We start from the raw sequence: 55268 nt of genomic DNA, 5'->3' as shown, positions 1-55268 counted from the left end.
GTGATCTTGAGGAAGCCGTCGTCGTCGATCTCGCCGACGTCGCCGGTGTGGAGCCACCCGTCACGAATCGTCTCGGCCGTCTTCTCCGGCTGGTTGAGGTAACCCATGAAGACGAACTCTCCGCGGATCAGGATCTCGCCCTCCCCGGAGATCCTGATTTCGCCGTAGGGAACGGAGCGGCCGACGGTGCCGGGCCTGATCTCGCCCGGCTGCAGGATGGAGGCGATGCCTGTGTTCTCGGTCTGGCCGTAGCCCTCCACCATGTCGATGCCGAGTGCGAGATACCAGCGGATCAGATCCGGTGAGATCGGCGCGGCCCCGGTGCCGATCCAGCGGCAGCGGTCGAGGCCCAGGAACTTGCGAATGTTGCGCAGCACGAGCGCATCGCCGACGCGGTAGGCGAGTTCCAGGACCGCCCCCGGCTTCTCGCCCGCGAGGTGTTTGTCCGCTCGCTTGAATCCGATCCCTATCGCCCTTTCGTACGCCCACTTCTGCAGGGAGGTGGCGTCGGAGAGGGCGATGCTGATGGCCGAGTAGAACTTCTCCCACACGCGCGGCACCGAGAAGAACAGCGTCGGCTGGATCTCCTGAGCGTTCTCGGGCACCGTTTCCGGATTCTCGACGAAGTTCAGCTTCGTGCCGGTGTAGAGGGAGCCGTAGACGAAGATCCGCTCGGCGATGTGGCACAGCGGCAGGAAGGCCATGCGCTCGTCGTCCTCGTTCTGCGAGAGGACGTGCGGGGCGTTGACGCACTGGAACACGAGGTTGTGGTGGCTGATCATCGCCCCCTTCGGAGGCCCGGTGGTGCCGGAGGTGTAGACGAGGATCGCGAGGTCCTCGGGCTTCGCCAGCTCAAGGCATTCGGCCCAGGCCTCGGGGTGGAGCTCGTCCTGTTCGCGTCCGAGCGCGAGCAGGTCGTCGTAGCTCATGGCCCGCGGATCCTCGAAGTCCCGCAAGCCCTCCATGTCGAAGATGACGATCTGCTCGAGCGTCGGGCACTTTTCGCGCACCCCGAGCACCTTGTCGAGCTGCTCCTCGTCTTCGACGAACATCACCTTGCAGCCCGAGTCGTTGACCAGGTAGTCCACCTGCTCGGCCGCATCCGTCGGGTAGATCCCCGCGCACACACCGCCGGCGCCGAGCACCCCCATGTCGGCGAACATCCACTCCGTGATCGTGTTCGAGAGGATGCAGGCGACGTCGCCCTTGCCGAAGCCGAGCGACCGCAGCGCCAGCCCCGTATGGCGCGCCTTCTCGCCGAAGGTGCGCCAGGAGACGTCCTGCCAGATTCCGAAGTCCTTCTCCCGCATGGCGATGCGGTCGCCGTACTTCTCGACGCGGCTCCAGAACATCGTCGGTACGGTGCCGGCGAAGCTCGTGTCGCGCCAGAACACGAGCTCGCGGCCGTCGTCGGCCGTGCGCGTCTCACGCACGAGATCGGGGTTCGATTCGAGGCCGCCCATGCTCACCTCCAGGTCTTGCGCTTCTTCCACCGGCGGACCCCCCTCGGCATCTGGTCCTTCATGCCGAGGTAGAACTCCTGGATGTCCGGCGAACTCTCGAGCTTCTCGCACGTGTCGTCCATGACCACCCTTCCGTTCTCGAGCACGTAGCCGTAGTGCGAGTGTCGCAGCGCGACGTGGGCGTTCTGCTCGACGACGAGGATCGTCATGCCCTGCTCCTCGTTGATCCGGTTGATGATCTCGAAGATCTGGTGGACCAGGATCGGAGACAGCCCAAGCGACGGCTCGTCGAGCAGCAGCATCCTCGGATGCGCCATCAGGGCACGGCCGATGGCGAGCATCTGCTGTTCGCCGCCGGAGAGCTGGCTCGCCTGTTGCGAGGTCCGATCGGCGAGCGCCGGGAAATAGTCGTAGACGCGCTCGAGATCGTCGGCGATGCGGGTGCGGTCGCGGCGGCTGTAGGCGCCCATCCGCAGGTTCTCGCTCACCGAGAGGAAGGGAAAGACCTCCCGGCCCTCCGGCACGTGGCTCAGGCCGAGGCGCATGACGGCGTCGGGATCGCGACGCGCTATGTCCTCGCCAGCGAAGAGGATCTCGCCCGTCTGGGGATCCATCACGCCCGAGATCGTGCGGAGGATGGTCGTCTTGCCGGCACCGTTGGCGCCCAGAACGGCGACGATCCGGCCTTCGGGCACCGCGAGGCTGACGCCGCGGATCGCCATGATCGGACCGTAGTAGGTCTCGACGTTCTTCAGTTCGAGCAGCACCTCCGCGGCGGGCTCCTTTTGAGTCTGCGGTTCCACCATGCCGGTCTCAGTCCGCTCCCAGGTAGGCGTCGACGACGGCGGGGTTCTTCTGCACCTCCGCGGGGCTGCCCTCCGCGATCACGCGACCTTCGTTGAGGGCGAGCACCCGCCCCGCCACCCGGCTCACGAGACCCATGTCGTGCGCCACCATGACGACCGTGACGCCGAGGTCGCGGTTGATGTCCTCGATCCAGAATCCCATGTCCTCGCTCTCCTCGGGGTTCAGCCCGGAGGTCGGCTCGTCGAGCAGCAGCAGCTTCGGCTCCAGGCAGAGCGCGCGGCCCACCTCCACGACCTTGCGCACCCCGTAGGGCAGGTTCGCGATCCTCTGCTCGCGGTAGTGGGCGAGCTCGAGGAGGTCGATGACGTCTTCCACGCGGCGCCGGTGCTCGAGCTCCTCCCGCCTCACCGCGGGGAGGAACAGGAGATGGGACAGCGCCGTCGAGCGCCGGTGGACATGACGGCCGATGAGAAGGTTCTGCAGAACGGTGGCGTGCTCGAAGAGCTCGATGTTCTGGAAGGTGCGCGCGAGGCCGAGCGGCGCGATGCGATGCGCTGGCAGCGAGGTGATGTCGCGGCCCGCGAACCGAACGCTCCCGCCGTCGGGGGAGTAGATGCCGCTCACCAGGTTGAAGAGCGTCGTCTTGCCGGCTCCGTTCGGTCCGATGATGGCGAACACCTCGCCCTCCTCGACCTCGAAGCTCACGTCGTCGACGGCACGGATGCCCCCGAAGCTGATCGACAGGTCTAGGGCGGCGAGGTAGCTCACCTCAGTCGCTCCGTGCGCAGGTAGGTCTTCTGGCGCCGGTGGGTCGCCCGGCGATAGAGCGGGAACAACTGGAAGTAGCTCTTGATCTTGAGCCAGCGGCCGAAGATGCCCTGGGGCTCGAAGAGGATCACCAGCACGAGGATGAGGCCGAAGATGCCCGGCTCGAGGCCGGGAGCCTGCGCGATCTGCGGCGGCAGCGTGTCGCGGGCGATGGCGAGGAGCTGGGGCAGGAAGCCGATGAAGAGAGCGCCATAGATGACGCCCCGCATCGAGCCGACCCCGCCGACCACCACCATCAGGAGGAGCTGCAGCGAGATGAGGAACGTGAAGGCGTCGGGCGAGAGATAGCCGAGGCGATGCGCGAAGAGAGCGCCGGCAAGGCCGGTGATGCCGGCGCTGAGAGCGAAAGCGAAGGTCTTGTAGACAGCCAGGTTGATGCCGACGCTCTCCGCCGAGATCTCCGAGTCACGGATGGCGACCATGGCCCTTCCCGTCGAGGACCGCAGGATGTTGAGCGCCGCGAGGAGCGTCACGACGAGCAGCGTGAGCGTCACGTAGTAGTGCTGCCAGCCCTGCGTGAGCGGCATCCCGAAGAGGCTCGCCTGCGGAACGGCGAGGCCGCGAAAGCCCCCGGTGAGCCACTCCGCGCGCGAGATCGTCTGCTCGGTGAGCATGGCGAAGGCCAGGGTGGCGATGGCGAGATAGATACCCGTCATCCGGAGCGCGATCCACCCCCCGCCGGCGCCGACGAGCGCCGAGACCAGGACCGCCGCGACGATCGAGAGCAGGAACGGCAGACCCGCGCCCAGAAGGAGCGAGTGGGTATAGGCGCCGATCGCCAGAAACGCCGCGTGGCCCAGGCTCACCTGGCCTGTGTAGCCCACGAGCAGCATCAGGCCAACGCCGGCGATGGCGTAGATCATCACCAGGTTGAGCTCGCCCAGATAGAAGGTGCCGAGCGCCGCCGGCGCCGCGGCGGCCAACACCAGGAGCAGGCCGTACCAGAACCGGTCGCCACCGTGCTTGAGGTGGTCGATGTCCTGGTTGTAGTGGGTTTTGAAGAGGAACCGCATTCGATGCTCGCCGGCCGTCAGACCTTCTTTCGCTGAATCTGTGCGAACAGGCCCTGGGGCCGCAGGATCAAGGCCAGAATGAGAATGCCGTAGGCGGACATCTCCTGGAAACCGGCGGGCAGGTAGACCCCCGCGAACTGCTCGGCGATGCCGATGATCCAGCCGCCGAGCAGCGCGCCGGGGATCGAGCCGAAGCCGCCGATCACCGCGGCCGCGAAGGCCTTGATCCCGATGAATCCCATCCCGGGCTGGACGAGCGAGACGGGCGCCAGGAGGATCCCGGCGACGGCGGCGACTCCGGCGGAGATCGCCCACACCAGGGAGAAGACGCGCTTGACCGGGATGCCGACGTAGTAGGCCGCGAGCTGGTTCTGCGACGTGGCCTGCATGGCGATGCCGAGCCGCGTGTGACGGAAAAAGAGGAACAGCGCGACGCAGAGGATCAGGGTGCCCAGCAGGATCGCGAAGTTCTCGTAGCTGACGACGACTTCGCCGACACGCAGCGACTTGCCGGTGTACGGAGTGGGAAAGCTCCGCGGGTCGTAGCCCCACACCAGTCCCGCCACGGCACGGAAGATGAAGCCCAGCCCGATCGTCAGCATGACGATGGCGAACTGGGGTTCGCCCAGAACGCGGCGCAGCACGAAGGCGTCGAGCAGATAGCCGAAGACGGCCAGCGCCAGGACCGACATGAACAGCCCCAGCACCCAGGGCAGACCGAAGTCGCCGATCAGGGTCACCGCCATGAAGGCGCCCAGCATCATCAGATCGCCCTGGGCGAAGTTCACCATCTCGGTCGCCTTGTAGACGAGGACGAAGCCGAGAGCGATCAGGCCGTAGATACAGCCGACGGCCAGACCATTGACGAGAACCTGCAGGAGCTGACTCAGGGTGACTCCCTCACGCGGTGACTCTAGCTAGATGTACGGCTCGATGCCGTCCCTCGGGCATGTCTGACGAGCGAACCATCGGTCTCCTTGCGACCCCGCCGGGGGGCTGATACATCTTAGGGCTGATCGACAAAGCCAATTGAGCCGGCTACGCCACCGACCAGCAGGGAGTGACGTCCATGACCATTGCCACCTCCGTAGCCACCCGAGCCCCGGCCGACCGCATCGACCTGGCCGACCCCGGCCTGCTCCGCGACCAGGCCTACATCGACGGCCAGTGGGTCGACGCGGACTCCGGCGAGACCTTCGCCGTCGAGAACCCCGCCACCGGCGAGACCCTGGTCGACGTCGCCTGCTGCGGCGGCGCCGAAACGAGCCGCGCCATCGAGGCAGCCGGAAGGGCCTTCGAGCAGTGGCGGCACACCACGGCCAAGGAGCGCGCCGCAATGCTGCGGCGCTGGTTCGACCTGATGATGGAGAGCCAGGAAGACCTGGCCCAGATCATGACGGCCGAACAGGGCAAGCCCCTCTTCGAGGCCCGCGGGGAGATCGCCTACGGCGCCAGCTACGTTGAGTGGTTCGCCGAAGAGGCCAAGCGGGTCTACGGCGACACGATCCCCCAGCCCGCCAACGACAAGCGCGTCGTCACCATCAAGCAGCCAGTCGGCGTGGTGGCCTGCATCACGCCCTGGAACTTCCCCAACGCCATGCTCGCGCGCAAGATCGCGCCGGCGCTCGCCGCCGGCTGCACGGTCGTCTGCAAGCCGGCCAACGAGACGCCCCTCTCAGCCAATGCACTGGCGGAGCTGGCGGAGCGGGCGGGCATCCCGGCCGGGGTGATCAACATCCTCTGCGGCCAGACCGAGGAGATCGGCAAGGAACTGACGTCCAACCCCACGGTCCGCAAGCTCACCTTCACCGGCTCCACCGCCGTGGGCAAGCTGCTCATGTCTCAATGCGCGGGCACGATGAAGCGGATGTCGATGGAACTCGGCGGCAACGCGCCCTTCATCGTGTTCGACGACGCCGACCTGGACGCGGCGGTCGCCGGCGCCATGATCTGCAAGTTCCGCAACGCCGGCCAGACCTGCGTCTGCGCCAACCGCATCCTGGTCCAGGAAGGCGTCTACGACGAGTTCGCCGAGAAGCTCGCCGCGGCGGTGGCCGGGATCAAGATGGGCGACGGCACCGAGGACGGCGTCACCGTCGGCCCGCTGATCAGCACCGAGGCCGTCGCGAACGTGACCAGCCGCGTCACCGACGCGGTGGACCGGGGCGCCACCGTGGAGATCGGCGGCGGGCAGTCCGATCTCGGCGAGTGCTTCGTCCAACCCACGATCCTCACCAACGTGACGGACGACATGCGGGTCTTCCGCGAAGAGATCTTCGGCCCCATCGCGCCGCTGATGAAGTTCAGCACCGAAGAGGAAGCGATCGCCATGGCCAACGACACCGAGTTCGGCCTCGCGAGCTACTTCTACGCCCGCGACGTCGGCCGCATCTGGCGCGTCAGCGAGGCGCTGGAGTACGGCATCGTCGGCATCAACGAAGGCATCATCTCCAACGAGATGGCCCCCTTCGGCGGCATGAAGGAGTCCGGCCACGGCCGCGAAGGGTCCAAGTACGGCTTGGACGACTACCTCGAGATCAAGTACATGTGTATTGGGGGGATTGAAGGGTAGGAGGAGGTCGGCAACCGGTCCGCTCGCACACTGGGTGCGCCGGCCTCAAGGCCGGCTCTGCTTAGGCGAGTCACTTCGGCCTCTTCTTCAGCGCCGCCAGGAACTCGTCGCGCTCGATTCCAGCTCCCCGGAGCAAGCTGGAAAGAGTTCCGGGCTTCACGTCCTTCCGGTGCATCGGCACGACGACCGGCGAACGCCCTGGAGTCCACATGAAGAGGTGCGACCCCTTCTGCCGTATCGTCTTGTACCCGAGTCGTTCGAGGGCGCGTACAACTTCTCGCGGCTTAAGCGACGGCAACCTGGCCATTCAGCGGCAACTCAAGAAGCGTCGGACGCCCATCGTCGGTCGCGCGGCGCGGAAGTGCCGATGTCGTGACTTCGAACCTGAAGTGGGGGGCCAGATCGCGCGTCAGGAGTCCCTTCTTGACCAGCTCTTCGGCCAGGATCCCCAGTTCGTCGCTCGTTTCAAAGAAGAGGACCGTCGCCTCTTGCAGCATCTCCAAGGCTTCGTCGAGCGAAGCTCCTTGGCTGGCCAAGCCGAGGTCGGGGCAGGTGGCGACCCACTCACCGTCCTCTTGATGCGCCTCTATCCCAACCGTGATTCGCCAGCCAGGCGGTCTACTCATGTTGGAGTACCTCCGTGGCGGTAGTTGCTCGTCTTGTCACAGCCGCGATGGCGGCAGTGTAGCGAACAGAGAACCCTACAGGACGGATTCCCGCTCGGGAAGCCACCGCGTGGCGGCGTAGTCCCTCAAGCCGCCTCGCGGCATCGCCCGGATGCCGGCCAGAAGGCCGGCGTACCGACACTCAGCAGAGATCGCGGAGGTCCTCGACCGCCTCCAGGTGGAGCGAAGCCTCCCGCAAGCGGTCACTAGCCTCCGCCCCCAGCAACGGCGCCGTCAGACCCATCATCTTCGCCGCCAGCTTCGCGCCCTGCGCCTCCAGGTCCGTCGCCGGAATGCCGGTGTCGTGGAACTCCTCCAACCTGTGCCCGTTCGCCCGCAGCTCGACCCGTGCCTGGGTGTGCCCCATCCCCCGATCCGTCCGCACCTCGACCCTGTCGATCATCCGCGCGACCTCCGGATCGTCGAGCGTCTCGTCCACGAACGTCCCGGTGTCCGTCGTGTCGATCCCCAGCATCGCCAGCGACGTCGTGCCCACCAGGCTGAACTTCGCCTCCAGTCCGGTCTTGGGCTCAGGAATGCCGCAGACGTCGAGCAACCCCGGATGCACCGTGACGATCGCCTTCTCGACATCCCCTGCCGAGACGCCCGCGGCCGCCAACTGCGGCCGCAACCGCCCAACAGACTCGATCGCCGCATGGGTCAGGTAGCAGGCGGCGTGGTACTTGAACAGCGTGTCCTCGATCAGGAAGCGGCCGTCCTGCTCCTCTAGCCGCTCCCACTTGACCTCTTCGTGGCCGGCAGCCGCGGCGTCGGCGTAGCCCTGCCGGCCGTCGACGGCCTCGGGGTTCGAGGTGAAGCCGCGCATCGCCAGTCGCGCCGAGAGCAGGCCGCGCTCGGCGGCGTGCCCGGCGTGGAACGGCTTGGTCATCGTCCCGAAGTTCGCCTTCAGGCCGCTGGCCTGCGACGCCGCAAGACCAAGCGCGTAAGCGAATTGCTCATTGCTCGCGCCCATTAGGTGGCAGGCGGCCGCCGCCGCGCCGTGGACGCCAATCGTCGAGGTCGAGTGCCAGCCCTTCGTGTATGCAGCGCCCCCGATCAGCGCACCGACGCGCGACTCGACCTCGATGCCGACAACGAAGGCGAGCAACAGCCGCTCGCCGCTCGCGCCCATCTCCTGGGCCTGCGCCAGGGCGGCCGGGAAGACCGGGACGGTCGGATGTCCGCCCATCATGCTGTGCGTGTCGTCGAAGTCGAGCGCGTGACCAGCCGCGCCGTTGACGAGCGCGGCGACGCCGGGCGCGCAGTGCAAGTCCGTGCCGACGATGGAGCACGGGCCGGCCTGGCCGCCCAGCTCATCGCGCAGGATCCCGGACAGCGGCTCGCGGCTGCCGGCGAGCGCGCAGCCGAACCAGTCGAGCACGCACTGGCCGGCCACGGTGCGGGCTTCTGCCGGTATGTCGTCTAAACCGAGGCCGCCGAAGCGGTCCCAAAGATGGTTCGCGAGTCTCATCACTAACTCCTCGACGGCTTCCCAAGCAGCTCGTCCGACACGATCTTCAGCATGATCTCCGACGTCCCCTCGAAGATCTTCGTCAGCCGCGCGTCGCGCCAGTAGCGCTCGACCGGGTAGTCCGTCGTGTAGCCGGCGCCGGCCAGCACCTGCAGCGCGTCGGAGCACACGCGCTCCGACATCTCGGCGGCGTAGTACTTCACCATCGCCGCCTCCTTCGCGCAGGACACGCCCGTGTCGATCTTGGCGCAGACCGAGTAGTTCAACTGGCGGGCCGCCTCGACCTCGGCGGCCATGTTCGCGATCTTGAAGCGAATCGCCTGGAAGTCGGCGATCGGGCGCCGGAACTGGATGCGCTCCTTCGAGTACGCGATCGCCTGCTCCAGCGCTCCCTGGGCGAGGCCGATCGAGCGCGCCGCGGTGTGGGCCCGCGCCGTCTGCAGGCCGCGGGTCATGCCGTAGAACGCCTGGCCCTTGGACTCGCGCTGTTGCTTCGTGATCGGGACCCGGACGTTCTCGAAGTGGAGTTCCCAGGTCTTCCAGCCGTGGTAGCCGATCTTCGGGATCGGCGAGCCCGTGACGCCCTCCGGCAGCTCGCCGGGCGGCTTCTCGATCCCGATCCCGGTCAGGGCAGCGTGGCGCTTCGCCGGGTCGCCCTCCGTCCGCGCGATGACCTGGATGAAGTTCGCGCCGTCGGCGAACGTGCACCAGTACTTGTTGCCGGTGATCACCCAGTGGTCGTCCTCCATCCGAGCCCGGCAGGTGATCGACGAGATGTCCGAGCCCACCTCCGGCTCCGACATGGCGAGCGCGCCGAGGTACTTGCCCTCAGCCATCAGCCGGATGCGCTTCAGGCGCTCCTCGCCCTCGAACGGGATCGACCGGTAGAAGCCGTTTCCGCGGGCGATGATGCTCGCCACGCTCATCCAGCCCCGAGCCAGCTCCTCGGCGACCAGGCAGTACTCGAACGCGCCCAGCCCGGCGCCGCCGTACTCCTCCGGGATCACGATCCCGAAGAAACCCAGCTCGCCCATCTGGTCGATCAACGACTGCGGGATCGTCTCCTTCTTCGGGTCCAGCTCGTTGGCGACCGGCAAGACCTCCTTGTCCGTGAAGTCCCGGGCGATCCGGCGGAGCATCGCGCGCTCCGGGGTCATGTAGCCGACGGTCTTCTGCGCTTCGTTCAGGCCGATGTCCACTGCCGGTCGTCCTCCTTGGGCGAGACTGATGAGTGGCCGTTCAGCTTAGGGTGATGGGCAGAGGAGCGCAATCGTGGCACCCTTAGAACAGGCGCGCTAGCGCCTCTCGCGGGGTCACGGCCGGGATCGGGGACAGTCTGAAGTCCCGGACGTTCCTCGTAACGATGTGCTCCGCTCCGCACGCCCGCGCAGCCGCAACCTGCATCGCATCTTCAAAGTCCGTCATCGGGACGGAGATCGCGTAGCGGAGAGTCGCCGTATCAGCGGGCGCAACGGCGACAAAGCGGATCAACTCGGCGATGAAGTCCCGGGCGTCGCGGGCTCCACGTTCGGAAGTCACCAGGTAGTAGAAGTTCGACAGGCTGTGCCACGCCACGAACACGCGACGGGACGACCGCTCGATTCGTTCGAGGAGTTCGGTGGACGCTTCCGAGTGAGGGCGCCGGTCCAGGGCGACGTCGATCAGGACGTCCGTGTCCAGCAGCATCAGAGATACTTGCGGGCGAGCGCTGCGTAGCGGCCGTCCGCCCGCCGTGCCGGCTTGAATCGACCCCGCCACCGCGATGCAAACGAGGGTGTCTTCTCGCCCGCCATCTCTCTCAGCGATGCCTCGATCAGAGACGACAGCGAGACTCCCCGAGCCTCTGCGTACTGTTTGGCTCTGGGAACCAACTCACTGTCGACGGTGATTGTCAGCTTGCTCTTCATGATCTGCCTTCCTGACACGGCAATACGTATGCCACGCATCGTATACGTGTAAGCGCCTGGCGGCAACCGAACCAGGCGCTATCGCGTGGATCCACGTCGCTCGACCGCCAGCACTTCGGCAGTCCTGTTAGCGTCGTCAAGACCCGATCGATTCACGTCGGCCGAATACGGAGAGGAAGATCGTGACTGGCCCAGACGAGCAGTCCCACGAAGAGCGCGACAAGCGGCGGCGCCAACCGGACGCGATCGACAGACTCGCTGCAATCGAGCCGCTTCCGGTACCCGAGTCGCTCTCCGAATGGAACCGGGAGTACAGCCGGATGGCTCTACTCAAGATCCTTGAGCTAGGCGACCGCCAGATCGAGGCCGGCCAGGTTGAGCCGGCGTCCGATGTGTTCCAGCGACTCCGGAAGCGACACCGGACTGACTGAGCGCGCGCGGGATCTGGGTGTGAAGACCTTCCGCTCTCAGGCCCGATAGCTCCTGATCTCCTCCGGAACGATCGTCAGCACCCGCAACTGCGCCGCCGCCCGGCGCCACATGTCGACCGTCTCCGCGTGCGCCCTCGCCACAGCCGGATCTTCGTCGACCCAGTAGCGCGCGGCGAGCCGTTCCATGAGCGGCACGACGCCCTCCTCCGAGATCGACACGACACCGTCGACGGCGACCCACGCTTCCGGTTCGCCAGCTTCACGAGCTACCAGGAGCGACGCCCTTGGATCGTTCTCCAGCCGGGCGATCTTCTTGTGCGAGGCACTGCTGAACATCAGGATCCGCTCGCCGTCCCACTCGAACCAGACAGGCACACCGTTCGGCGATCCGTCGAGGTCGTTGGTGCAGAGGACGCCGATCCGCGTTTCGCTCAGGAACGCGTCGATCTCGGACGCGGACATGGCCGGCATAGCTACTAGCTGCCGGCGGCCGCGGCCGGCGAAAAGTCCGGCGACCCCAGCCGCGTCTGATCGCCCACGATCTCCTCCAGCACCGACTCGATGTACCCGTAGAACCGCTCCGGGTCCTCGGACATCGGGAAGTGGCCCAGGCCCTTCATCGTCCGGTACGTCGCGCCCTTGATCTGCGCCGCGACCTCTTCGGACGCCGCCGGCGGCGTGGCCGCGTCGTACTCGCCGGTCAGCAGGAACACCCGGGTCTGCGACGTGTCGATCTCCGACGCACGGTCGCCCAGGTCGTGGTCGGTGCCCCAGTAGAAGAGGTCGCCCCGGAACACCCGCGGCGCGCCCTGGCTGTAGCACCAGCCGACCTCGCGGCGGAACGCCTCCGGCGCCTCGGGCGAGGTGATGCCGATCATCAGCTCGCCCTTGTAGCCGTTGTTGATCTCGGGGTGGTCGAGCAGGTCGATGTTGCCGGGGTCCGACTTGATCGCCGCCTCGAGCCCGATGACGGCCTGGAACAGTCCCGGCCGGTGCAGGGCGAGATCGAGGGCCAGGTGGCCGCCGATCGAACTGCCCATGTAGACCGGGTCTTCGAGCTGGAGCTCGCCCACGAAGGCGCCGACGAAGTCGAGCAGGAAGCTCTTGGTCAGCCTGTACTCCTGCTTCCACCACTCGACGCCCGCCGGCGGCACGGACTTGGCGTGGTACGGCAGGTCGTAGGCCAGCAGGTGGAAGTGCCGGCCGATCCTCTCGTCCTCGAGCTGGTGCCGCCACTGGCGGCCGTCGGAGCCGGCGGTGTGCTGGAGCACCAGCGGAATGCCGTCCGGGTTCCCTGCCGACTCGAAGTAGACCTCGTAGGAGACGCCCTGGACTTCGAGGTCCAGGTAGCGGCCGACGCGCCGCGCGAAGGTGGGCATCAGGCCGCGGCCCGCTGGTCGCCAAGGAGCATCCGCGCGATGTCGCCGTTCGTCTGCTGGCTCAGGATGAAGAGGTAGAGCGTCAGGAACGGCACGCCGAAGAAGAAGGCGACGACGGCGAGCAGCAGGCCACCCGGGGAAAAGCCGCTCCGCCACGCGACCCACAGCGCCGACAGCGTGAGGAACCCCAGGAAGTCGAGGTTGAACTGGCCGTTCCAGGTCATCTCGCCGATGTCACCAAAGAAGATCGGTAGCAGCCCCAGACCGTGTTCCATCGCGACGGCGACCGTGTACACCGTGATCACCCCAAAGACCACGCCAAGAAACAGGCGGAACAAGCTCATGCGGAAGCTCCCTCGGTTGGGTTGGACATCTCGCGCATCACCCCGACCAGCCGGCGCAGCGCCGGGTAGTAGGCGGCGTAGTCGAGCTGATCGCGGTTCAGCTCGATGCCGTGATGCACGCTGGCGAAGAACGGGTCCTGGTAGAAGGGCCGCGGCACCTCGCGCAGCAGCTCGCGCCACTCCTCCTCCGGGCCGGCGATGAAGACGTCGGCCGGCGCGTCGGCCTCGCAAGGCTCGACCGCCGCCACGGCGCCGTCCTCGAAGCGGATCGCATGGTGCCGGTCGCCCACGCTCAACCGCAGGCTCGCCGACCAGTGCCGGATCGTGTACCGGAACTCGGCGTCCTGCTCCAGGGTCGATTTCAGGTTGTTCCAGGGAATCATGAGTGGATGGTACAGCGCCCCACACTGGGTGCGCCGGCGTCCCCGCCGGCTGCCGCCGCAGGCGGCCAACGACTCGCCCCGCGAAGCGGCGACGACTCACGGCGACACGAGTGAAATCAAAGCTGCCCGTCGAGCGTTCATAGAGCGAAAGGAGCCCCTCGATGAACTGGAGAGCCTTGCTACTCGCGACCTCGGTGGCAGTACCTGGAGCGATCGCCCAGGAGAACGACGCATCCCAGCCGGCCCCGGTGGACGTCGTCGAGGAAGAGATCCAGGTCATGGGAGATCTCCCTGGGCCGCCCCTCTGGAAGGTCACGAAGGACGACCACGTCCTGTGGATCCTCGGCATTCCCAGACTCGTGCCGAACGATCTCCTCTGGCATCCGGACTCCATCGAACATGCGTTGGCCCACTCCAGCGAGTGCCTACCGCTTCCATCCACGCGCGTCGGGGTGACAAACCCGGTGAGAGCACGGCGGCTGTGGAAGGCACGGCGGCTGTGGAAGCTCATACGACGGATCCCGGACCGCGGAACCCTGGAGGACGTGCTGCCGGAGAACCTGTACCGGCTCTTCTCGGAGACCAGACTCAGATACGCACCGAAGCGGGACGGCCTCGAAGAACTGCGGCCTATCGTCGCGGCCGAGGAGCTCTTCGACTCGGCGGCGCAATCCGCCGGCCTGGAGTCGGGCCTAACGATTGGTCGGGCGATCGAGAAGCGAGCGAGGAAGCGCAACGTCAAGAAGGTGCCAACGCGCCTGTCCGAGCGCCACAAGGACTTGCCTCTCTTCGATTCGACTCAGGAGATGTCGCCCGAGGCGGAGCAAGCCTGTCTGCAGGCGCTTCTTCAGGGGCTCGATGCCCAGCTCGAGGCGCACGCACGTCTTGCGACCGCCTGGGCCGTAGGCGATCTGGCCTCGATCAGGGCCCGTTCAGGCGACTCGGCCACCGGGGTCTGCGGTTCCTTCACGCTCGCCGACCCGGAGGTGGTGAGCCAGATCGAATCGCGCGTTTGGAAGCTCTGGCTCGAGAACGTCGATCGTGCCGTGACCGACAACGACTCCACCTTCGCCATCCTGCCGCTCGAGCACCTGCTCCGGCCCGACGGACCCCTGTCATGGCTCCGACAGAGAGGCTATGAAGTCCGGGAGCCAGACGAAGCTCCTCCGGAAGGGCAGCAAGGCTAAGGCCTTCTATGGCAGCGCCCCACACTGGGGTGCGCCGGCCTTCTGGCCGGCTGCCGCCGCAGACGGCCAACGACTCGCGCCGCGAAGCGGCGACCACACTCCGCGACTCAACCGGCACGAGCGCCGTTCGGCACGGGCCGCTCCGGGAGCAGCAGCGCCGGCTGAATCCCGTCCTCGTAACCGACGTCGAAGACAATGCCCTCCGAGGTCTCCCCCATCATCTTCCTCGGCTCCAGGTTGACGATGAACAGCGCCTGCCGACCTTCGATCTCGGTCGGGTCTTCGCGCTCCTGCTTCATCCCCGCGAGGATCGTCCGCTTGTGATCGCCGAAATCGACCCTGAGTCGGACGAGCTTGCTGGACCCCTCGACATCCGTGACGCTCTCGATCGTGCCGACCCGAGCGTCGAGCTGGTTGACGACATCGATGCTGATTGCGGGCTTGATCTCCGCGGGCTTCATTTCGTTCAATCGATCCTCCCGGGGGCTTCCATTCAACCGCGGCTCATCGTAGCGAGTGGAGTGCCGCGAAGCGGCACCACTCACGGCAACACCGGTGGAATCAAAGGCCGCGATCCACCGTTCTCAGGGCGAAAGGAGTCCTTCGATGATCTGGAGAGCCTTGCTACTCGCGGCCTCACCGGCCGTTCCGGGAGCGATCGCCCAGGAGAACGGCGGCCCCGAGCCGCGCCCGGTGGATCTCGTCGAGGAGGAGATCCAGGTCCTGGGAAAGCTCCCCGGGCCGCCCCTCTGGAAGGTCACCAGGGGTGACCATGTCTTGTGGATCCTCGGTACTCCGGAACTGGTGCCGGACGGCCTCCGCTGGCAATCGGACTCCATCGAAAAGGTGCTGGCTCAATCCAGGGAGTACCTGACGTCAAGGGCCGTGACCGTCAGGGCGTCGAACCCGGTGAGAGTGGTGCGGGGACTCAGGCAGTTCAGGCGCACCCGACGAATCCCGGACCGCGGAACCCTGGAGGACCTGCTGCCAGAGGACCTGTACCAGCTCTTCTCTGAAACCAGACTCAGATACGCGCCGAAGCAAGACGATCTCGAGAGACTGCGACCCAACGTCGCGGCCAAGCAACTCTTCGATTCCGCGGCGCAATCCGCAGGCCTGGAGCGCTGGCACACCATCCATCGGGCGATAGAGAAGAGTGCCCGGAAGCACCGCGTCAAGGAGGTGCGAACGGTCCTCTCCAAGCGCTTCAAAGACTCGACCGATCTTCTCGATGAGATGGAAGAAATGTCGGGCGGCGCGGAGCAAACCTGCCTGCAGGCACGTCTTCAGGAGCTCGATGCCCAGCTCGAGGCGCACGCCCGTCTTGCGGCTGCCTGGGCCGTAGGCGATCTGGCCTCGCTTAGGGCCCACCCAGGCGATCCGGCCACCGAGGCCTGCGATCCCAGGCGACTCGCCGCCGACCCGGAGGAGCTGAGCCAGATGGAGTCGCGGAGTTGGGAACTCTGGCTCGAGAACGCCGAGCTCGCCTTGAGCAACAACGACTCCACCATTGCCATCCTGCCGCTTGAAGACCTGCTCCGGCCCGACGGGCCGCTCTCGCAGTTCCGAGAGAGAGGCTATGAAGTCGTGGAGCCCGACGAAACGCCTCCGGAGAGGCAGCAGGGCTAGGCGCGGCAGAAGTCCGGAAGCAGGTGCGCCCAGTTTCTGCCGCGCAGCCTTGCATGGAACTGACCGCCAAGGCGGAGCCGGCCTGACGGCCGGCACGTGTCCCTGGCCGCCTGCGGCGGCAGCGGGTCAGAAGACCCGCGCACCCAGCGGGCGGCAATCGCCTCTGCGTGGTAGAAACTTCGCCGCAATGCCCGACCCCGACTTCTCCACCTTCCCCCTCAACAAGAAGGGCAACCGCTACCAGGACTTCGAGGAAGGCCGGACCTTCCAGCACCACTGGGGTCGCACGCTCACCGAAGCGGACAACGCGCTCTTCGCCACCGCGACGATGCGGTTCACCCCGCTCTACTTCAACGCCGAGTACGCGCGCGCCCACGGGCACGACTCGGTCGTCATCGACCCGCTGCTCATGCTCTGCACCGTCGTCGGCATGTCGGTCGAGGACCTCTCCGAGGGCGGCGGACCGTTCCTCGGCGTGAACGACGTGAAGTTCCACCGGCCGGTCTACCCCGGCGACACGATCACCGGCAGGAGCCGCGTCGTCGGCCGCCGCGAGTCCGGCTCCAGACCCCACTTCGGCATCGTCACCTGGGAGACGGAGGCCTTCAACCAGCACGGCGAGAAAGTCGTCAGCTACCAGCGCACCAACCTGGTCGCCAAGCGCCGCGAGGCGTCCCCATGACCACCGCCCTCACCTCGCCCTCCACCTACTTCGAGGACTTCGCCGCCGGCCAGAAGATGCAGCACGCCCGCGGCACCACAATCGAGGAGGTCGAGAGCCAACTCCTGACCAAGCTCGTCATGAACACCGCCGACGGCCACTTCAACGAGGACCGCATGCAGAAGTCGCCCTTCGGGCAACGGCTCGTGTTCGGGCTGGTGACGGGCTCGACGGTGATCGGCCTGGCGACCCAGGACACGGCCGAGAACGCGCTCGCCGAACTCGGCCTCGACAAGCTGCGCTTCCGCGCGCCCGTCTTCCTCGGCGACACGCTGACCGCCTACACCGAGGTGCTCGCCACCCGCGACGCCGACCGCGACGACGCCGGCGTCGTCCGCTTCAAGCACTGGGGCACGAAGCAGGACGGCACGATCGTCTTCGAGGGCGAGCGCGAGGTGCTGATCAAGCGCCGCTCGCACTGGGGGTCGTAGTGAGCCCGGATCCCCGGGCTCGCGGGCCGCTCGGCGACCTCGTCATCATCGACTGCACGATGGCGCTCGCCGGGCCGTTCGGCTCCGCCATCCTCGCCGACCTCGGCGCCGACGTGATCAAGGTCGAGCCGCCGACCGGCGACATGTCCCGCCCCTCGCCGCCCATCCCCGAGGACTTCATCCACCCGGCCCAGGGCAAGGCGGGGGTCGACGGCGGCTGCGACTTCGGCGGCTACTTCGGCAGCATCAATCGGAACAAGCGCAGCATCTCGCTCGACCTGAAGGACGACGCCGACCGCGAGACCTTCCTCCGCCTGTGCGAGCAGGCCGACGCGGTGCTCGAGAACATGCGCGCCGGCGTGATGGACCGGCTCGGGCTGAGCTACGAGACGATCCGCGAGCGCAACCCGAAGATCGTCTACGCGGCGCTGCGCGGCTTCGGCGACCCGCGGACCGGCGAGAGTCCCCACGCCGACTGGCCCGCCTTCGACATCGTCGCCCAGGCGATGGGCGGCTTCGCCCACGTCAACGGCCCACCGGGCGACGACGACCGTCCCGGAGGGGGCTACCCCGGCGGCGCCTCCGTCGGCGACCTGTTCCCCGGCACGCTGATGGCGCTCGGCGTCGTCGCCGGGGTCCACCACGCGCGGCGGACCGGGAGGGGTCAGTTCATGGACGTCGCGATGGTCGACGGCGTCAACCTGCTGTGCGAGTCCGTGTTCGCGAACTACGGCTCCAGCCTGCGCCACCAGCTCCCGCCCCGCGGCAAGCACCACCACAGCCTCTCCCCGTTCGGCATCTACGACGCGAAGGACGGCGGCGTGGCGGTCGCCGCGCCGACGCCGGCGCAGTGGGAGATCCTCTGCCAGGAGATGGGCCGGCCCGACCTGGTGGAGGACGAACGCACGAAGAACTTCTGGTCGCGCCGCGAGAACCGGGAGTTCGTGGAGGCGGTCGTCTCCGGATGGACCGGCGCGCACACCCGCGACGAGATCGTCGAGGCGCTCGCCGGCCGGGTCCCCTGCGGCCCGGTGCAGACCGCGGCCGACATCTTCGAAAGCCCCCACACCGCGGTCCGCGAGATGGTCGCCGAAGTGGAGCTGCCTGGCGAGAACGCGCCGGTCAAGATCGTCGGCTGCCCGATCAAGTACACCGAGACGAAGACCGGCGTCCGGCGCCGCGCGCCCCTGCTCGACGAGCACCGCGACGAGATCCTCGCCCAGTTCGGGCTCAACGCCGGGCCGGACGCCACGCCGGACGGGGAAGGCAAGGAGTAAACACGCATGCGACTGAGACGTTCCGAGCTGGCGGTGCCCGCCAGCAACCCCAGGATGGTCGAGAAGTCGGCCGGAAGCGACGCCGACCTCGTCTTCCTCGACCTGGAAGACGCCGTCGCGCCGGACAGGAAGGAAGGCGCCCGCCAGATCGCCATCGACGGCCTGAACGAGCTCGACTGGACAGGCAAGGTGCGCTCCGTCCGCGTCAACGACCACACCACCCGCTGGGCCGTCGACGACGTGATCAGCGTGGTCGAAGGCGCCGGCGAGAACCTCGACATCATCATCCTGCCCAAGGTCAAGAAACCGCGCGACATCTGGTTCTTCGAGACGATGCTCGACGGCCTGGAACAGAAGCTCGGGCTCGAGCGCAGGATCGGCCTCGAGGCGCTGATCGAGGAGGCCGAGGGCCTCGCCAACGTCGAAGCGATCGCCACCTGCTCAGACCGCCTCGAAGCGCTCATCCTCGGCTTCGGCGACCTCTCCGCCAGCATGGGCATGCGCTTCGGCCACGAACTCGACAAGGACTACCGCTACCCCGGCGACATGTGGTCCGCCCACCGCGTCCGCATGATCGCCGCCTGCCGCGCCGCTGGCATCGACGCCATCGACGGCCCCTTCGGCGACTTCCGCAACGACAAGGCCTACCTCAAGCAGGCCACCTACGCCGCCACCCTCGGCGCCGTCGGCAAGTGGTGCATCCACCCCAACCAGATTCCGCTGGCCAACGACGTCTTCGCGCCATCGCCCAGGGAGATCAAGCAGGCGCAGAAGATGGTCGATCTCTACAACGAGTCCGTGGCGAAGGGCGCCGGAGCCGGCGGCAAGGGCGGGCAGTTGGTGGATGCGGCGACGTTGCGGATCTACCAGCCGGTGCTGGATCGGGCGAGGGCCACTGGGAGGTTGTAGGCGGAAGACTGCGCGGTCGCGGGACGACGCGCCGGATGCGCACGGCGGCGATGCACTTCCGTCCCGTCAGCGTGGCGGGCGATAGGTCTCGACCGGCGGGAGCTGCGCGCCGGACAGGTCCGCCGGAACGCTCTCCTCGGCTACCACGGTGTGGGTCAGCGTGCCGATCCCCTCGATGCTGGCGCTGATCGTCTCGCCCGCCTGGAGGTACCCGGAGCCTGTCGCGCGCTGGACGCGACCGGCGCCGGTTCCGCCGGACGTCCCGCTTTGCAGAACGTCACCAGGGAACACGGTAATGAGCGACGACGCGTACTCGATCAACTCCGGGATGTTGTGGATCATGTCTCCCGCCCTGGCCTCCTGGACGGTCACGCCGTCGATGACCAGGGTCTGGTGCAAACGCTCCATCGGGTCCCCGTAGAACTCCTTCGGAACGATCCAGGGCCCATGGGGCGCGAACGTGTCATGGCCCTTACCGACGAACCAGTCCAGGACTGCGCCGAAGCCACCCGGAGGACGGCCGCCACGATCGGATATGTCCACGGCGACCATGTAGCCGAACACGTGGTCGTATGCGCGGCTCGCGGAGATGTACTTGCCCGTGCGGCCGAAGACGATGGCCATTTCGACTTCCCATTCGATCCGGTCACGGCCGTAGGGCATCACGATGTCCTCGCCGCTGCCGATGATCGCGCCGCGGGTGGGCTTCAAGAAGAGGTAGGGCACGCCCCGGTTCTCCTGCCGCTCCCTGGTCTGCGCCTGCAGCTCCTCCTCGGTGCAGCCCTCGCACGCGTGCGAGTAGAAGTTGACCGCCGCGTTCATGAGCTTGCTCGGGTACAGGATCGGCGCGAGGATCCTGACGTCGGCGACGTCGTGGACGTAGGCAGGACGCGCGCCCCCCGACAGCCGGTTCCCGGCGACGAGGTCGTTGACGATCTCGTAGAGCCGGTACTTCAGGCCGTACTCGTACCGGCCGATCAGCTCGAGCATGTCGGCCGGCATGACGAGCCGGGGGTAGCTCGAATCCAGCTCCAGCTCGGTGTTCGCCGCGCCGATGTCGACGATCAGCGAATCCCGCAGCACGAGCCCCACGACGGCCTCCCCGTCGATCTGGAAGGTGCCGACTTTGAAGGGTTCGGCCGATTCCATGGCCTGGGCCTGTAGCCCGGCCGGAGTCGCGAGCACCACGAGCAGGGCAGCGAGAATAGTCGAGCGCATTCAGCCCTCCGTGTGAGTCGAGGTCAGCGTTCTCAGCATGACCGCACGGTGGGCTGTCGTCAAGACCAGCGCCTTCGGCGCGGGCATCACGGCGTCGTCAGACGTACGCGTTCCCCGTCCAGTTCGATCGTGGTCTTGGAGTAGGTCAGCTTCTCGACGATCTTGCCGTCCCGGAAGTGCAGCACATCGAGGCCGCGCCTGGCTTCGTGCTTGTCCCCCTGGCCCTTCTCGAACGAGGGCGAATCGAGCTGCCAGCGGAAGAGCATCTTCTGGTCGACTTCGTCGATGAAGGTCTCTTCGGTCGTGAACTTGAAGTCTCCATGATTGGCGAACCATGGCGCCCATGCCTGACGCAGATTCTCCTTACCCCTGACCGAGCCTCCGTTCCAGTTCTCGAAGTAGATCTCGTCGTGAAACAGGTCCATCACGCCGTCGAGGTCGTGCTCGTTCCAGGCGGCGCCCCATTTGGCGAACGCGATGGACATTTCGTCTCTTGTCAGCATGGTCTTCCTCCTTGGTGACGGCGCAGGCGATTCGCCGCGCGGGCAGTCTAGTCCGGTCCGGGAAAAGTACGCTGCGGCGAACCCGTGAGACCCGCCGCGCGCCCGGACGGTCGAGCAGTTCGCTAGCGTGACGGAGGGAAGTTGATCGTCACGATCCGGTACACGGCAACAGGCTCCCCGTGGAGCGTCGCCGGCTTGAACTTGTACCGCTTCACTGCCCTCGCCGCTTCCAGACCGAGTCCGTAACCCGGGTCCTGGAGAATGACCGGATGCTCCACCCTTCCGCGTTCATCGGTGACGAATCCGATCACCGCAGCACCGTAGGCACCAGCCTCACGCGCCCACGCAGTCTTCCTTGGCGCATAGGAGTGGGGATTCGTCCGCACAGGCGGCTTCATGCCTTCCACTGCGACGCCGCCAACGTTCAGCGTGTGGATCTCTCGGTCTGGATCCGCCAGGCGTACTGCCTTGAGGTCGGCCTGGACGACGAGCCGAATGGCGAAAACGTAACGCTCGGCGGCATTGCTGCCTCTCCGGTCGACGTAGCGACGCGCGGATGACACGGCCACGTCGTGCAGCCCCTCCTCCTCTGCCGCTGCAGCGTGGATAGCCCAGAAGAGCGGCGGCAGTTCCAGGCCAGGGTGTAGCGCCTTGAGCTCGACCATGTCGTCCAGGGCGCTGAGCGCTTCGGGCAACTGGTCCAGCTCGACAAACTGCGTCGCTTCCGCCCACAGGCGATCCGCCTCAGCCTCCGGGGTCGGCTCTACCTGCGCCAGCACGGGCGCCGCGGCAATCAGCAGAAGAAGAAGAACGGGAACGCTAATCGTCACGGCCGGATCCGGATTGGCAGCCCCTGCAGGTCGAACGTGGACGGCTTGTCACCCCGGGCCTTCCGCGTCTCCTCCCGTACTCGCTTCGCTAGCTCGATCCGTTCCTGCCAATCGGGGTCGATGCTGGCCGGTGGGGGTCCAAGCGCGGGTGACTGTACGACGGCATCCCGACTGCGATCCGGCGGTGTAGCTTTGGGCTGGGTCACGACTGGTCCTTGCTGGCCCGCATGATCTGCCGTTCCAAGTACGCGCTCTCTCTCACGGCCGAGGCGTACGAGGTTGATTCTAGGCCGCGACGGAAGTCAGCCTCCAACAAGAACCGGGACCACCAAGGTGTCTTCTCGAGTCCCGCTCTTCCGCACCAACGCTCCGCCCTTGATGCCCTTCGCGTAGACGGCACCTATGGCCTCGTCGCAGCTCGGGTAGGCACCGATGACCTGCTGGCCGTGAATCACCAGGTGCTGGTCCGGGTATTGGCGCCTGAGCTGGTCGAAGTTCTCGTCGTAGTAGCCCCTTTCCTCCTTGAGCACAGTCCTCACGACGTAGCCCCCCGAAGCACGCTTTGGGTCCATTGCCAACAGCCGTTGCTCTCGCGCCGCACGCTAGCAGCGCGCTCCGGACGATCTTGTCGTCCCCGAAGCTCAGCCTCCTCGTGCATCCAGGCGCGCATTCGGGTAACGTATCCGTTACCATGCGTCGATGATCGCAGTCGAGGAGTTCGTCGATGTCCGAGGAGGCAGCCCGTTCGGTCGCTGGATCGGTCGACTTGATCGGCACGCCGCCGCGCGGGTGGCGACGGCGCTGTACCGGATGGAGATGGGCAACCTCTCGAATGCGAAGGGTGTCGGCGGCGGGGTGTTTGAGTACCGAATCGACTTCGGCCCCGGCTACCGGATCTACTTCGGACGGGATGGTGATGCGTTGATCATCCTCCTGGGCGGTGGAACGAAGGCGCGTCAGCAGCGCGACATCGAGGCTGCGCGGGCGTTGTGGCGCGAGTACGGGCGGAGAAAGCGGAAGGAGGGTTGAGACCATGCCACTGACTCGTGACTTCAGAGTGACGGTCCAGGAGAGGATCGAGAGCGACCCGGGCTTCCGGGAGGCGCTGCTCGAGGAAGCGGTGCAGTGCCTTCTTGCCGGCGAGGTAGACGTCGGCAAGTCGATCCTGCGCGACTACGTCAACGCGACCATCGGGTTTCGCGAACTCGCTGGTCTGACCGCGAAGTCGCCCAAGAGCCTGATGCGCATGCTCGGTCCGAACGGCAATCCGCAGGCGCGCAACATCTTCGAGATCATCAGTTGCCTTCAGGAACGCGAGGGCCTGCAGCTCAAGGTACAGGCGGTTCGATAACTGACGCCGCGCGTCTAGCGGAGCTAGCGGGCCGACCGCGCCCGCAACCTCCGCGTCCCGAACCACACCCCCACAGCCCCGATCACCGGATTGAGCCAGTTGAACCAAGCCGGCTGAAGAGCCCCCGCGGTCGCCTCCATCATCGACACGTCGTCGGGGCGCGGTCCTGCCGCCACCTCCGGCGGGATCAGGGCATTCACCACTCCCATCACGATCACCAGGCCGATCAGCATCGTGGTGCCTTTGGCATCGTGCGCCACTCGGGCACAGACCTGCCCGCCGACGTACGCGCCCACGAGCCCGAGCACGAGCTGGACGACGGCCCAGCCGACGGGCACTTCCCAGGAACCCGGCTCGAAGGCGCGCGAGGGCCCCACCGTCAGCCACAGAATCGAGAAGAGTACGAAGAGCAAGGCGGCCATGGCGACGTAGCCGACGATGGCGGCGAGGATGTTCCGTGCGATCGTCACGGTTGACCCTTCTCCTCCTGGATCTGGATCAAGTTGCCGCAAGTATCGTCAAAGACTGCGGTAACAACAGTCCCGAGGTCCGTTGGCGGCTGAACGAACCGCACACCTCTCGCCACGAGACGCTCGTACTCGGCTTCGACATCATCGACCGCGAAGCTGGCGCCGGGGATCCCGTCCTCCACCAACGCTGCCCTGTATGGACCGACGGCGGGGTGTGCAGCGGGCTCAAGCAGCAACTCCGTCCCCTCCGGAGCTTCCGGGGACACGACGGTGATCCAGGCGTGCTCTCCCAGAGGGATGTCGTGCTTCACCTGGAAGCCGAGCGTTTCGGTGTAGAAGCGAAGTGCCTTCCGCTGGTCGTCCACGAAGACGCCGGTCAGGTGGATTCTCATTCCTCGATGCCCTCATCCGTTGAGTGTGAAGTGTCCTCGTCTGTCGAGGCCGGCCACCGCTCCTTGATCGCCTCCAGCGGGGCGCCCTCGAACCAGTGGAGCTTCGACCTCCCCTCGCGCCTCGTGCGGATCAACCCGACGGCTTCCAGGACGCCCAGGTGTTGCGAGATCGCCTGCCGCGAGGAGTTGATGCCGTGCTTCATGATCAGGCGCCCGCAGAGTTCGAAGAGCGATTGACCCGACCGATCGACGAGCTCATCCAGGATGGCTCGCCTGGTTGGGTCAGCGATGGCGCGGTAGATGTCCACATGTCTGGGGTCGGTCTTGCGGGCCGAGGCTTGACGTTATGCAAGCACGGGCTTGCACGTCAACCGTGAGCTTCGCACAGGGCTGCACGGCTTGTTGCGGCGGATCGGCTGAACCCAGCGGCGCTCCGCGACGCTCAGGACTGGCGGGCAGCGCTGGCTCGCCCGCGGCGTGTACCGGGAAGTCGTGCCGCTCCGTCGTCTGGTGTCCACTTGGCGCAGGAAAGGCTAGCCGGCCGAACGACTCGACGACGCAGAAGCGGAAACGCGATCCCTTGCCGCCCAAGACCACCGTCACAGCCACCGACTTCCCTCATGCTCGTCACTGAATCTCGACTCGAAGTGCGTTGATCTGTTTCATCAGCTCCGTGACCATGTCAGCCGAGATACGCAACTCCCCTTCGGGAATCTCACCCCAGAGCAGGGGGAGAATCTTGAGGTTGCTCCTGTACCTCTCTGGCAGTTTCCATGCCGTGTGAAGGATGGCGTGCCGGACGTAGCGAATGTCACCCATGAGCACACAGTTAACCGCGTTGTCTTCGACGTCGAACAGGCGCGCAAGCTTGCGGCGACAACGGTGCTCCCGCAGTGAGTAGACGAAGACGACGAACGCATTGGCATCACGGCAGCCGAAGTCTCCACCCTTCGACACGGCATCTAGGAACTTCCCCTGCCTCATTGCCGCGAAAGTGCGTCCACCAGGCACATACTCACTGGCTGGGGGCCCAGTGCCTACCGACAGGAGCACGTCTGCACGCTCCGAGTCCCAGAGGAACTGCCACCTTCTTGACGTTGGGATATGGCCTCGCAACTCTACGTTGAGCGCGAAGACCATGTACTGCTCCTGGCACTCTGCTCGGAACGTCTCCAGTTCTGCACGAGCCGTTGCTACAGCCTGCGGGTCCGCGTCCGCGGGAGGGCGCAGATCTATCTCGGCCGCCCTGCCAGTCGAGTCGGCCCCCTCTTCCATAGCTGCTACAGCTCCCGGGTCAAGCGAGGGCTGTTAGGTGGCGCTGGGAGCTAGGCCGTCTAGCTGCTCGCGTGACGCCACACGCCATCATCAAGGGCGGTAAGGAGCTCGACTTGGTGGTCAACGCCCCTCAACCGCGTTGGGATCTGTGCGGTAGACCTTCCGGTCACTAATGCGGAAGAACACGCCAACCGCGGATCCCTCCCCGTGCCTGCCTGGGTCCTTCGGATAGAACCAAGCGAAGACGTCCTCCTCCGGCCAGAAGCGGACGTGGCGGGGAAGGACCTTGCCCAAACGAGCCTCGGCCTCGGCCTCCGTCATCCCAGGCTTCACGTCTGCAAGCTGTGCAGGGGTGACGTAACGTGCTTCTCGGGCTTCAACCGGTACAGCTTCCCTCCTGGTCGGATCCCAGTTACAGGCTTCCGCGATTCGCCAGAGTGTGTGACGCTTACTCTCACTGGTCAAGTCAAAGACGAGGGTGGCAGGCGCATCGTTGTAGGGAGTGGTTCGGACAACGAGCCTGTTGTGCTCCATGAGGGAACGCACGAAAGCAATAGGCTGCGGGGAGAAAGTAGATCTGTGGCTGGTGCTGCCGCTCCAGCGTTGTGTCGTGGGTGCCCCATCGTTCCAGCGGACCACGACCCTGCCGCCGTGGCCACTGCCGAGGTACTCGCTCCAGTCGATGAACGCTTCTGTCTTGTCTTTCGCACATCGGACAGCCAGCATGGGGCCGGTTCCGAATGACGGTTGGCCGTTGGCCAAGACCACCGCTGTGATGGTCACCGAGTCGTCGATGGGGTCCACCGATTCGGTGAGATGCCAGTAACCCGGCTCGTCTTCTTGTCGGGTGGCGGGTTCGGCGCTGCGTGTGCTGGCGAGCGCATCCGCCGGTGGTGGAAGTGGAAGTCGGAGGCCAGTTACGCGCCACGAGAGCCCCTTCCTCTTGAGGACGAATCCGACCCGCTGGTCGTCCATCCCGGTCGCCCAAGTCTCGAAGACGAATCTGTTTGGCGATTCAAACGCCTTCCGCGTCTCGATGCCGGACGTGGAGATGTCGTCAATCACGTCGTCTGGAGGCTCCTCCGCGTTCAAGCCGCGTTCTGGGTTCCGCATCAATGCCGCGAATCCGTGAGGCGTTACGAACCGGTCGATGAGCGAATCGACGAGCATGACCCCGAGTGTGGAGCCGAGGGCGGCGAATCCGTCCTGGTCGTCTCCGACGGAGTCGAGCCATTGCGAGTACAGGAACTCTTTGAGGCTGCTGCGAACGCTCTCAAAGTCGACCAGCGCGGAGAGGGCGTCGGCGTTCTGGCTACCTGCCGCGGATTGAAGACGCCACACCACAAAGTACGGTGAGAGCGCCAGCCAGCCGACCAACACCGCCGCAACGACGGAACTCCACAAAACGACCAACTTCCCGTTGAAGCGGATGGTGATGGTCGTGGACATGGTCTCTCCCAGAGCGGAAGGCCGGCACTCTACCGCGGTCGCCAAGATTGTTGCCGGCCACGCTTCTGGTGGAAGCGCACGCGGCCTTGAGGTCGCCGTAGCGGAGGCGCTTGCCCTCCATTTCGGCCCACCACCATTCCATCTGGTCAATCGTGTCGTAGGGCCGGTCGTCGTTACTACCCCTGGCTTGACGTTCTCGCGGATGAAGCCCTCGGTGCCGCTGGAGCCGCTAGTCTCGCCCATCCGCTCATACGCTCCCGGCCACCAGCCCCCATGACCCTCGACCTCACCTTCGGAGGCCGCCTCCGCATTCCGCTGATCGCGGCGCCGATGTTCCTCGTATCGTCGCCCGAGATGGCGCTCGCCGCCTGCTCCCGGGGCGTCATGGGCAGCTTCCCCGCCCACTCCACCCGGACGCGCGAGGTCTTCGCCGACTGGCTCGACCAGATGACCCGCGGCATGCAGGAACTGCGCGACCAGGGGATCGAACCGGCGCCCTACGCCGTCAACCTCGTCGTCCACCGCACGAACGAGCGCTACCCCGGCGACCTCGAGCTGTGCATCCAGCACGAGGTCTCCGTCATCCTCACCTCCAAGGGCGCCCCCGAGGACGTGTTCCGGCAGATCCACGACTACGGAGGGGTCGCCTTCCACGACATCGCCTCCCGCCGCCACGCCGAGAAGGCGCTCGAAGCCGGCGCCGACGGCCTGATCGCCGTCTGCGGCGGCGCCGGCGGCCACTGCGGCACCCTCAACCCCTTCGCCCTCCTCAACGAAGTCCGCGAGATCACGGACAAGCCCATCGTCCTCGCCGGCTCGCTCAGCACCGGCCGCGACATCGTCGCCGCCCTCGCCATGGGCGCCGACCTCGCCTACATGGGCACCCGCTTCATCCCCGTCCGCGAGTCGCTGGCCAGCGAGGACTACCGCAGCGCCCTGTTCGGAGCGACCGCGAAGGACGTCCTCTTCACGACCGCCCTCGACGGCTTCCCCGCCAACTTCCTGGCGCCCAGCATCGAGGCTGCCGGCCTGGATCTCGACGAGGTCAAGGCGACTCCGCCCGGGCAGATCGTCGACCCCGGCAAGGCGCGGACGCGCTACAAGAAGATCTTCTCCGCCGGCCAGGGTGTGGGGATGGTCAATGAGGTGCGGACGACGGCGGAGCTGTGCGATGAGTTGATTGCCCAGTATGAGGAGGCGCGGGTGGCGGTGCGGGAGCGGTTGAGTGGATCGGAGGTGGCGGAACTGCGGCGAGTCGGAATCCGTCGGGGAAGGAATCGAATGGGGAGCGTGGGGCGACCGGTCTTCGGCGTGGACGAGGGTCGGTTCGCGGTGCCGGAGGACTTCGACGCTCCGCTCGATGAGGATCTGCTGCGGACGTAGGAGCTTCGTCGCCCTCTACAGTACCTTCCTTGGGCGGGCGCATACTCAGGTTGTGTAGATTCCCGACAACCAGCGACCGACCATCGGACACGCTGCGCCCCTTCGGAGCCGCCAGTGCCCTACGAGAACCTCGACATCAACCTGCCCAAGGTCCAGGAGCCGCGCGGCACCTGGTTCTCTGAGCCCGCGTCGGTACGCACTCCAGCCACGAACTCGACAAGAACTCCCAACCAGATTCCGCTTGCCAACGACCTCTTCCCGCCCCCGACCAACAGATCAAGCAGGCGCAGACGATGGTGACCCTGTACAACGACTCGGTGGCGAAGAGGGCTGGGGCCGGCGGTCCGGGCGGACAGTTGGTGGATGCGGCTACGCTACGGATCTATCAGCCGGTGTTGGATCGGGCGAGGGATACTGGGAGGTTGTAGAGCTTACCAACCAAGCAGGACACGCCCGACTTGGAATGTCGTTGCGTTCATCCACTGGCACGCCGCTATGCAGTACGACCTCACCGTTCCTTTCCCACCTCGCTGGGTCAACTCGGACACGTTTGAGCGTGCATTGAGTACCGCGGAATCGCCCCATCAATCAAGGTCCAACCGAATCGCCTTCATCTTTCCGGCGGGATGCAAGCTCATGATCGACGCGGCCGTCCGACTACTCTCCTTAGTCAACCAACTCGACGCCACCACGAAGATGGTGCAGCTAGATTTCCAGGACGGTGACTCCGGACTTCATGGCTACCTAGACCGGATGGGCTTCTTTGACCATCTCGCACCCGATGTCGACGTCAAACCGTACAGACCAGAGGTGTCGAGAGCCACGCTCCATAGGGGCCGCAACGCGGGCCTAGTAGAGATCGCCAGGATCAACAAGGACTCACGTGACGACGACCTTCCGAAGCGGATGGCGAACGTCATCGCGAGAGCGTGTCAGGACCGGACCGACGTAGGTTCGTTGACAGAAGCCGCCTGGACGGTCTTTGCGGAGCTAGTTGACAATGTCTTCTCGCATAGTCAAACGCGGCTCGATGCTTTCGCGGCTCTGCAGGTCTACCGAGCCGGGAACAAGCTCAGCGTCGCCGTGTCTGACAGTGGCCTCGGCATTCTAGAGACCCTAAGGCCCGCCCTGGAACGCGAGCACCCTGTCCTCCACCGGCTGACGGATGTCGACCTCCTCGTGGAGATCTTCCGGCAAGGTGTCTCCCGATATGGGAAGGACCGCGGCTGCGGCCTCAAGGGTAGCGCTGCCAAGGCCATCAAGTACCGCGCCGATCTCGATATCCGTCTGCCCGAGATTCGAGTCCTCCTGAGCCCAGGCCATGGCGGCTACAGCGTCGCCCACTGCTTCAGCGAACTCCCGTTGCTGTGGGGGACTCACCTCAGCTTCGCCTTTCGCCTTGACCATTGAGATGGGATCTGCTTAAATTGACGAGATGAACGAGATCCGCACCCCCGTAGTCGTCCTCGCCGACCTCATGGAGGCTGACGAGGGCTGGGGACGCGAAAAGGGGCGCGCAGTCTTCCAGCGCCTTCTCGCCGCGGTGGAGGACCATCCAGGCGCGACAGTGCTCAGGATCTCCCTACGCGGTGTCTCGCGCGTCGACATCTCGTTCGCCTCCGAGACGGTCGTTGAGATCGCCCGGCGATACCGGGGCATCAAGGGCTTTTGTCTGGAGCACATTCGAGACGACGACATGCTCGAGAACTGGGACGCAGCGGCCCAAAGAAAGGACCAACCGTTCCTGGTCTGGAGCGGCGAAGAACATCGAGTGATCGGCGTCGAACCTACTCCGGGAAACGCAGCAGCGTTTCAGTTCGCACTCACGAGAGATCGTGCCAAGGCCTCGGAGTTCGCCGCTGCGACCGGGATTCCAATCGCCAACGCCAGCATCAAGTTCAAACAGCTCTGGGAACAGGGCTTCCTCATGAGGCAGGAGGATCATGCCCCAACCGGCGGGCGGGAGTTCTCGTACTCTCGGATCCGCTAGTTTTTTTGCACCCGCGTTAAGCGCGTTGACTTGACGAGATAAACAAGATACTCCTCTTGACGAAACGGTGAACCCTCCTCTTACGTATCCACTCTCTCGATCGCGCTCTCGGCAATCGTGCCGTGGGCTCGCACTCCATCCTCCTCCGCAACCTACTAACCACAGGAGACACTAAACGATGAACTCTGAGAAGACCATCTCGCTCGTAATCGAAACGACCCGAGGTACTGACACATTGGACTTTCCAACGACCGCTACAGTCGAAGAGGTAGTCCAAGCGGCCCGCAAGTACTTCGGACTGGACGGGGCGGGCCAGTTCGCGCTGGTCATAAAGGACTCTGGCGAGCAACTGAAGCCCGCCGATGAGAAGCTCGCGAACTTCAAGCTCAAGGACAAGGTCGTACTCGTACTCACCGGCGGCGGCGTCAACGTCTGATGGTACCGCCCGAGGTCAGTCTGCACCACATCCGGACGGAGCTGGAACAGGCGAAGCCGATCGTCGACTGCTTCCGCCTGCAAGTCGACACGTCGATGCTCTCTCAGGACGACTTGCGCGTTCGTGTGACCGGTGCATCCAGAGTCGACTCGGAAACTTACGTAGTGGAAATGAGGTTCGATGGGTACCGGATGATCCCACCTTTCGTCGAGTTCGTGGACCCTAGTACGGGCGAACCTGGCGCTCGATCTGCATACCCATCGTGCTTTCATGGCCACCCCTGTATCTGCTCGCGCTACAACAGGAAGACGTACCAAGGACACTCCGGCCTCCACTCGGATTGGCACTACGGCGATTGGTCGTCCGAGCCAAGCACGGAGTCGATCGGAGGCATGCTCAACCACATCTTTGCAAGCATCAACGGGCATCTCGACGACTACCAAGGGCACCAACCGTACAAGGGGCGCATGACGTGAGTGTCCACCCGGAGAGTGGCGGCTATCCGCCTGTACGTCTAACCAGAGAGCTAGCTACCCGCACTCACCTGCTGCTCAGGACCTTTCAAGGCACCGAAGGTCTTGTCTATTGGGCCGGTGTTCCGGATCGCCGAGGCGGAACGGTCACTACGCTCGTAGTCCCGAAGTGTAACGCCCACCATCGCCGGGTCGAGACCTCCAGCGAGGCGAATGCCGAGGCAATCAACACCCTTTCCGAGTATGGGATTGTGCTCTTAGGACAGGCTCACTCCCATCCACCCGGCGCCGCCGCGCGCCACTCTAAGGGGGATGACTTGTTCACGTTCAGCCCGTTCGAGGGGCATGTTTCTGTTGTGGTGGCCAACTTCGCACGCGGGGACTTCGATCCCCGAACCTGGGGCGTCCACCGGTTCATGAGCGGAGCTTACCGATTCGTACCGGCCCAAGACCACCAAGAACACCTTCATATTCTGCCAACCCAAGTGGACCACCGCAGTTGATCACGGAGGAGGAGTTCCTCGCACGAAGAGGGGATCGCGCCCTGCGCTTAGGCTACGGCGGTGCATGCCCCGCAGAGGGCGTCGGACTCGTCGTCCGCGCCGCGGCGCTCCGTTCGCCGGCTGCCTTTCCTGCGGTTGTAGCCGCTGCGAACTTGCTCGCCCGATGGGTACCCAGGCTGTCGGTAGCTCTACCGGACGGGCCGGACGGCACGATCGAGCCGCTTGTGACGGCCATTGAAGAGGCCGTTCGAACAGCCAACCCCTTTCTTGATCTTCGATGGCGTAGCCCCGATGACGCGCAGCCTTCTTTGGCCATCGGCCCGGGGCCAGCGTCAAGACACGAAATAGCAGCTTGGGCAGATGGCTGGGTCGCGGTCTCCACGAATGGTCCATCGTCGCCGTGCCGGTCGGAGCCGATCACATCCGTTCTCCTGTTCGCCATAACCCTGGGCGTCGGAAGGGTGTTCAGGCAGGCGTGGCGCCTTTCTTGTGACGGACCCGCCGAGGTGAGATGGAACACATGGCACCACACGCTCAATCGCGACGAATCGAGCTACGAGACCCACGGGCCACCTAGCGAGCCGCCGAGTCTCGGTCGCGTCCTTCAGGTGGGAGCGGGCGCGGTTGGCTCTAACATCATCTACTTCCTGTGCCTCATGGGCGCCTCGGCGGATGTGGTCCTAGTCGATCATGATGTCGTGAAGGTGGAGAATCTAGACAGGTCTCTACTGTTCGGGCTGCTCGACGCAGTCCCGGAAGAAGCGCCGAAAGTCGAGGCCGCGGTCCGCGCCACCGAGTGCTACGCTGACCTTGAGATCCAACCGATTCAGGCCAAATGGGCAGACTACGCCCAACGCAGCTACCGCGTTGGAGACTTTGACCTGGCCTTGGCGCTCGCGAACGAAGATCACGTCTGGCCGGCGATGAGCAGAGCGGTTCTTCCTTTGACTCTCCAAGCCACTACCGACGAGAGTTGGGGTGTGGCCCTCGGCGCCCACACCCCTGGCACAGGCTACTGCCTTCAGTGTCGGTTTCCCCTCGATGTCCCAGTGCTGCCTACCGTCTGTGCCCAAGGGGCTACGGAGATCGAATCCACACCGGGCACGAAAACGACAGTCCACGCCTCCCTGCCCTTTCAATCGGCCGCTGCGGCGGGGCTACTCGCAGTTGAGATCGACAAGCTCTCACTTGGCCCAGTCGAGGGAGCTCCGAACTACGTTGAGGGAAGAACCGGCGTAACGGAGCAAGTACTGTCACTGCGCCGACCACCCACAAAGACGTGCCCTGCGTGCCGTGACTTTCCGGAGGACTTCTGGGCCACGAAGTACAGCTTCTCGCGCTTCGCGGATCACCGATAGTGTGCCAACGAGGGCGATGAGACCTTGGTGGAGGACTGCGAAGTCCCAGGCCTGCCTTAAGGCCAGGGCAGGCATGTACCGTCTGTTCTTCCCTCATGATTCTCTGGTCTCAGACAGCCGCCGACGCCGCACCCACTGATTCCACAGCCCGAGCGCGACTCCAGGCTGTCATTCAACCCAAGGGTTGAATGACAGCCCAGCGCCCGCTACCCTCAACCACATGGTTGAACAACACCTGAACCGCGTCTTCCACGCCCTCTCCAACCCCACCCGCCGCGCCATCCTCGGCCGCCTCGCCTCCGGCCAAACAACCGTCGGCGACCTCTCCCGCCCTCTCCCCCTCTCCTTCGCCGGCGTCTCGAAACACCTCGGCGTACTCGAACGCGCCGGCCTCGTGACCCGCGAAGCACGGGGCCGGGAACGAGTATGCCGGCTCAACCCGGCCGCGCTCCGGGACGCCCAGGACTGGCTCGAGTTCCACACGCGCTTCTGGACGGAGCGCCTCGATGCGCTGGGCGACCTGGTCGAGACCGGCGGCGACGAGGAGGGCGAACGGCGATGACGGACCTGACGCTTCAACGCGTGATCGACGCACCGGTCGAGCGGGTCTACGCGGCCTGGACCGACCCGGAGTTGCTAAAGCAGTGGCTGGCGCCCGGCAGTGCCGTGGCCTCGCGCGCGGTCGCCGACGTCGCGGTCGGCGGGACCTTCCTCATCGAGATGCGCGGGACCGACGAGCAGCGCTGGCTCGCCCGCGGCGTGTACCGGGAAGTCGCGCCGCTACGTCGTCTGGTGCACACCTGGCGCTGGGAAGGCAGCGACACCGAGACGCTGGTCACCATCGAGTTCGAACCCGAATCGGCCGACAGGACGCGCCTCACGCTCACTCATGCCCGGTTCACCCAGGACGAGGCCCGCGACGAGCACGAGCGGAGCTGGGCGGACTGCCTCGAGAAGCTCAGGGAGCTGTGCGCCGCATGAACGGAACCGCATCGATCGCCCGTCCCGACTGGGTCTCGGACGACCTGTTCCCCTTCGAGAGCCGCTTTCTCGACCTCCCGCCCGATCACCGGATGCACTACATCGACGAAGGCGAGGGCGAGCCGATCGTGTTCGTCCACGGCAACCCCGCATGGTCGTTCCTGTTCCGGCATCCGATCCGGGAACTGCGATCGGAGTTCCGCTGCGTCGCGCTCGACCACATCGGCTTCGGCCTCTCGTCACGGAGCGCCCGGCGCGAGGACCATCGTCCCGAGAGTCACGCGCGCCAGATTCCAACTGGAGCCAAAGGCTGGCGCGAAGCTATTGCTGAAACGTATACACATCTGAGGTTTCCCCGTGGCACTCGCTGGCTCCTTAGCCCCTATCGAGAGTCGGGCGGCTCCGGATGGTGGCCGAACTGGTACGTTGTGGCGTGGCGGTGGGTCCGCGGGTGGAAGTTTGTGCCGCACGATAAGGAGCCCTAGGTATGGGAGTTAGCGTGAGCCAGGGAAGGAAGAAGCGAGCCACGCTTCCGCGTGAAGCGGAGATCGAGGTAACACCGACAGACTACGAACCGTCGAAGTCTGAACTCGAAGAAGAACTTCCCATGCCCAACCTCACGCTCGAGGAAGCGGAGGAACGGTTCATGCGGCCGTTCCGATTCCTCGGTACCGAGCCGAAGAAGGGGACCGGACGACCTCGCGACTAGACCCCAGGCGTGCCAGGCCACCGGGCACTGGCTTGCCGCTGGCATGTGCGAGGGTGATAGCCTCTGCGACGGATGAGAATCCTCGCGTGGTTGAACACCCGCAATCCCTACCGTATCGTTGCCCGTCAGAGTATTCGTGCTCTGTACGCTATTCTGGCCTCGATGTACACAACGCTAACGCCCCTGAACAACGAAACAGTGAGTCAGGGCGAGCTACGGCGCAGCCTGCGGACTTTGCTCCGATTCACTCAGTCTGAGATCGACAAGATCGAAGAACTCTTGCCAGACGAGGTGAGAGAGATACGAGAAAAGATGGTGGTCCCAGATCCGGAAGCCACTAGAGACCAATACATAGGAAGCGAATCCGATTCGGACGAAAGCTAACGGTGATCAGCATGCAATCTTCAGTCGAACCGACGGGTGCTCTCATCAAAGGACGCGTCGCCACAGTACTCAATCCACGCCAGGGCATTGACCTCACCAAACAACAACTGGCGATCAACGTAGGCTCAAAGAAGGGCGTCAAGCACGGGATGCAGTTCGACGTCATGGAAGATGAAGTTCAAGTTAGCGATCCAGAGACCGGCGAAGCTCTCGGCGTCGTGTCTGCTCGGAAAGGAAGAGTGAGAGTTACGGCAGTGCATGATCGGTTCTCGATTGCCACGGTCATCGAGAGTCCGGACTCACTGTTACAACTTAGCAAGTTGTTCCCGACTATCGACAGCCTGGAGGTCGGGGACCGTGTTGTGGAAGTCCGGCCGGGGAAGTAGGAAGTGGTAGCCGGGAGGCTGCGCGCACCGTATTGGGGATTCCAAGGGGTTCGCCCCCGGGCGAGTGGTTTCGAATGTAACTTAGGGATATAATCCCCTTCGTGAAGACCCTCGGCATGGACGGATTCTAGGCGGCGACGGCCCGCACCTGCGGAGCAGGGGGGCTATCGGGGTAGTTGCCCAGGTGCGTCCGCCACGGAGGCTTCGCGTGCCTGGGCCGGACTACGACTGGCGTTGCCCCTCCGCGCTTCCATGCGCCCCTAGGGCGGGGACCGCGCCATACCACGCCGGATCTCCCGTCTCCTTCACGAACTGACCCACGACATCATCGTAGATCTCTGGTGCGAAGGCCTGGAAGCCGAAGAGCACGAAGAGGCTCTTCAGGATTTCCTCCACTCTGCCGGTGAGGTTCCGGCGCAGGTCAGTGTTTGAGGTCACCAGTTCGGAGCTCACGTCCCCGACTTTCGGCGTTAGCTGTTTCGGAGAGACGTAGCGACTCCCCGTTGCAGCCAGCGTCCTGCCTCCCAGGTTCACGTGCGAGACTCGCACGAGCATGCTCGCTTCGTCGGCTACTCCCAGGTTTCGGTACAGGTTGCCGCAGTACATGAGGGCCTCGGCCACCCGCCTCATGCGTGTATCAAACTGGATTTGTCCTTTGGCATGCCGATCCTCAAAGAGGCTCTGGAGCAAGTAGAAGCATCCATCGCCTCCGAGCGCCCAATAGTCGTACGAATCCCGAAAGTCACCACGGCTCATGTCGAGTGACACTTCGGCAACAATGCCGTCTGGAACCGGCTGTGGGCCCTGTTCGTCCCCGTCGAGGACCACGCCAAACGGCCAGCCGAACGTGTGAATCTGGGACGAACGAGCCGCTTCCAGGAGTTCGGCCTGCGTTGCGTCGATCGGCTCATCAAGACCGAAGCGCAGCTCCATGGCCCCACCGTTCCCCAGACCCGCCCTAGCAGCGCTGACGTGGCGCTCGAACCAACCGGCGTCCACGGTGGTGGTCAAGGGCCGAGCGGGAGCTTTCCGTTGCGGCGAACTCGTGCCTGCAGCGGTTGCCCCTGCCTGGCCCGCGAACGGGTTCACGCCCAACGGGGGCTTGGGAGAAGAAGGCGTACCGTGAATCTCCCTGACGAGCTCCTCGAGTTGATGGGGGTAGGAAGCGTCATCGGAGAAGTCCACGTAGAGCCGTCCCTCCATGAACTGCGGGAGCTTCGCCCCGGCCCCGCCTTGTCGCACAACCGGCAGGAACTTGGTCGTTGCCGTGTCCTCGAAGATCCCGGCCGTGATGATGAGGCGCTCATAACCGACTCCACCGGATCCCTCATCGGCCTTGACGACGTAGTCCTCGGTGCAGACGAGAATGACCCGCTTGGCGTCGGAGATCCCCTGGGTCATGAAGCTCGGCAGGTCCTCGCCGTAGCGAAGGTCCCATTGGTCGAGAATCGCATCGACTCCGAAGTGTCGAAGATCCATGGCGAGCTTGAGGACCCACTCCTTGTGCCCCTCCGAGTCGTGCGAGTAGGAAATGAACACCCTCGGCGCACCACCGGCCTGTGCCGTTTCTCTTTGCGTCTTCGTCATGCACCGTAGTCCCGGCGTCCTAGCAGGACGGCCGCCTACCCTACAAGACAACGAGCGAGTAGCGGGCGCGGGCGAGGTGGACGCCGCGGACGCCCTGGGCGAGGGCCTGCTGGACCATCCAGCCACCGGCGGTGACGGTCGGTTCGTCGAGGCCCAGCAAGGGCAGGGAGACGATGACGGTGGGCGTCCGGTGGCCGCTCGGGGTGGGGCCGGCATCGACCAGGCCCCGCATCAGCTCACGGAGCGCACGGCAGGGCCCCAGTCCCGCGTGATACGAGGGAGCCCTAGAATGACCCGCATGAAGAACCCCGCCCACCCAGGCAGGCTCGTCGCGAGCGCCATCGAGGCCGAGGGCTGGACGATCACGCACGCCGCCGAGCGGCTCGGCGTCACCCGCGCGTTCCTGTCGCGAATCCTCCACGGACACGCCGGCATCACCGCAGCCACCGCGCTGCGGCTCAAGGCGCTCGGCTGGTCCGACCCGGAACACTGGATGCGGATGCAGGCGAGCCACGACCTCGCCCAGGAACGGCGACGCGCCGTCGCCGTCGCCTGATCCGTCCCCGCGCACTACTTCACCGCCCGCGCCAGCGGCCGTGCTGTACACGGGCGGCCGGCGAGTCGAGTTCGGGCTGAGGAAACGGAGAAAGACAATGACTGAAGCAACGCCCATCACAACCACCCTCGCCGGGCACGTCCTGCGAATCCACGTGGACCGCGAGAAGAAGCTCAACAGCTTCACTCCCGAGATGTTCGCCCAACTCTCCGGTGCACTGGCCGAACTCGAGGAGACAGAAGACGCATGGGTCGGCGTCCTCACCTTCCAGGGGAAGCACACGACGGCCGGCCTCGACCTGCCGAAGTTCGCCGGTTCGATGGCCCGCGGCAGGGACGCCGACGAATCGCCGGACGACCGCCCCGACCCCTTCGCGCTCCGCCGGCGATGCCGCAAGCCGCTGGTGATGGCCGTCCAGGGAATCTGCTACACGATCGGGATCGAAATGGCGCTGGCCGCTGACATCGTGGTGGCGGCCGAGGACGCGCGCTTCGCGCAACTGGAACCCCGGCGCGGCCTCGCGGTGTTCGGAGGCGCCCACGTCCGCTACGTGCAGCGAGCCGGATGGGGAAACGCGATGTACCACCTGCTGCGCGCCGACGAGTTCGACGCCCAGCGCGCACTCGCTCTCGGCTTCGTGCAGGAGGTCGTGCCCGCCGGCAACCAGATCGACCGGGCCCTGGAGCTTGCGGAGGAGATCTGCGAGTGCGCCCCGCTCGCCGTTCGGGAGATCAAGCGGGCGGCGCAGGTCTATCTCGAAGAGGGCGAGCAGGCCGCGTACCGGGAGATCCCCGCCATGCGCGCGAAGACGGCGAACTCGGCGGACTTCGCGGAGGGGATCGCTTCGTTCGTCGAGCGTCGCAAGGCGCCGTTCCAGGGGCGCTGACCGGGGAAACGACGAACACGCGCGCAAGCACCCTGAGCGCGTCAAGCGACTCGTCATCGCGAACACCTGGTGCTGGCCCGTCGGGGACGACCTCCACTTCAGGTCGTCATGGCTCACTACCGCGGCGCACAGCCGTCGCCCGCGGCACGGGACTCGAGCGCCGCGCTGCCGGGCTACGTCGTGGGCGCGAACGTCCGCGCGGTGGCCGAACGCGTCAACGAAGACATGTGGAACCTTCTCGGTTGCCATTGACAGCTGGCTCAACCTGACCTCGTGCACGTAGACGGCGCGGCGTGTCGGTCCGAGTTTCTGATACGGGGAGCGGCGCTCGAAAGCGCAACGCGCTGTCCGGAGCCCTCGAGGCATCGGCAAGAGAGTCGAGTTCAGCGAGCAGGTTCCTCGCTTGGGCTCTTCGGAGGTACCTCCAAGAGATCGGACGATTCCGGCCGCGGGAGATCGCCAACTCGGCCCTCCACAGGTAGGATCCCTCGATGGCTAGGCGACACCGGTCGCGGCGGTTCCTCAGAATGCCCGCAGAGGTTCAACGGCGGTATCAACATCGGTCACGGTTGGAAACTGCTCCAGTCTATGGGGATGCGCCTGCGTGGCGTGATTTCCGCAGGCCGCTACTGGACGGGAGCCGGTCAGGCGCCTAGCGTAACGGCGTTATGTCGGAATCTCCAGGCCAGCATGCCCCCTTGGTGCTTGAACCCGATTCGGCCTCCGAAAACAGCTCTCTAGCAGCCGATCTGGAGAGAAGCCTCGGTGCCGAGCGGTTTGGCACCATTCTGGCCGACCCGCCTTGGCGTTTCGCGAATCGTACGGGAAAAGTAGCCCCCGAGCATCGGCGCCTCTCGCGGTACGCGACTCTCAGTTTGAGCGAGATCGCATCCCTCCCGATTTCAAAGTACACAGACGAACGCGCCCATTGCTACCTGTGGGTGCCGAACGCTCTTATGCCCGACGGGCTGTTTGTGCTCGAATCGTGGGGTTTTGAGTACAAGACCAACTTGATCTGGCACAAGATCCGCAAGGATGGCGGCTCAGATGGTCGGGGTGTCGGCTTCTACTTCCGCAACGTGACCGAGATGATCCTGTTCGGGGTTCGGGGGAAGCAAGTTCGCACACTAGGTCCAGGGCGCAGTCAGGTGAACATGATTGAGAGTCAGAAACGGGAACACTCTCGCAAGCCGGACGAGCAGTACAAACTGATTGAGAGTTGCAGTTGGGGGCCGTACCTAGAGTTGTTTGGTCGCGGCACCCGTCCCAACTGGACGACGTGGGGCAACCAAGCCTCTGACGACTACGAGCCGGATTGGCCTACATACCCCCGAAACTCCCCGACTCCAGTTCAGTGAACCTGGATGCGCTCAAGTCTTCGGGCTTCGACGTCCGGTCGGTGAGCAGAGCCCGGACGACTTTGGTTCGGCGACTCCCCGGCGCACTCCACGGGTTGTGCCACGTCCTTAGTCAGTTTTACATCGAAGACGTTGAACTCGTGCGTAGCGGGGGCGGTCTATCGCAGCAAACTAGGCGTCTACGCAACGATCTGATCGGGATCGGGTGGGAGGCAGAGGGCAGACTCAACCTCTTGTACAACGGTGGCGTTGGTTCGGTCGTTCTGAGAATCGCGTGGAACAGCAAGAACACGACGTTTGACCGTGACCTAGAGGACTTCCAGCGCCTTCACACCCAGGGCAGAGCAGACGCTGGCATCATTGTTACTCGGGGTGCCTCTCTCCAAGAGAGTTTGGAACTGATCGTGCGTGCTTGGGCGCAAGAGAATCGCATCCAGAGCTTCGATGCTCTTACACGATTCGGTGTGCGTCCGACTCAGCGGCAGTTGGCGCAGGTTCCCGTGACCGGACCGGACTTTCCTGCTGCTTGGGCACCGAAGTTCGTGGCCGACAAGTTCTCCTCGACCACCACACATTGGGAGCAACTCCAGGCTCGCGTCGACGAGGAAGCAAAGCACCCGTGCCCACTGCTATTGCTCGGAATTCCAGCGGCATCAGTTCGTCGACAAGCCGCTCCCTGAGGGCTAACCCCAAACACCTGAATCGAGACCCGTCGGCGCCAAAAGGAAGAGCCTCCTCCTCACCGCCAGCGACCGGGGCACCCGTGCTCCTCGTCTGCTGACAGACTCGAAAGCGTGCAGCGCCCACAGGAAAGGGAGCGACCCCGAGGGCGGTCGACGACCGAACCATCCTGACGCCGGGGATCACGGCTCGCTACCGCATCGCACAGCCGTCGTCGACAACGAGCCACAAGCGCCACGCTGCTGGGCTAGATCGTGGGCCTGAGCCCCTTGGCAGCGCCCATCTCACAAGATTGCGCCACCTTCGAGGAGATCCGGCGCACATTCCGTTCCCGCGTCCACTACGTCGCCACCCTGAAGCCCCACTCCACCCAGGTCCTCGAGTGCTTATCGTAGTGCCCCTTCGGTAACCCGACCACAAGCAGGTGCCGGGCTCGGGTCATGGCCACATACGCCAGCCGTCGCTCTTCTGTGCTTTCGCCGTCTCGCACCGCGGTCATCACCAAGTTCCAGAACCTCGTCGTGCCGATGACGAACACTGCGTCGATGCTCTCGCCTTTCACTTGGTGAATCGTGTCGTGTCGGACTTCCGGAAACTCCTGGGAAGATTCGAAAAGCGGCAAAGCCCTCTGAGCGACGGAGAGTCCCCTGATCGTGATGTGATCCCCTAGCTTCGCATCGCACCGCATGCCGGTTTCTTCGATCAAGCTCGCCAACTGGGTTCGCATGGAAGAAACCCAGGTGCTACCAAGCTGAGATACCGGCTCCAATCGGTCCGGCCTCTTAACGAACCTCCAGATCGCCAGCTTCACAGCCGTCGCCTCCGGTGCCTTCGGGTCGGAATCGATGCGTTCCCACAGAGAGTCGTCCCCAGCGAGTTCGCGCACGACCCCCTCAACGATCCGCGCAGCCCCGCGATAGTCGCGTCGGGAATCACGAAGGAACGCGGCTGCGGCCAAACGGCCTGCCTTGCCCTGAAGCTTCCTGTGGTTTGCCCTGCCGCGCAGCGCCTCCAATTGCCCATGCCCTCGACTGACGACCGCCGCAGAGTCGATGCTCAGTCCAGCCTGGTCTGCGAGATCTTGAAAGGCCGCTAGGCCATCAGAGAATGTCGACGACGTCTCTCTGACTACAAAGGCTCTGCGTCCCTCCACTCCTCCATCACCAGCTCCTGTGAAGGCCAGATTCCCGCCGACGTTACGGACGGCCTCGACGATCTGGTTGTTGCACCGGAAGGACCGGCTCAAAGGCCTCTCTGGAATCGACCACTCTGTCTTCAGACTGGGCAACGACGTTGCATCCGCCATACTAAACTCGAAAATGCACTGCTCCGGATCGCCAACGAGGGTGATCCGTGCTCCCTTCTCCCGCAGATGGTTCAAGAGGAGAAGCAACCACGGATTCGAGTCCTGCGCTTCGTCAACGATCATCTCTGGGAAGCGCCTGGCGAGGAGTTCAGCGATGTGAGGCCTCCTGGAGAGAAGCTCACATGCCCAGCGCACGCGCTGGGCATGTGTATAGAGCCCCAGAGACAACAACTCCTGGACGGCCTCATTGGCGGCGGCGAGAGGTAGAGTCGCGGAGCCTCGCGACCACTTGAAGCGAAGCTTGGTGCCATCCCGATAGGGTTCGATTTCCCACGCACGAACCGGGATCTTGCTGCCGCCCTTGCCGCTCGTCCACACCTTCAGTTTGCTGTTAGCCCAGTGACCTGGACGTGGGCCTGGGAAGAGCCTGGGACGCTTGTCTGCGCCCGTGAGCAGATGGCCAAACGGCCCGAGAAGGTAGCGTTCAACGAACGAGTCAAACGTGCCGACGTAGTTTGGCTCGGAGAGAAGGTCTCGTCGCCCTAACTTGATCGTCGCAGTCTCGAACTCCCGGATTGCCGCGTTCGTGAACGACAGAAGGGCCAGTCCACCGACAGCGTGAGGCCAGTTGGCTGCTCTCCAGACAAAGCGTCGACATGACGTCCAGGTCTTTCCGCTTCCCGGTGCTGCGCGTAAGAGAAACTCCAACTCCTCAGTGAAAATCGCGTCCCTTTGCTGGTCTGTCGGCCCTTCCGCGAGTATCGCCTCCCGGAGACGACTACTCGACGTCATCTGCGGCTCCTTCCCTGAGAGCCCCCAAGTGCTCCAGCGCATTGCGTATGCAGGCGGGAACCGCCTCGGCCCCAAGCTCCAAACCTTCAATCGCGCCTGCAAGCTCCTGGGCGAACTCGCCTTTTGATACCCGCAATCCTAAGAGGGCGCTCAGGAATGCATCCGCCCGGTCATCTGCGCACTCCAGTGTCCCAAGATGCACCTGGAGCTCTTCTCCTTTCCTGGGGTGTAGCTGATTGAACGCCGCCATCATGTGCGGCAGCATCGCATCGGAACGTGCAAGTTCGTGTTCAAACGTGACCTCAGAAACCTCTACCCTCAGATTGGGAACCTCAGACTCCAGTGCCTTCAGGCCCACTGCGGTTGCCGACATCTGTCCACCGACTTCCTTCGCGTCACCGTCTGTGAGAATGGCGACCGGCACTCCAAGGCCTCCAGCGCGGAACAGTGGAATAAACGCGTTGAAGTTGATTCCATGCGCGTTCAACACCGTCACGGATGATTCCTTCAGATTCCCACCGGCCATCTTCGCCAGGACCGGTAGCAGCAGTGCCTCGGCGATCCCCTCCACCATCAAGATCCGGCGGGCAAAGAACAACTCCCCGCGGGTCGCGTCGAGATACCGCTGGAGCTTCCTCTTGATCTTCGGGTCAATCGCGATGCCAGAAACCGACACCGTGCTCACCTTGCCATCAACATCATGAACGGATACGACCGAGTCGATCGGGGCCTGACTTGCCAGGATGGGAGAGTGGCTGCTCGCGATGACCTGCACTTCGTTGCGTTCGCACTCGCTGGCAACATCAGCCAGATGCCTGAGTAGGAGCACCTGTAGCTGTGGATGCAGGTGCGCTTCGGGTTCCTCCACGAGGATCGAACGGAACGAGAACCGTGAACTCCGCCGGAGCGTGCCCAGAGTCGCGGATGTGAAGATCAAGTTGTTGTAGCCGAGTCCATTAAGGGGAAACGGAAGTCCCTCGATCTCAGGCTGCAGACCCGCGATGATCCGGCCGAAAGTTGGGTCGGTGAAGATCAGCTCCGTCTTCTGGGTCAGTTCACGACCCGCGATGGCCGCCATCTGCGCATTGATGTCCCCCCTTGCCTCTTCGACCGGCTTCAGAGCGCGGATCTCCTCATTTGCGTGATTGGCGATGGTCTCGAAGTCTGCGCGCTGGTCGTCCTCAGTCAGGCAGTCGATAAGGCGGGACACCTGGGAATGTCGACCCGGCCGGAGGCCGCGATCGGGGTCTCGCAGCGGCCTCAAGTAGATCGTCGCCAGGCGATCGTAGTGCTTCGACGGAAGTGAGCCGCCCTCGGTCTCGCCACCCCACATCTTCACGTGGCAGCGCTTAGTGATCTCGTTGAACTCAACACGCGCATTGACCTGCATCTCGAACTTCCCGCTACCGACGTCCACGAGGCACTCTTGGAAATACACTTCGTCTTCTTCTCTTAGTCCCGTAAAGCGGCAGCAGATTTCAATCGGCGCGTGATCGGTTCCGGTCCGAAAGTCATCCTCCGTAAGCCAGAGGGAATCGAAATCCCGGCTCGAAAACAACATGAGCCGTAGTGCATCGACGATCGTCGTCTTACCCGAGTTGTTCTCCCCGACTAACACCGTCAAACCGCGCGGCAAACTCACGGTGAGCGCATCGATCTTACGGAAGTTGCGAATTTGTAGTTCACGGAGCCACATCTGTATCGTCTCCGTTGTTGGCGCAGCCGCTCAAGTCGCGACGCCGCGCGTTGTTTCGGGCAGCGTCGCCAAGCGGCTGCGGTCCGCCACCAGCTCATGCATGAGGCCGGTCTTGGCGCGCCGGAGGTCATCGAGAGATAAGTGCGTTGCGTTCAGGTAGTCCATCCGCGGAGGCCCGTTATCTGCAGAAGGCGCGGAGGCGACGGACATCTATACGTGTTGGCTGCACCGGCTTGAGAGTCTGTAGAGGCCCATAGCGTGAACGTCTATCTTCAGGCATTGCCAGGAGTGTTCCACGAAGAACTAGCCATGACAGGACGATTCTCGGGCGTCGAGCGCACGGGTCCCCAATGTCAAGCGCGGTGGAGCCGTATGCTCGGCCCGGAATCCGGCGTGACACGGAAGTGACCGCACCGCACGAAGGGGCGGATACTACGGAAGACCGGTGAGCAGGTCAACGGTGCCACGACCGCTGCTCCAAACTTCGCAGGTCTCGGGGACCTAGGAGCCGGTGCGGTCCACTTTGGGATCGGCGACTCGAGCTCGCGGACCAGATCGAACACGAAGCACAGGCACAAGCGGTTGGCGGTTCAGGGGAACAGCCGAGCCTGCGGGTCCCTCCGGACCTACTCCCGTACCGGCCGTTCGGTTGAGGCTTTGCGCTTCCAACCGCATCGGCCGAGGTCATGGCAGAATCGCCGGGTTAGGGTCTCGACTGTCCAGGACGCGAAGACGGCCCGTCGCGCGACCCGAAACGGGAAGCCGAGGGGCTCGGAAGTGACGCTGACCCTGCCCGAGCGGACCTGTTAGCCGGAGCGGAACGAATGAACAAGATCGAAGCCGAAGCCCCTGAGGCCTCCTCCGCCGACGTAGTCGCCGAGAATCTGGGCCACCTCAAGGAACTGTTCCCCGACGCGTTCACGGAGGGCAAGGTCGACTTCGACGTGCTCCGCCAACTCCTCGGTGACCCCGTAGACGATGGCGTCGAGAGATACGGCCTGAACTGGCACGGCAAGCGTCAGGCTCGGCAGCTCGCCCTTACGCCCTCCACCGGCACACTCCGCCCTTGCCCGGAGGAGAGCGTTGACTGGGACATCACGAAGAACCTGATGATCGAGGGCGACAACCTCGAAGTGCTGAAGCTCCTGCAGAAGAGCTATGCGCGGAAGGTGAAGCTGATCTACATCGATCCGCCGTACAACACCGGCAAGGACTTCGTGTATCGGGACGACTACCGCGACAACATCCGGCACTATCTGGAGATCACCGGCCAAGTGGACGGCGCGCTCCGACTTTCGTCAAGTGTGGAGACCTCGGGGAGGTTCCACACCGATTGGCTCAACATGATGTACCCGAGACTGAGGCTCGCTCGGGAGCTGCTGGCTCAAGACGGCGTTGGCTTCGTAAGCATCGACGGTGGCGAAGCCAGTCGCTGTCGGTTGATGCTGGAGGAGATCTTCGGTGAGGAGAACGTCCTTGCGACGATAACCTGGGTCTCGAACCTAAAGGGGCGCCAAATCAGCGACGGCGGGCCGGTGGGCACGCATGAGTACATCATCTGTTTCGGGCGAGATGCACGGTATCTTAGCCAGTTCCGGGGCAGCCATTCCGATCTCAAGAAGCTAATGCCGGCGGTCTATAGAGGCAAGACCTACGAGGTCAAACGCGATGATCTAGGTCCGTATGTCACGAAGAACGAGTTGTACAACACCAACTCGAGGTTCAACGAAACAACTGCGCCTACCATGGTGTTCTGCATACACCACAACTTCGCGTCGAGCGAGACCCGTGTGACTGACGTGGAGTCTCCGGAGACCTTCCCGGGGTTCGTGCGCATCATGCCCCACGACAACGCGGCACACGGCTATCGGTACCACGCATGGCGCTGGAGCCGATCGAAGATCGAGGAAGAGGCGCACGAGCTCGAGTTCGTCCCGCACGGGAATTCTGCCAAGGTCTACACCAAGATCCGGGACATCGATGGAACAGCACTAAAGGACATCGTAATCGGTCCTTCGACCGGAAGCGGCCAGAAGGACCTCAAGGTCCTAGGGCTAGCGAAGGCGTTTGATACTCCGAAGCCGGTCGAGCTGCTTCGGGTTCTGCTGAAGGCTTCGGCGCAACCCGATGCTCTTGTGCTCGACTTCTTCGCCGGTTCGGCTTCTGCGGCCCACGCCGTGATGGCTCAGAACGCGAGCGACGGTGGTAAGAGAGCGTTCATCATGGTGCAATTCCCGGAGGCCCTTGATCGTAGAATCACAGCGCAAAGAGCTGCCGCCACGACTTGTCAGGACCTCGGTCTACCACCCCTTGTCAGTGAGATCACCAAGGAGCGGCTGCGTCGGGCAGGCCGGAAAATCAAGGAAGAGAACCCGACGTCATCAGGAGATCTCGGCTTTCGCGTGTTGAAGCTCGACAGGTCCAACATCCGCTCGTGGAACTCGAAACCGGAGGAGATCGAGGGCGAGCTCCTCGCGGCCGTGGACCACATCGAGCCGGGACGGACCGAGCAGGACCTTCTTTACGAGCTACTGCTGAAGCTCGGCTTCGATCTCTGCACGCCAATTGAGACGCGGACCATCAGCGCGCATCGCGTTCACGCCGTCGGCGCCGGGACTCTGTTCGCCTGCCTTGAGGAGAAGACCGTCGGAGAAGTGTACGAAACGCTGGCTACCGGTATAGCGGACTGGCATGACGAACTTGAGGGCGACGCAGAGACGACGGTGGTGTTCCGCGACAGTGCCTTCGCCGACGACGTCACGAAGGCGAACGTGGCGGCAATTCTTGAGCAACGCGGTCTCACCGACGTACGGAGTCTCTGAGAGACGTGGAGGCAAGAGCCACCGCATGGCACAGCACGAACGACTGCTGCAGACCATTCTGCTGGGGCGATCAGATGCGAGCTTCCGGTTTGCGAGTTGCGCCGTCTGTTGCTGCGCCTTAGGCTTGACGAACGAGTTCCCGGAAGCCACCGTGTCTTCACTCGTGACGGCGTCGAGGAGCAAATCAACCTTCAGGAGAAGGGTGGCGCCGCGAAGGTCTACCAGGTCCGGCAGGTGCGACGCACAATCAGGAAGTATGGCTTGTGGAGGTTCAAGTGATGTTTAGGTGCGAGGTCATCCTCTACTGGAGCAATGAGGACAACGTCTTCATTGCCGACGTGCCGGAGCTTCCAGGGTGCATGGCTCACGGCGAGACCCAACAGGAGGCCCTGTGCAACATCAACGACCCGATGGGACTCTGGGTCGACACGGCGAGGGAGCGAGGGTGGGGCGTGCCAGAGCCACACGGCGAGCGGCTGATGCTCGCATGAACTTGCTGCCTGTGGCCTTTGGTCGCTCCCGCCTCAGACGATGAAGCTCCGGTTTGAGCCGAACTTGGACTTCCAGCTCCGGGCGGTGGAGGCGGTCTGCGGCCTGTTCCGGGGCCAGGAGGCATGCCGGACGGAGTTCACGGTCCTTCGCGACTCGGGCAGCGGACAGAAGCGAATGCCCTTCGCGCGGAGCGATCTTGGCGTGGGCAACCGGCTGAGCTTGCCGGACGACGAGATCGCCGAGAACCTGAAGGCTGTTCAGCTTGAAAATGCACTGCCGCGATCCCCTTCGCTCGAATCAGGGGACTTCACGGTCGAAATGGAGACCGGTACTGGCAAGACCTATGTCTACCTACGTACGCTCTTCGAACTGAACAAGCGGTACGGCTTCACAAAGTTCGTCATCGTCGTCCCGTCAATCGCAATCAAGGAAGGCGTGTACAAGTCGCTCCAGATGACGGAGGACCACTTCCGGGCTCTCTATTCGCGGACGCCGTTCGAGTACTTCCTCTATGACTCGGCCAAGCTCGGTCAGGTCCGGAACTTCGCCGCCAGTCCACACATCCAGATCATGGTCGTGACCGTGGGCGCGATCAACAAGCAGTCCATCAACAACTTGTACAAGGACAACGAGAAGACGAGTGGGGAAAAGCCGATCGACTTCATCCGCGCCACGCGGCCGATCGTGATCGTCGATGAACCTCAGAGCGTGGACGGTGGTCTCCGGGGGCGGGGAAAGGAAGCACTCGAGCGGATGAACGCCCTGTGCACGCTGCGCTATTCGGCGACGCACGCGGATAGCTACCATATGGTCTACCGCTTAGACGCTGTGGACGCCTACGAGCGGAAGCTAGTCAAGCAGATCGAGGTGGCAGCCGCCACCGTCGAGGACGCTCACAACCGGCCTTACGTGCGGCTTCTCTCGACCAGGAGCAAACAGGGCACGGTGAGTGCCCGGGTCGAACTCGACGTGGAGAGGGCTGGCAAAGTGATCCGCCAGGAAGTCACCGTACTCGACGGCTACGACCTAGAGCAGGTCACGGGCAGGGGAATCTACAGCGACTGCCACATCGGCGACATCTCGGTCAAGCCGGGAAGCAAGTCCATGGGCCTGCGAATGCCAGGAGTCCAGCGCTGCCTTAGTGAGGGTGAGGCGTGCTTCGACGTGGACCGTCTTGCACTCCACCGACAGATGATCCGGCGGACGATCCGGGAACACCTAGACAAGGAACTCCGGCTCGGACCGCAGGGCATCAAGGTCCTCAGCCTGTTCTTCATCGACCGGGTGGAGCACTATCGCCGGTACGACGCGGACGGGAACGCGGTGAAGGGCAACTATGCCGAGATGTTCGAGGAGGAGTACCGGCAACTTGCCGGGATGCACACCTACGCGAAGTTGTTCCGCAAAGAGGATCCCTCCGTGAATGTCGAGGACGTCCACGACGGCTACTTCTCGATCGACAAGAAGGGTGGCTGGACAGACACGGCCGAGAACAACCAAGCGAATCGCGACAGCGCTGAACGAGCCTACAACCTCATCATGAAGGAGAAGGAGAAGCTCCTGAGCCTCGAAGAGCCGCTTCGGTTCATCTTCACCCACTCGGCGCTACGCGAGGGGTGGGACAACCCGAATGTCTTTCAGATCTGCGCGTTGCGCGAGATTCGGACGGAACGGGCCCGGCGTCAGGCGATCGGCCGCGGCCTGCGGCTCTGCGTCAACCAGGAAGGAGAACGCCTACGCGGCTTCGACGTGAACACGCTGACCGTCATTGCCACGGAGAGCTACGAGGACTTCGCCGAGAACCTGCAGAAGGAGATTGAGAAAGACACGGGCATCCGCTTCGGGGTCGTTGAGCCGCACGAGTTCGCACAGATCCCGGTGACGGGCAAGGACGGTCACGAGACACCACTTGGCTTCGAAGAGTCCCAGGCCCTTTTCGACTTCTTGCGGGCGCAAGGCCACATTGATGGGCACGGGAGAATCCAGGACGTTCTCCGGACGGCACTGCGGGACGACACGTTCATGGTGCCGGACCGCTTTCTCGACCAGCGAGAGGCGATCGTGTCGGTGCTGAAAAAGTTGGCGAGAACGCTGAACGTGAAGGATGCGGACAAGCGCCAAACGGTGCGGCCACGCCAGGCCATCCTCGAGAGCCCCGAGTTCAAAGAGCTGTGGAATCGCATCAAGCACAAGACAACGTACCGCGTCGCCTTCGACAACGAACGGCTGCTGATGGACTGCATCGCCGCCTTGAAGGCCGCACCAGACCTTCTCGGAACGAGGCTGCAATGGCGCAAGGCGGACATCGCGATCGGCAAATCCGGGGTGGAAGCGGCGGAGAAGGAGGGCGCAGCGACGGTCGCCATTGATCCAGGCGACATAGAGCTACCGGACCTGCTAACGGAACTCCAAGGCAGAACCCGACTTACCAGGCGCAGCATCTACCAGATCCTGACTACCAGCGGCCGTCTCCGCGACTTCCGGCAGAACCCGCAGCAGTTCATCGAGAACGCGACGCAAGCGATCAACCGATGCAAACAACGGGCGCTCGTGGACGGCATCAAGTACCAGCGCATCGGCGACGAGTCGTACTATGCGCAGGAGTTGTTCGAGCGCAAAGAACTGATCGGCTACTTGAAGAACATGCAGGCCGCGCGGAAGGCGGTCCACGACCACGTCATCTACGAGTCGAACACCGAGGCGGAGTTCGCCGACCAACTCGAGAAGAACATCGCCGTTAAGGTGTACGCGAAACTGCCTAGCTGGTTCAGAGTGGCGACACCGCTGGGCTCCTACAACCCGGACTGGGCCGTCCTGGTCGATTCCGACGATGGCGAGCGGCTGTATCTCGTTGTCGAGACGAAGGGAACCATACATACGGCCGAACTACGCCCAGCGGAACAGGAGAAGATCAAGTGCGGTAGGGCGCACTTCAAAGCGCTGGCGACGGGCGACTCTCCCGCCCGTTACGAGGTCGCCTCAAGCCTCGACGAACTGCTCGCGCAGGTCATGATCGGCCGACCGCCTGCTTGAGCGGGTGCCACTGCTGCGTACTCGAAGTCGACGGCCGTGCCACCGGGCGTTTCGGAGCACGCGTCAGTGGAGGATTGACGCCGCAATAGCGGTGCGGTGTGGGCCGGAGTGTGAGACCACAACCGTCATCGGGTCTGCCAAGCGCAGGAAGCTAGACCGAGAACCCGGTCGAGAACCCCGCCCACACAGGCCTGGGGGTGGGACGTCTTGTGGGATGTACCAGCCACTCAGAAACTCAAATGACTGCCGTATCTACACTTACTTGTGTGGTCTGCGGAGAGGGAGGCGTGCGGCTGGGGGGAAGGGCGCGAGGTTGAGGCCGACCAAACCCTACCAAGGCATAGTCCGCCCGCTGTACCCCCTACCCACCTCCGCCGAATCCTCTCTCCTCCCCGCACCAATCATCACCCCCCGATCAATCTGCGCCGCCACATTCCCCGGCAACACATTGTCCAGGAAGAACATCCCCCGCTCCTTCGTCAGCTCCAGCACCATCTCGCCGGCGGCGACGACCTCGGGCGGCAACGGCGGGTCGGCCCGGCCTTCCAGGTAGCCGTACGACAGGCCCAGGTCCCGCGGTCCGTGCTCGGCGAAGGCCAGGCCGGGGACGGAGAGGGTCTCGGCGGCCCGGTCCAGGGCCTGCTGGTCTTCCAGTTTGACGCCGAGCATGATCTCGCCTTCGGGGTTGAGCGGCCAGACGTCGGCCTTCTGGAGGTACTCCGGGACGCTGAGGCCCCAGACCCAGGCGGCGAAGGTGTGGCTGCCCCAGCCGCGGAGGCCTTCGCCGACTATGTCGACGGCCTGCTTGTGGATCGGGTAGCGGGCGGCCTGGACGAAGCGCTTGACGCCCTCGGGGTCGCGGGCGCGGGCGAGGTGGACGCCGCGGACGCCCTGGGCGAGGGCCTGCTGGACCATCCAGCCGCCGGCGGTGACGGTCGGTTCGTCGAGGCCCAGCAGGGGCAGGGAGACGATGACGGTGGGCGTCCGGTGGCCGCTCGGGGTGGGACCGGCGTCGACCAGGCCGCGCATGAACTCGCGGAGCGCCGCGAAGTCGAGCGCCACGTGCTCGACGTTGTAGATGATGTAGTCGCCCCAGGTGCCGGCCATCTGCACGCCTTCCTCATAGCCGCCGGTGGAGGCGTCGTAGTAGATGGGCTGACCGCGCTCGAGGAGTTCGATCGACTTGTTGACGCGCCGCGGCTCGTAGTCGGAGACGGCGCGGGCGGCGTCGAAGCCCTTGCCGAAGCCGGGTGAATCGGCGATCTGGCGGTAGGTCGGGAGCAGGTGGAGCTCGGTGACGGAAGTGTGGTCGCGCCAGAGGGTCAGATTGCGGCCGGAGGCGGAATGGACGACCCCCCAGCCGCCGCGGCTGGCGACGACGCGGTTGGTGAGGTCGGCGGCGGGAAGCGGCGCCGCCAAGGTGACGTGGGTCTGGTGGCTGGCCGCGGACCAGGTGGCTCCGAGCATCTGGAGTTCCCGGCCGTCCTCGAGGAACTCGGCCAATCCCGCCTCGTTGCCCTCGCCCACGGAACCGTCGCGGATCAGCGACGCGGTGACGGTCGCGGTGCCGTCGCTCTCAAGCGACCCGGTGACGATGTTGTTGCTGAAGCGCGTGGGCTCGAGCCCTTCCTTGGTCTCGATGAGCAGGGTGTCTTCGAGGATCGTGTTGTCCACGACCTCCAGCTCGCTCCGCTGCAGGTAGAAGCCGCCGTTGAGCGCGGCGACGTTGCCCTCGACCCGGCCGCGGCTCTCCATCGTGATGCGCAGGGCGCTGGAGTTGCGGGAACCGTTCGTGTTGCCGAAGAAGCGGTTGCCGGTCACTTCGACGAAGAAGTCCTCGGCGTTCGGCATCGGGTCGAACGGCCGGTCGTAGCGGTGTTCCTGGCCGCCGACGAACAGGCCGCCGCCGTCGTCGGTCCCCAGGTTGGCGACGATGACGTTGTCGCGGACCCTGGCCGAGGACCAGTAGGCGACGAAGATGCCGCCGCCGTCGTGGGTGTTGAGCGCCCAATTGCCGAGGACCACGTTGCCGCTGATCTCGGGGGACGACCAGTTGAAGATGGAGATGCCGCCGCCGTCGCTGCTGCGCATGGTGTCGGCGGCGCCCGCGACGTTGCTGATGATCGCGTTGTCGGCGATCAGGCCGTCGCAGTTGTGGTCGAAGGCGATGCCGCCGCCGCGGCCGGTTTCGGTGCCGTTCTCGGTGATCAGGTTGTTGCGGATCTCGGGGGCGCCGCCGTTGCGGCAGTAGATGGCGCCGCCGTCGTGGGCGGTTTCGTGGAGGTACTTGGGGGCCCAGTTGGCGGGAGTGAGGGTGCTGTTGTTGGTGAAGACGTTGTTGGAGAGGACGGGTGAGGCGCCGTCGATGAGGATGCCGCCGCCGGGGCCGCGAACCTGGCCGCCCTGGATGCGGAGGCCGTCTATGCGGTTGGTGGCGTTGGTGGGGGTGTCGGCGGACGTGGCGGTGGCGGCGATGGTGAGGACGCGGTCTTCGCTCTGGGCGTCGAGGATGGTTGGGTGGGCCTGGATGTCGCGGTTGTGAGTCCAGTCGGTGGAGGTGGGGTCGAAGCCGCCGTAGAGGTCGGCGTTGGGGGGGAGTGTGAGGTTGTGGGTTGGGTAGGTGCCGGCGGCTAGGAGAATGGCTGTGTTGGTGTTGGCGTCGGCCACGGCGAGGGCGGCGGTGAGGGTGGCGTAGGGGGTGGTTGCGGAGCCGGTGGCTGTGGTGTCGTCGCCGGTGGTGGTGGAGACGTGGAGGATCTGGGTGTAGGCGTCGAGGTCGATGGGGGTGGTTTGGGGGCCGGTTGTGGCGAAGGCCACGGCGCTGATGGTTGCAAGGGCTAGGAAGAGAAGAGTGGTCGCCGGCCTTTGGCCGGCGCGGTCTTCCGGCCGGCTTCGCCGGCAGCGGACCAGAAGGTCCGCGCACCCAGAGATAAGGCGGTGCTGGCGGCGCGGCTCTGTACTGGATTCCAACGGTGGGGTTTCACGGTTCACGGTCTCTATCCTCCTTCCACGAACTGCATCGCGTAGAGCTTCGCACCGCGCATGCGGAACACCACCTGCACGGTCCGGCCGGCCAGCGGGGACACGTCGGTCCCCGTCTCCAGCCAGTCGACTTCCTTCGCGATGAAGTCGCCGTTGACGTAGACGCAGTCGTCGACGGTGTAGCCCTCGATCGGCTGTCCCTGCTCGTCCAGGAAGCCGACCTGCAGGTAGCCGACGGCGTCGGTGTCGACGTTGAGTTGCAGGCGGTCACCCTCGAACGTGAGCGGCCGCGTGACGACGGTGGTCTCGTGGCCGTACGGACTGTCGAGCGAGATGAACCCGTCGAGGCGCTGGACGAGCCGGTAGACGCCGCGGCCGTCCGGGTCCTGGGTGTGGGGCGAGTGGTAGTGCGTCTCGCCGAAGTAGTACTGCCAGAGTTCCTCGCCGCGGCGGATCATGCCGTGGCCGATGTAGGCGGTGACCACGTCGCGCCCCTGGTGGCGGCCGATGCCCACGTAGGCCGGCTCGGGGTGACGCTTCCAGTCGAGTCCGTTGCGGCTGACGGCGATCTGGGATTCGAGCGGGCCGGAGCCGAGGCCGCGCTCCTCCAGGCCCAGCACCCTGCGCGCCTCCGGGCCGTCACCGTAGTAGTGGAAGTAGCCCACCGGGAAGGCGAGGTAGGTGTCCGGGGCGTAGGGGTACTTCATCGCCTTGGTGAGGTAGAAGTCGGTGCCCACCGGGTCCTCGGGGGTCGGGTCGAAGAGGTGCGGGTACTCCATGCCGAACCCGCCCGGCGTCAGCGGGCCGTTGTCGACCCACCACGGCAGCGGGTCGCGGAGCGGGTACTCGGCGCGCAGGTCGAGGTACTCCTGCTGCGTCAGCGGCCTGAACGGCTGGGTCGCGCGCAGGTCCTCGTGCTCCGTGACCACCGAACTGCGCTGCGTCACGCCGCCGGGCGTGTGGAAGATGCCGGAGCGGTGGTAGGACATGTAGACCTGCCGCTGGTCGTCGTAGTAGGTGCTGCTCTGGGTGCCGGACCGGAACGGCAGGACGATGTTGCGCCGCCGCGTCCAGTCGTAGCCGTCGGCCGAGGTGTAGAGGTAGAGGCCGCGCCGCTGGTAGTCCGTGAGGTACTTCCAGCGCTCGTCGGGCGGCGCCTGCGGGTCCCAGAACGGGTTGCCGAGGCCGCCCACCATGTCGGGGATGACGATGTTGCGGTGGCCGTTGATCTCGCCGCGTCCCTGGTCGGGCCGGTCGAAGTGGACGCCGTCGGTCGAGGTGTAGACGGCGAGGTGGTCCTCTTCCCTCGAGTTGTAGATGCGGATGACGCCGTCGTCGCCGGAGGCGACGGTGAGGTGCTTGCGGAACGTGCCCTTGATGTTGTCGATGACGCGCTCGGCGCGGCGTGGTGGGTTGACGGTGAAGGTGGCGTCGCCGGTGTCGGCGAGGAGGGCGTCGTCGATGAAGAGGTGTTTGCGGGTGGCTAAGTGGAGGGGGGTGGGGGTGGCGGGGGTGGCGTTGGTGCTGGTGGGGTCGTCGGCGGTGGAGTCGGCGGAGGCGCCGGCGAAG

Annotated in this window: 58 protein-coding genes and 1 pseudogene (1 of these 59 running past the window's edge); 27 read left to right on the top strand and 32 right to left on the bottom strand. The window is 64.7% G+C overall.

What is annotated here, in order from left to right; genetic code table 11:
* The 5 genes from OXG83_15135 to OXG83_15115 form a co-directional block, all read right to left on the bottom strand.
* Positions 1-1352, bottom strand: the 5' portion of a protein-coding gene (locus OXG83_15135) for a long-chain fatty acid--CoA ligase (protein ID MCY3966368.1). It extends 433 nt beyond the left edge of the window; the window shows 1352 of its 1785 coding nt (coding positions 1-1352); its start codon is at positions 1350-1352; its stop codon lies beyond the left edge, outside the window.
* Between the two features lie 113 nt (positions 1353-1465).
* Positions 1466-2269: an ABC transporter ATP-binding protein gene (locus OXG83_15130; GenBank protein MCY3966367.1), complete on the bottom strand. Its 804-nt coding sequence runs from the start codon at positions 2267-2269 to the stop codon at positions 1466-1468.
* Between the two features lie 7 nt (positions 2270-2276).
* Entirely contained in the window at positions 2277-3038 is a 762-nt protein-coding gene (locus OXG83_15125; GenBank protein MCY3966366.1) for an ABC transporter ATP-binding protein, read from the bottom strand.
* Positions 3035-4111 carry a branched-chain amino acid ABC transporter permease gene (locus tag OXG83_15120; protein ID MCY3966365.1) on the bottom strand — a complete coding sequence of 359 codons (1077 nt, stop codon included), beginning with the start codon at positions 4109-4111 and terminating at the stop codon, positions 3035-3037. Before OXG83_15120 ends, OXG83_15125 begins: the two co-directional genes overlap by 4 nt.
* Positions 4112-4128: 17 nt before the next feature.
* Positions 4129-5001 carry a branched-chain amino acid ABC transporter permease gene (locus OXG83_15115; GenBank protein ID MCY3966364.1) on the bottom strand — a complete coding sequence of 291 codons (873 nt, stop codon included), beginning with the start codon at positions 4999-5001 and terminating at the stop codon, positions 4129-4131.
* A 179-nt stretch (positions 5002-5180) separates the two neighbouring features.
* Between OXG83_15115 and OXG83_15110 the strand changes: the two genes are divergently transcribed.
* Positions 5181-6683 carry an NAD-dependent succinate-semialdehyde dehydrogenase gene (locus OXG83_15110; protein MCY3966363.1) on the top strand — a complete coding sequence of 501 codons (1503 nt, stop codon included), beginning with the start codon at positions 5181-5183 and terminating at the stop codon, positions 6681-6683.
* A gap of 70 nt (positions 6684-6753) precedes the next feature.
* Here OXG83_15110 and OXG83_15105 read toward each other — a convergent pair whose 3' ends face one another.
* From OXG83_15105 to OXG83_15080, 6 genes are all read right to left on the bottom strand, one after another.
* On the bottom strand, positions 6754-6990 hold the full coding sequence (locus OXG83_15105; protein MCY3966362.1) for a type II toxin-antitoxin system HicA family toxin: 237 nt from the start codon (positions 6988-6990) through the stop codon (positions 6754-6756).
* Positions 6968-7309, bottom strand: a complete 342-nt coding sequence (locus OXG83_15100; GenBank protein MCY3966361.1) for a type II toxin-antitoxin system HicB family antitoxin — start codon at positions 7307-7309, stop codon at positions 6968-6970. The genes OXG83_15105 and OXG83_15100 overlap by 23 nt, the downstream gene beginning before the upstream one ends.
* A 181-nt stretch (positions 7310-7490) precedes the next feature.
* Positions 7491-8819, bottom strand: a complete 1329-nt coding sequence (locus OXG83_15095) for an MmgE/PrpD family protein (protein ID MCY3966360.1) — start codon at positions 8817-8819, stop codon at positions 7491-7493.
* A 2-nt stretch (positions 8820-8821) separates the two neighbouring features.
* A complete protein-coding gene (locus tag OXG83_15090; protein ID MCY3966359.1) occupies positions 8822-9976 on the bottom strand; it encodes an acyl-CoA dehydrogenase family protein in 1155 nt (384 codons plus the stop codon).
* 124 nt (positions 9977-10100) lie between these two features.
* A complete protein-coding gene (locus OXG83_15085; protein ID MCY3966358.1) occupies positions 10101-10505 on the bottom strand; it encodes a PIN domain-containing protein in 405 nt (134 codons plus the stop codon).
* On the bottom strand, positions 10505-10726 hold the full coding sequence (locus OXG83_15080; GenBank protein ID MCY3966357.1) for a DUF6364 family protein: 222 nt from the start codon (positions 10724-10726) through the stop codon (positions 10505-10507). The genes OXG83_15085 and OXG83_15080 overlap by 1 nt, the downstream gene beginning before the upstream one ends.
* 182 nt (positions 10727-10908) lie before the next feature.
* Between OXG83_15080 and OXG83_15075 the strand changes: the two genes are divergently transcribed.
* Positions 10909-11157, top strand: a complete 249-nt coding sequence (locus OXG83_15075; GenBank protein MCY3966356.1) for a hypothetical protein — start codon at positions 10909-10911, stop codon at positions 11155-11157.
* Positions 11158-11193: 36 nt separating this feature from the next.
* Here the strand turns inward: OXG83_15075 and OXG83_15070 are convergent, their stop codons facing one another.
* The 4 genes from OXG83_15070 to OXG83_15055 are packed head-to-tail and all read right to left on the bottom strand — an operon-like array spanning position 11194 to position 13263.
* Positions 11194-11619, bottom strand: coding sequence for a pyridoxamine 5'-phosphate oxidase family protein (locus OXG83_15070; GenBank protein MCY3966355.1), 426 nt, complete (start codon positions 11617-11619; stop codon positions 11194-11196).
* 14 nt (positions 11620-11633) lie between these two features.
* On the bottom strand, positions 11634-12536 hold the full coding sequence (locus OXG83_15065) for an alpha/beta hydrolase (protein MCY3966354.1): 903 nt from the start codon (positions 12534-12536) through the stop codon (positions 11634-11636).
* The gene (locus OXG83_15060; protein ID MCY3966353.1) at positions 12536-12880 is read right to left on the bottom strand and encodes a hypothetical protein; all 345 of its coding nucleotides are present in this window, start codon (positions 12878-12880) and stop codon (positions 12536-12538) included. The genes OXG83_15065 and OXG83_15060 overlap by 1 nt, the downstream gene beginning before the upstream one ends.
* A complete protein-coding gene (locus tag OXG83_15055; GenBank protein MCY3966352.1) occupies positions 12877-13263 on the bottom strand; it encodes a hypothetical protein in 387 nt (128 codons plus the stop codon). The genes OXG83_15060 and OXG83_15055 overlap by 4 nt, the downstream gene beginning before the upstream one ends.
* A gap of 161 nt (positions 13264-13424) precedes the next feature.
* Here OXG83_15055 and OXG83_15050 point away from each other — a divergent pair, with 161 nt between their 5' ends.
* A complete protein-coding gene (locus OXG83_15050; protein MCY3966351.1) occupies positions 13425-14450 on the top strand; it encodes a TraB/GumN family protein in 1026 nt (341 codons plus the stop codon).
* Positions 14451-14557: 107 nt separating this feature from the next.
* Here the strand turns inward: OXG83_15050 and OXG83_15045 are convergent, their stop codons facing one another.
* On the bottom strand, positions 14558-14911 hold the full coding sequence (locus OXG83_15045) for a tRNA-binding protein (protein MCY3966350.1): 354 nt from the start codon (positions 14909-14911) through the stop codon (positions 14558-14560).
* 145 nt (positions 14912-15056) lie between these two features.
* Between OXG83_15045 and OXG83_15040 the strand changes: the two genes are divergently transcribed.
* From OXG83_15040 to OXG83_15020, 5 genes are all read left to right on the top strand, one after another.
* Positions 15057-16079: a TraB/GumN family protein gene (locus OXG83_15040; protein MCY3966349.1), complete on the top strand. Its 1023-nt coding sequence runs from the start codon at positions 15057-15059 to the stop codon at positions 16077-16079.
* Positions 16080-16266: 187 nt separating this feature from the next.
* Positions 16267-16761 carry a MaoC family dehydratase gene (locus OXG83_15035; GenBank protein ID MCY3966348.1) on the top strand — a complete coding sequence of 165 codons (495 nt, stop codon included), beginning with the start codon at positions 16267-16269 and terminating at the stop codon, positions 16759-16761.
* The gene (locus tag OXG83_15030) at positions 16758-17231 is read left to right on the top strand and encodes a MaoC family dehydratase (protein MCY3966347.1); all 474 of its coding nucleotides are present in this window, start codon (positions 16758-16760) and stop codon (positions 17229-17231) included. The genes OXG83_15035 and OXG83_15030 overlap by 4 nt, the downstream gene beginning before the upstream one ends.
* Complete coding sequence (locus tag OXG83_15025) at positions 17231-18508, top strand: CoA transferase (protein MCY3966346.1); 1278 nt, start codon at positions 17231-17233, stop codon at positions 18506-18508. The genes OXG83_15030 and OXG83_15025 overlap by 1 nt, the downstream gene beginning before the upstream one ends.
* 6 nt (positions 18509-18514) lie before the next feature.
* Positions 18515-19417: a CoA ester lyase gene (locus tag OXG83_15020; GenBank protein MCY3966345.1), complete on the top strand. Its 903-nt coding sequence runs from the start codon at positions 18515-18517 to the stop codon at positions 19415-19417.
* Positions 19418-19483: 66 nt separating this feature from the next.
* On the opposite strand, the gene OXG83_15015 is transcribed toward OXG83_15020, so the two are convergent.
* From OXG83_15015 to OXG83_15000, 4 genes are all read right to left on the bottom strand, one after another.
* Positions 19484-20635, bottom strand: coding sequence for a fumarylacetoacetate hydrolase family protein (locus OXG83_15015; protein MCY3966344.1), 1152 nt, complete (start codon positions 20633-20635; stop codon positions 19484-19486).
* Positions 20636-20721: 86 nt separating this feature from the next.
* On the bottom strand, positions 20722-21138 hold the full coding sequence (locus OXG83_15010) for a nuclear transport factor 2 family protein (protein MCY3966343.1): 417 nt from the start codon (positions 21136-21138) through the stop codon (positions 20722-20724).
* A gap of 122 nt (positions 21139-21260) precedes the next feature.
* Positions 21261-21968, bottom strand: coding sequence for an energy transducer TonB (locus OXG83_15005; GenBank protein MCY3966342.1), 708 nt, complete (start codon positions 21966-21968; stop codon positions 21261-21263).
* A 302-nt stretch (positions 21969-22270) separates the two neighbouring features.
* A complete protein-coding gene (locus tag OXG83_15000) occupies positions 22271-22540 on the bottom strand; it encodes a hypothetical protein (protein ID MCY3966341.1) in 270 nt (89 codons plus the stop codon).
* A 130-nt stretch (positions 22541-22670) separates the two neighbouring features.
* On the opposite strand from OXG83_15000, the gene OXG83_14995 reads away from it, so the two are divergent.
* Both OXG83_14995 and OXG83_14990 read left to right on the top strand, forming a co-directional pair.
* Positions 22671-22997 (top strand): type II toxin-antitoxin system RelE/ParE family toxin, encoded by a 327-nt coding sequence (locus OXG83_14995; GenBank protein ID MCY3966340.1) that lies wholly within the window; start codon positions 22671-22673, stop codon positions 22995-22997.
* Positions 22998-23001: 4 nt separating this feature from the next.
* On the top strand, positions 23002-23319 hold the full coding sequence (locus tag OXG83_14990; GenBank protein ID MCY3966339.1) for a transcriptional regulator: 318 nt from the start codon (positions 23002-23004) through the stop codon (positions 23317-23319).
* Positions 23320-23342: 23 nt separating this feature from the next.
* Here OXG83_14990 and OXG83_14985 read toward each other — a convergent pair whose 3' ends face one another.
* The 5 genes from OXG83_14985 to OXG83_14965 all read right to left on the bottom strand — a co-directional run bounded on the left by OXG83_14985 (position 23343) and on the right by OXG83_14965 (position 26905).
* Positions 23343-23789, bottom strand: coding sequence for a hypothetical protein (locus OXG83_14985; GenBank protein ID MCY3966338.1), 447 nt, complete (start codon positions 23787-23789; stop codon positions 23343-23345).
* Positions 23786-24181, bottom strand: coding sequence for a VOC family protein (locus OXG83_14980; protein ID MCY3966337.1), 396 nt, complete (start codon positions 24179-24181; stop codon positions 23786-23788). The genes OXG83_14985 and OXG83_14980 overlap by 4 nt, the downstream gene beginning before the upstream one ends.
* Positions 24178-24489 (bottom strand): metalloregulator ArsR/SmtB family transcription factor, encoded by a 312-nt coding sequence (locus OXG83_14975; GenBank protein ID MCY3966336.1) that lies wholly within the window; start codon positions 24487-24489, stop codon positions 24178-24180. Before OXG83_14975 ends, OXG83_14980 begins: the two co-directional genes overlap by 4 nt.
* Before the next feature lie 319 nt (positions 24490-24808).
* A complete protein-coding gene (locus tag OXG83_14970; protein MCY3966335.1) occupies positions 24809-25456 on the bottom strand; it encodes a hypothetical protein in 648 nt (215 codons plus the stop codon).
* Between the two features lie 120 nt (positions 25457-25576).
* Positions 25577-26905: a DUF2939 domain-containing protein gene (locus OXG83_14965; protein ID MCY3966334.1), complete on the bottom strand. Its 1329-nt coding sequence runs from the start codon at positions 26903-26905 to the stop codon at positions 25577-25579.
* Between the two features lie 273 nt (positions 26906-27178).
* Between OXG83_14965 and OXG83_14960 the strand changes: the two genes are divergently transcribed.
* The 9 genes from OXG83_14960 (at position 27179) to OXG83_14920 (ending at position 35508) form a co-directional block, all read left to right on the top strand.
* Positions 27179-28288 carry a nitronate monooxygenase gene (locus tag OXG83_14960; protein ID MCY3966333.1) on the top strand — a complete coding sequence of 370 codons (1110 nt, stop codon included), beginning with the start codon at positions 27179-27181 and terminating at the stop codon, positions 28286-28288.
* A gap of 636 nt (positions 28289-28924) precedes the next feature.
* Entirely contained in the window at positions 28925-29698 is a 774-nt protein-coding gene (locus OXG83_14955; GenBank protein ID MCY3966332.1) for a hypothetical protein, read from the top strand.
* A gap of 25 nt (positions 29699-29723) precedes the next feature.
* Entirely contained in the window at positions 29724-30278 is a 555-nt protein-coding gene (locus tag OXG83_14950) for a hypothetical protein (protein MCY3966331.1), read from the top strand.
* Between the two features lie 178 nt (positions 30279-30456).
* On the top strand, positions 30457-30714 hold the full coding sequence (locus tag OXG83_14945; protein ID MCY3966330.1) for a hypothetical protein: 258 nt from the start codon (positions 30457-30459) through the stop codon (positions 30712-30714).
* A 972-nt stretch (positions 30715-31686) separates the two neighbouring features.
* Entirely contained in the window at positions 31687-33048 is a 1362-nt protein-coding gene (locus OXG83_14940; protein MCY3966329.1) for a ThiF family adenylyltransferase, read from the top strand.
* A gap of 220 nt (positions 33049-33268) precedes the next feature.
* Positions 33269-33610: a metalloregulator ArsR/SmtB family transcription factor gene (locus OXG83_14935; protein ID MCY3966328.1), complete on the top strand. Its 342-nt coding sequence runs from the start codon at positions 33269-33271 to the stop codon at positions 33608-33610.
* Positions 33607-34029, top strand: a complete 423-nt coding sequence (locus OXG83_14930) for an SRPBCC domain-containing protein (GenBank protein ID MCY3966327.1) — start codon at positions 33607-33609, stop codon at positions 34027-34029. The genes OXG83_14935 and OXG83_14930 overlap by 4 nt, the downstream gene beginning before the upstream one ends.
* Positions 34026-34514, top strand: a complete 489-nt coding sequence (locus OXG83_14925; GenBank protein MCY3966326.1) for a hypothetical protein — start codon at positions 34026-34028, stop codon at positions 34512-34514. The genes OXG83_14930 and OXG83_14925 overlap by 4 nt, the downstream gene beginning before the upstream one ends.
* Positions 34515-35133: 619 nt before the next feature.
* Positions 35134-35508 (top strand): hypothetical protein, encoded by a 375-nt coding sequence (locus OXG83_14920; protein ID MCY3966325.1) that lies wholly within the window; start codon positions 35134-35136, stop codon positions 35506-35508.
* A gap of 222 nt (positions 35509-35730) precedes the next feature.
* On the opposite strand, the gene OXG83_14915 is transcribed toward OXG83_14920, so the two are convergent.
* Both OXG83_14915 and OXG83_14910 read right to left on the bottom strand, forming a co-directional pair.
* Entirely contained in the window at positions 35731-37095 is a 1365-nt protein-coding gene (locus OXG83_14915) for a toll/interleukin-1 receptor domain-containing protein (protein MCY3966324.1), read from the bottom strand.
* Positions 37096-37135: 40 nt separating this feature from the next.
* Positions 37136-37327: a hypothetical protein gene (locus OXG83_14910; protein ID MCY3966323.1), complete on the bottom strand. Its 192-nt coding sequence runs from the start codon at positions 37325-37327 to the stop codon at positions 37136-37138.
* Positions 37328-37384: 57 nt separating this feature from the next.
* On the opposite strand from OXG83_14910, the gene OXG83_14905 reads away from it, so the two are divergent.
* The 4 genes from OXG83_14905 (at position 37385) to OXG83_14890 (ending at position 39895) form a co-directional block, all read left to right on the top strand.
* On the top strand, positions 37385-37651 hold the full coding sequence (locus OXG83_14905; protein MCY3966322.1) for a HigA family addiction module antitoxin: 267 nt from the start codon (positions 37385-37387) through the stop codon (positions 37649-37651).
* Positions 37652-37748: 97 nt separating this feature from the next.
* Entirely contained in the window at positions 37749-38537 is a 789-nt protein-coding gene (locus tag OXG83_14900; GenBank protein ID MCY3966321.1) for a crotonase/enoyl-CoA hydratase family protein, read from the top strand.
* A 108-nt stretch (positions 38538-38645) separates the two neighbouring features.
* On the top strand, positions 38646-38789 hold the full coding sequence (locus OXG83_14895; protein ID MCY3966320.1) for a hypothetical protein: 144 nt from the start codon (positions 38646-38648) through the stop codon (positions 38787-38789).
* A 497-nt stretch (positions 38790-39286) separates the two neighbouring features.
* Positions 39287-39895 (top strand): MT-A70 family methyltransferase, encoded by a 609-nt coding sequence (locus OXG83_14890; GenBank protein ID MCY3966319.1) that lies wholly within the window; start codon positions 39287-39289, stop codon positions 39893-39895.
* A 1021-nt stretch (positions 39896-40916) separates the two neighbouring features.
* On the opposite strand, the gene OXG83_14885 is transcribed toward OXG83_14890, so the two are convergent.
* Genes OXG83_14885 through OXG83_14875 form a run of 3 tightly spaced genes read right to left on the bottom strand, consistent with a single transcriptional unit; the run spans position 40917 to position 44535 of the window.
* Entirely contained in the window at positions 40917-42674 is a 1758-nt protein-coding gene (locus OXG83_14885) for an ATP-dependent helicase (protein ID MCY3966318.1), read from the bottom strand.
* Complete coding sequence (locus OXG83_14880; protein MCY3966317.1) at positions 42661-44370, bottom strand: AAA family ATPase; 1710 nt, start codon at positions 44368-44370, stop codon at positions 42661-42663. The genes OXG83_14885 and OXG83_14880 overlap by 14 nt, the downstream gene beginning before the upstream one ends.
* A gap of 30 nt (positions 44371-44400) precedes the next feature.
* Positions 44401-44535, bottom strand: coding sequence for a hypothetical protein (locus OXG83_14875; protein ID MCY3966316.1), 135 nt, complete (start codon positions 44533-44535; stop codon positions 44401-44403).
* Between the two features lie 659 nt (positions 44536-45194).
* Here OXG83_14875 and OXG83_14870 point away from each other — a divergent pair.
* The 4 genes and pseudogenes from OXG83_14870 (at position 45195) to OXG83_14855 (ending at position 50717) form a co-directional block, all read left to right on the top strand.
* Positions 45195-47192 (top strand): site-specific DNA-methyltransferase, encoded by a 1998-nt coding sequence (locus tag OXG83_14870; protein MCY3966315.1) that lies wholly within the window; start codon positions 45195-45197, stop codon positions 47190-47192.
* A gap of 25 nt (positions 47193-47217) precedes the next feature.
* A pseudogene (locus OXG83_14865) lies at positions 47218-47471 on the top strand (type II toxin-antitoxin system HicA family toxin).
* Positions 47471-47683 (top strand): type II toxin-antitoxin system HicB family antitoxin, encoded by a 213-nt coding sequence (locus OXG83_14860; GenBank protein ID MCY3966314.1) that lies wholly within the window; start codon positions 47471-47473, stop codon positions 47681-47683. The pseudogene OXG83_14865 and the gene OXG83_14860 overlap by 1 nt, the downstream one beginning before the upstream one ends.
* Positions 47684-47723: 40 nt before the next feature.
* Entirely contained in the window at positions 47724-50717 is a 2994-nt protein-coding gene (locus OXG83_14855; protein ID MCY3966313.1) for a DEAD/DEAH box helicase family protein, read from the top strand.
* A 330-nt stretch (positions 50718-51047) separates the two neighbouring features.
* Here the strand turns inward: OXG83_14855 and OXG83_14850 are convergent, their stop codons facing one another.
* Both OXG83_14850 and OXG83_14845 read right to left on the bottom strand, forming a co-directional pair.
* Positions 51048-53534, bottom strand: a complete 2487-nt coding sequence (locus OXG83_14850) for a right-handed parallel beta-helix repeat-containing protein (protein MCY3966312.1) — start codon at positions 53532-53534, stop codon at positions 51048-51050.
* A 179-nt stretch (positions 53535-53713) separates the two neighbouring features.
* On the bottom strand, positions 53714-55268 hold a 1555-nt coding region (locus tag OXG83_14845; protein MCY3966311.1), incomplete at its 5' end, for a hypothetical protein.

This window comes from Acidobacteriota bacterium (genome assembly GCA_026707545.1).
Taxonomy (GTDB): Bacteria; Acidobacteriota; Thermoanaerobaculia; order Multivoradales; family Multivoraceae; genus Multivorans.
Note: the sequence above shows the minus strand (reverse complement) of the source record. Positions and strands in the feature narration are given on the sequence as shown.

Bases quoted from the DNA above. Each gene is read 5' to 3' on its own strand.
- OXG83_15130 (MCY3966367.1), bottom strand. From the start codon at position 2,269: ATGGTGGAACCGCAGACTCAAAAGGAGCCCGCCGCGGAGGTGCTGCTC.
- OXG83_15120 (MCY3966365.1), bottom strand. From the start codon at position 4,111: ATGCGGTTCCTCTTCAAAACCCACTACAACCAGGACATCGACCACCTC.
- OXG83_15110 (MCY3966363.1), top strand. From the start codon at position 5,181: ATGACCATTGCCACCTCCGTAGCCACCCGAGCCCCGGCCGACCGCATC.
- OXG83_15105 (MCY3966362.1), bottom strand. From the start codon at position 6,990: ATGGCCAGGTTGCCGTCGCTTAAGCCGCGAGAAGTTGTACGCGCCCTC.
- OXG83_15100 (MCY3966361.1), bottom strand. From the start codon at position 7,309: ATGAGTAGACCGCCTGGCTGGCGAATCACGGTTGGGATAGAGGCGCAT.
- OXG83_15095 (MCY3966360.1), bottom strand. From the start codon at position 8,819: ATGAGACTCGCGAACCATCTTTGGGACCGCTTCGGCGGCCTCGGTTTA.
- OXG83_15090 (MCY3966359.1), bottom strand. From the start codon at position 9,976: ATGACCCCGGAGCGCGCGATGCTCCGCCGGATCGCCCGGGACTTCACG.
- OXG83_15085 (MCY3966358.1), bottom strand. From the start codon at position 10,505: ATGCTGCTGGACACGGACGTCCTGATCGACGTCGCCCTGGACCGGCGC.
- OXG83_15080 (MCY3966357.1), bottom strand. From the start codon at position 10,726: ATGAAGAGCAAGCTGACAATCACCGTCGACAGTGAGTTGGTTCCCAGA.
- OXG83_15070 (MCY3966355.1), bottom strand. From the start codon at position 11,619: ATGTCCGCGTCCGAGATCGACGCGTTCCTGAGCGAAACGCGGATCGGC.
- OXG83_15065 (MCY3966354.1), bottom strand. From the start codon at position 12,536: ATGCCCACCTTCGCGCGGCGCGTCGGCCGCTACCTGGACCTCGAAGTC.
- OXG83_15060 (MCY3966353.1), bottom strand. From the start codon at position 12,880: ATGAGCTTGTTCCGCCTGTTTCTTGGCGTGGTCTTTGGGGTGATCACG.
- OXG83_15055 (MCY3966352.1), bottom strand. From the start codon at position 13,263: ATGATTCCCTGGAACAACCTGAAATCGACCCTGGAGCAGGACGCCGAG.
- OXG83_15050 (MCY3966351.1), top strand. From the start codon at position 13,425: ATGAACTGGAGAGCCTTGCTACTCGCGACCTCGGTGGCAGTACCTGGA.
- OXG83_15045 (MCY3966350.1), bottom strand. From the start codon at position 14,911: ATGAAGCCCGCGGAGATCAAGCCCGCAATCAGCATCGATGTCGTCAAC.
- OXG83_15040 (MCY3966349.1), top strand. From the start codon at position 15,057: ATGATCTGGAGAGCCTTGCTACTCGCGGCCTCACCGGCCGTTCCGGGA.
- OXG83_15035 (MCY3966348.1), top strand. From the start codon at position 16,267: ATGCCCGACCCCGACTTCTCCACCTTCCCCCTCAACAAGAAGGGCAAC.
- OXG83_15030 (MCY3966347.1), top strand. From the start codon at position 16,758: ATGACCACCGCCCTCACCTCGCCCTCCACCTACTTCGAGGACTTCGCC.
- OXG83_15020 (MCY3966345.1), top strand. From the start codon at position 18,515: ATGCGACTGAGACGTTCCGAGCTGGCGGTGCCCGCCAGCAACCCCAGG.
- OXG83_15015 (MCY3966344.1), bottom strand. From the start codon at position 20,635: ATGCGCTCGACTATTCTCGCTGCCCTGCTCGTGGTGCTCGCGACTCCG.
- OXG83_15010 (MCY3966343.1), bottom strand. From the start codon at position 21,138: ATGCTGACAAGAGACGAAATGTCCATCGCGTTCGCCAAATGGGGCGCC.
- OXG83_15000 (MCY3966341.1), bottom strand. From the start codon at position 22,540: ATGGACCCAAAGCGTGCTTCGGGGGGCTACGTCGTGAGGACTGTGCTC.
- OXG83_14990 (MCY3966339.1), top strand. From the start codon at position 23,002: ATGCCACTGACTCGTGACTTCAGAGTGACGGTCCAGGAGAGGATCGAG.
- OXG83_14980 (MCY3966337.1), bottom strand. From the start codon at position 24,181: ATGAGAATCCACCTGACCGGCGTCTTCGTGGACGACCAGCGGAAGGCA.
- OXG83_14970 (MCY3966335.1), bottom strand. From the start codon at position 25,456: ATGGAAGAGGGGGCCGACTCGACTGGCAGGGCGGCCGAGATAGATCTG.
- OXG83_14965 (MCY3966334.1), bottom strand. From the start codon at position 26,905: ATGTCCACGACCATCACCATCCGCTTCAACGGGAAGTTGGTCGTTTTG.
- OXG83_14960 (MCY3966333.1), top strand. From the start codon at position 27,179: ATGACCCTCGACCTCACCTTCGGAGGCCGCCTCCGCATTCCGCTGATC.
- OXG83_14955 (MCY3966332.1), top strand. From the start codon at position 28,925: ATGATCGACGCGGCCGTCCGACTACTCTCCTTAGTCAACCAACTCGAC.
- OXG83_14950 (MCY3966331.1), top strand. From the start codon at position 29,724: ATGAACGAGATCCGCACCCCCGTAGTCGTCCTCGCCGACCTCATGGAG.
- OXG83_14945 (MCY3966330.1), top strand. From the start codon at position 30,457: ATGAACTCTGAGAAGACCATCTCGCTCGTAATCGAAACGACCCGAGGT.
- OXG83_14935 (MCY3966328.1), top strand. From the start codon at position 33,269: ATGGTTGAACAACACCTGAACCGCGTCTTCCACGCCCTCTCCAACCCC.
- OXG83_14930 (MCY3966327.1), top strand. From the start codon at position 33,607: ATGACGGACCTGACGCTTCAACGCGTGATCGACGCACCGGTCGAGCGG.
- OXG83_14925 (MCY3966326.1), top strand. From the start codon at position 34,026: ATGAACGGAACCGCATCGATCGCCCGTCCCGACTGGGTCTCGGACGAC.
- OXG83_14920 (MCY3966325.1), top strand. From the start codon at position 35,134: ATGCAATCTTCAGTCGAACCGACGGGTGCTCTCATCAAAGGACGCGTC.
- OXG83_14915 (MCY3966324.1), bottom strand. From the start codon at position 37,095: ATGACGAAGACGCAAAGAGAAACGGCACAGGCCGGTGGTGCGCCGAGG.
- OXG83_14910 (MCY3966323.1), bottom strand. From the start codon at position 37,327: ATGCGGGGCCTGGTCGATGCCGGCCCCACCCCGAGCGGCCACCGGACG.
- OXG83_14905 (MCY3966322.1), top strand. From the start codon at position 37,385: ATGACCCGCATGAAGAACCCCGCCCACCCAGGCAGGCTCGTCGCGAGC.
- OXG83_14900 (MCY3966321.1), top strand. From the start codon at position 37,749: ATGACTGAAGCAACGCCCATCACAACCACCCTCGCCGGGCACGTCCTG.
- OXG83_14895 (MCY3966320.1), top strand. From the start codon at position 38,646: ATGGCTCACTACCGCGGCGCACAGCCGTCGCCCGCGGCACGGGACTCG.
- OXG83_14885 (MCY3966318.1), bottom strand. From the start codon at position 42,674: ATGACGTCGAGTAGTCGTCTCCGGGAGGCGATACTCGCGGAAGGGCCG.
- OXG83_14880 (MCY3966317.1), bottom strand. From the start codon at position 44,370: ATGTGGCTCCGTGAACTACAAATTCGCAACTTCCGTAAGATCGATGCG.
- OXG83_14875 (MCY3966316.1), bottom strand. From the start codon at position 44,535: ATGGACTACCTGAACGCAACGCACTTATCTCTCGATGACCTCCGGCGC.
- OXG83_14870 (MCY3966315.1), top strand. From the start codon at position 45,195: ATGAACAAGATCGAAGCCGAAGCCCCTGAGGCCTCCTCCGCCGACGTA.
- OXG83_14860 (MCY3966314.1), top strand. From the start codon at position 47,471: ATGTTTAGGTGCGAGGTCATCCTCTACTGGAGCAATGAGGACAACGTC.
- OXG83_14855 (MCY3966313.1), top strand. From the start codon at position 47,724: ATGAAGCTCCGGTTTGAGCCGAACTTGGACTTCCAGCTCCGGGCGGTG.